At 45.9% G+C, this 57,671-nt stretch carries 48 protein-coding genes (1 of these 48 only partly in view); 27 read left to right on the forward strand and 21 right to left on the reverse strand.

The genetic code is table 11. From position 1 onward, the window contains the following. The 3 genes from M3636_RS19045 to M3636_RS19055 all read right to left on the reverse strand — a co-directional run. Positions 1-23 carry the beginning of a FecCD family ABC transporter permease gene (locus tag M3636_RS19045; protein ID WP_483311529.1) on the reverse strand. 1,003 nt of this gene lie to the left of the window's left edge, so only the first 23 of its 1,026 coding nucleotides appear in the window; it begins with the start codon at positions 21-23; its stop codon lies beyond the left edge, outside the window. A gap of 1 nt (position 24) precedes the next feature. Beyond that, a complete protein-coding gene (locus M3636_RS19050; protein ID WP_251383761.1) occupies positions 25-1,047 on the reverse strand; it encodes a FecCD family ABC transporter permease in 1,023 nt (340 codons plus the stop codon). 166 nt (positions 1,048-1,213) lie between these two features. Continuing rightward, complete coding sequence (locus tag M3636_RS19055) at positions 1,214-2,947, reverse strand: helix-turn-helix domain-containing protein (RefSeq protein ID WP_251383621.1); 1,734 nt, start codon at positions 2,945-2,947, stop codon at positions 1,214-1,216. A gap of 383 nt (positions 2,948-3,330) precedes the next feature. On the opposite strand from M3636_RS19055, the gene M3636_RS19060 reads away from it, so the two are divergent. Together M3636_RS19060 and M3636_RS19065 are read left to right on the forward strand one after the other, a co-directional pair. Further along, positions 3,331-4,332 (forward strand): Gfo/Idh/MocA family protein, encoded by a 1,002-nt coding sequence (locus M3636_RS19060; RefSeq protein ID WP_128100563.1) that lies wholly within the window; start codon positions 3,331-3,333, stop codon positions 4,330-4,332. Between the two features lie 73 nt (positions 4,333-4,405). Continuing rightward, positions 4,406-5,035: a pyroglutamyl-peptidase I gene (locus tag M3636_RS19065; protein WP_128100564.1), complete on the forward strand. Its 630-nt coding sequence runs from the start codon at positions 4,406-4,408 to the stop codon at positions 5,033-5,035. A gap of 204 nt (positions 5,036-5,239) precedes the next feature. Here the strand turns inward: M3636_RS19065 and M3636_RS19070 are convergent, their stop codons facing one another. Beyond that, positions 5,240-6,082 carry a 1,4-dihydroxy-6-naphtoate synthase gene (locus M3636_RS19070; protein WP_128100565.1) on the reverse strand — a complete coding sequence of 281 codons (843 nt, stop codon included), beginning with the start codon at positions 6,080-6,082 and terminating at the stop codon, positions 5,240-5,242. Then, positions 6,079-6,951, reverse strand: coding sequence for a futalosine hydrolase (locus tag M3636_RS19075; RefSeq protein ID WP_251383762.1), 873 nt, complete (start codon positions 6,949-6,951; stop codon positions 6,079-6,081). Before M3636_RS19075 ends, M3636_RS19070 begins: the two co-directional genes overlap by 4 nt. Positions 6,952-7,266: 315 nt before the next feature. On the opposite strand from M3636_RS19075, the gene M3636_RS19080 reads away from it, so the two are divergent. The 4 genes from M3636_RS19080 (at position 7,267) to M3636_RS19095 (ending at position 12,199) form a co-directional block, all read left to right on the forward strand. Continuing rightward, positions 7,267-7,656, forward strand: coding sequence for a GntR family transcriptional regulator (locus tag M3636_RS19080; protein ID WP_056694484.1), 390 nt, complete (start codon positions 7,267-7,269; stop codon positions 7,654-7,656). Then, positions 7,649-8,551: an ABC transporter ATP-binding protein gene (locus M3636_RS19085; protein WP_251383622.1), complete on the forward strand. Its 903-nt coding sequence runs from the start codon at positions 7,649-7,651 to the stop codon at positions 8,549-8,551. Before M3636_RS19080 ends, M3636_RS19085 begins: the two co-directional genes overlap by 8 nt. Beyond that, a complete protein-coding gene (locus tag M3636_RS19090; RefSeq protein WP_251383623.1) occupies positions 8,526-10,553 on the forward strand; it encodes a hypothetical protein in 2,028 nt (675 codons plus the stop codon). Before M3636_RS19085 ends, M3636_RS19090 begins: the two co-directional genes overlap by 26 nt. A 491-nt stretch (positions 10,554-11,044) precedes the next feature. Then, entirely contained in the window at positions 11,045-12,199 is a 1,155-nt protein-coding gene (locus M3636_RS19095) for a hypothetical protein (RefSeq protein WP_251383624.1), read from the forward strand. Positions 12,200-12,346: 147 nt separating this feature from the next. Here the strand turns inward: M3636_RS19095 and M3636_RS19100 are convergent, their stop codons facing one another. After that, the gene (locus M3636_RS19100; protein WP_251383625.1) at positions 12,347-13,540 is read right to left on the reverse strand and encodes a MalY/PatB family protein; all 1,194 of its coding nucleotides are present in this window, start codon (positions 13,538-13,540) and stop codon (positions 12,347-12,349) included. A gap of 411 nt (positions 13,541-13,951) precedes the next feature. Here M3636_RS19100 and M3636_RS19105 point away from each other — a divergent pair, with 411 nt between their 5' ends. After that, a complete protein-coding gene (locus M3636_RS19105) occupies positions 13,952-14,638 on the forward strand; it encodes a stalk domain-containing protein (protein WP_251383626.1) in 687 nt (228 codons plus the stop codon). A gap of 258 nt (positions 14,639-14,896) precedes the next feature. Here M3636_RS19105 and M3636_RS19110 read toward each other — a convergent pair whose 3' ends face one another. Further along, complete coding sequence (locus tag M3636_RS19110) at positions 14,897-16,900, reverse strand: S9 family peptidase (protein WP_251383627.1); 2,004 nt, start codon at positions 16,898-16,900, stop codon at positions 14,897-14,899. 314 nt (positions 16,901-17,214) lie between these two features. Between M3636_RS19110 and M3636_RS19115 the strand changes: the two genes are divergently transcribed. From M3636_RS19115 to M3636_RS19140, 6 genes are all read left to right on the forward strand, one after another. After that, positions 17,215-17,778 (forward strand): STM3941 family protein, encoded by a 564-nt coding sequence (locus tag M3636_RS19115; protein WP_251383628.1) that lies wholly within the window; start codon positions 17,215-17,217, stop codon positions 17,776-17,778. Between the two features lie 38 nt (positions 17,779-17,816). Next, entirely contained in the window at positions 17,817-18,683 is an 867-nt protein-coding gene (locus M3636_RS19120; protein WP_251383629.1) for an aldo/keto reductase, read from the forward strand. A 236-nt stretch (positions 18,684-18,919) separates the two neighbouring features. Next, the gene (locus tag M3636_RS19125) at positions 18,920-19,333 is read left to right on the forward strand and encodes a GntR family transcriptional regulator (RefSeq protein WP_251383630.1); all 414 of its coding nucleotides are present in this window, start codon (positions 18,920-18,922) and stop codon (positions 19,331-19,333) included. Next, positions 19,326-20,024 (forward strand): ABC transporter ATP-binding protein, encoded by a 699-nt coding sequence (locus tag M3636_RS19130; RefSeq protein ID WP_251383631.1) that lies wholly within the window; start codon positions 19,326-19,328, stop codon positions 20,022-20,024. Before M3636_RS19125 ends, M3636_RS19130 begins: the two co-directional genes overlap by 8 nt. After that, complete coding sequence (locus M3636_RS19135; protein WP_251383632.1) at positions 20,021-20,761, forward strand: hypothetical protein; 741 nt, start codon at positions 20,021-20,023, stop codon at positions 20,759-20,761. Before M3636_RS19130 ends, M3636_RS19135 begins: the two co-directional genes overlap by 4 nt. Before the next feature lie 210 nt (positions 20,762-20,971). Then, on the forward strand, positions 20,972-21,466 hold the full coding sequence (locus M3636_RS19140) for an LURP-one-related/scramblase family protein (RefSeq protein ID WP_251383633.1): 495 nt from the start codon (positions 20,972-20,974) through the stop codon (positions 21,464-21,466). A gap of 269 nt (positions 21,467-21,735) precedes the next feature. Here the strand turns inward: M3636_RS19140 and M3636_RS19145 are convergent, their stop codons facing one another. After that, on the reverse strand, positions 21,736-22,602 hold the full coding sequence (locus M3636_RS19145; RefSeq protein WP_251383634.1) for a WYL domain-containing protein: 867 nt from the start codon (positions 22,600-22,602) through the stop codon (positions 21,736-21,738). Beyond that, positions 22,550-23,905, reverse strand: a complete 1,356-nt coding sequence (locus M3636_RS19150) for a helix-turn-helix transcriptional regulator (RefSeq protein ID WP_251383635.1) — start codon at positions 23,903-23,905, stop codon at positions 22,550-22,552. Before M3636_RS19150 ends, M3636_RS19145 begins: the two co-directional genes overlap by 53 nt. Positions 23,906-24,143: 238 nt before the next feature. Here M3636_RS19150 and M3636_RS19155 point away from each other — a divergent pair, with 238 nt between their 5' ends. The 6 genes from M3636_RS19155 (at position 24,144) to M3636_RS19180 (ending at position 32,122) form a co-directional block, all read left to right on the forward strand. Next, a complete protein-coding gene (locus M3636_RS19155) occupies positions 24,144-24,935 on the forward strand; it encodes a nucleotidyltransferase domain-containing protein (RefSeq protein ID WP_251383636.1) in 792 nt (263 codons plus the stop codon). Between the two features lie 89 nt (positions 24,936-25,024). Then, positions 25,025-26,512 (forward strand): methyltransferase domain-containing protein, encoded by a 1,488-nt coding sequence (locus M3636_RS19160; RefSeq protein ID WP_251383637.1) that lies wholly within the window; start codon positions 25,025-25,027, stop codon positions 26,510-26,512. After that, entirely contained in the window at positions 26,509-29,190 is a 2,682-nt protein-coding gene (locus tag M3636_RS19165; protein ID WP_251383638.1) for a polynucleotide kinase-phosphatase, read from the forward strand. Before M3636_RS19160 ends, M3636_RS19165 begins: the two co-directional genes overlap by 4 nt. A gap of 316 nt (positions 29,191-29,506) precedes the next feature. Further along, positions 29,507-30,085: a GNAT family N-acetyltransferase gene (locus tag M3636_RS19170; protein ID WP_128100585.1), complete on the forward strand. Its 579-nt coding sequence runs from the start codon at positions 29,507-29,509 to the stop codon at positions 30,083-30,085. Between the two features lie 69 nt (positions 30,086-30,154). Next, positions 30,155-31,639: a methyl-accepting chemotaxis protein gene (locus tag M3636_RS19175; RefSeq protein WP_251383639.1), complete on the forward strand. Its 1,485-nt coding sequence runs from the start codon at positions 30,155-30,157 to the stop codon at positions 31,637-31,639. A 231-nt stretch (positions 31,640-31,870) separates the two neighbouring features. Further along, the gene (locus M3636_RS19180; protein ID WP_128100587.1) at positions 31,871-32,122 is read left to right on the forward strand and encodes an RNA-binding protein; all 252 of its coding nucleotides are present in this window, start codon (positions 31,871-31,873) and stop codon (positions 32,120-32,122) included. A gap of 140 nt (positions 32,123-32,262) precedes the next feature. On the opposite strand, the gene M3636_RS19185 is transcribed toward M3636_RS19180, so the two are convergent. The 5 genes from M3636_RS19185 to M3636_RS19205 form a co-directional block, all read right to left on the reverse strand. After that, positions 32,263-33,105, reverse strand: coding sequence for a hypothetical protein (locus M3636_RS19185; RefSeq protein WP_145407284.1), 843 nt, complete (start codon positions 33,103-33,105; stop codon positions 32,263-32,265). Positions 33,106-33,922: 817 nt separating this feature from the next. Next, the gene (locus tag M3636_RS19190) at positions 33,923-34,405 is read right to left on the reverse strand and encodes a hypothetical protein (RefSeq protein WP_251383640.1); all 483 of its coding nucleotides are present in this window, start codon (positions 34,403-34,405) and stop codon (positions 33,923-33,925) included. Positions 34,406-34,674: 269 nt separating this feature from the next. Next, positions 34,675-35,139: a hypothetical protein gene (locus M3636_RS19195; RefSeq protein ID WP_251383641.1), complete on the reverse strand. Its 465-nt coding sequence runs from the start codon at positions 35,137-35,139 to the stop codon at positions 34,675-34,677. A gap of 21 nt (positions 35,140-35,160) precedes the next feature. Further along, on the reverse strand, positions 35,161-36,228 hold the full coding sequence (locus M3636_RS19200; RefSeq protein ID WP_251383642.1) for a WXG100 family type VII secretion target: 1,068 nt from the start codon (positions 36,226-36,228) through the stop codon (positions 35,161-35,163). Between the two features lie 322 nt (positions 36,229-36,550). Beyond that, positions 36,551-37,471 carry an AEC family transporter gene (locus M3636_RS19205; RefSeq protein ID WP_128104331.1) on the reverse strand — a complete coding sequence of 307 codons (921 nt, stop codon included), beginning with the start codon at positions 37,469-37,471 and terminating at the stop codon, positions 36,551-36,553. Positions 37,472-37,557: 86 nt separating this feature from the next. Between M3636_RS19205 and M3636_RS19210 the strand changes: the two genes are divergently transcribed. The 3 genes from M3636_RS19210 (at position 37,558) to M3636_RS19220 (ending at position 40,350) form a co-directional block, all read left to right on the forward strand. Continuing rightward, positions 37,558-38,064 (forward strand): mismatch-specific DNA-glycosylase, encoded by a 507-nt coding sequence (locus M3636_RS19210; protein ID WP_251383643.1) that lies wholly within the window; start codon positions 37,558-37,560, stop codon positions 38,062-38,064. A 143-nt stretch (positions 38,065-38,207) separates the two neighbouring features. Beyond that, positions 38,208-38,780 (forward strand): RNA polymerase sigma factor, encoded by a 573-nt coding sequence (locus M3636_RS19215; protein ID WP_251383644.1) that lies wholly within the window; start codon positions 38,208-38,210, stop codon positions 38,778-38,780. After that, the gene (locus M3636_RS19220; RefSeq protein ID WP_251383645.1) at positions 38,761-40,350 is read left to right on the forward strand and encodes a DUF4179 domain-containing protein; all 1,590 of its coding nucleotides are present in this window, start codon (positions 38,761-38,763) and stop codon (positions 40,348-40,350) included. The genes M3636_RS19215 and M3636_RS19220 overlap by 20 nt, the downstream gene beginning before the upstream one ends. A 561-nt stretch (positions 40,351-40,911) precedes the next feature. Here the strand turns inward: M3636_RS19220 and M3636_RS19225 are convergent. Both M3636_RS19225 and M3636_RS19230 read right to left on the reverse strand, forming a co-directional pair. Next, the gene (locus M3636_RS19225) at positions 40,912-41,967 is read right to left on the reverse strand and encodes a Gfo/Idh/MocA family protein (RefSeq protein WP_251383646.1); all 1,056 of its coding nucleotides are present in this window, start codon (positions 41,965-41,967) and stop codon (positions 40,912-40,914) included. Positions 41,968-42,062: 95 nt separating this feature from the next. Next, entirely contained in the window at positions 42,063-42,950 is an 888-nt protein-coding gene (locus M3636_RS19230) for a sugar phosphate isomerase/epimerase family protein (RefSeq protein ID WP_145407289.1), read from the reverse strand. Between the two features lie 132 nt (positions 42,951-43,082). Here M3636_RS19230 and M3636_RS19235 point away from each other — a divergent pair, with 132 nt between their 5' ends. Then, on the forward strand, positions 43,083-43,979 hold the full coding sequence (locus M3636_RS19235) for a helix-turn-helix transcriptional regulator (RefSeq protein ID WP_251383647.1): 897 nt from the start codon (positions 43,083-43,085) through the stop codon (positions 43,977-43,979). 150 nt (positions 43,980-44,129) lie between these two features. On the opposite strand, the gene M3636_RS19240 is transcribed toward M3636_RS19235, so the two are convergent. Further along, a complete protein-coding gene (locus M3636_RS19240; RefSeq protein ID WP_251383648.1) occupies positions 44,130-44,813 on the reverse strand; it encodes a protein kinase family protein in 684 nt (227 codons plus the stop codon). A 794-nt stretch (positions 44,814-45,607) separates the two neighbouring features. Here M3636_RS19240 and M3636_RS19245 point away from each other — a divergent pair. Continuing rightward, on the forward strand, positions 45,608-46,525 hold the full coding sequence (locus M3636_RS19245) for a PD-(D/E)XK nuclease family protein (protein ID WP_251383649.1): 918 nt from the start codon (positions 45,608-45,610) through the stop codon (positions 46,523-46,525). Positions 46,526-46,712: 187 nt separating this feature from the next. Here the strand turns inward: M3636_RS19245 and ald are convergent, their stop codons facing one another. After that, positions 46,713-47,846, reverse strand: a complete 1,134-nt coding sequence (gene ald, locus M3636_RS19250) for an alanine dehydrogenase (protein WP_251383650.1) — start codon at positions 47,844-47,846, stop codon at positions 46,713-46,715. Positions 47,847-48,035: 189 nt separating this feature from the next. On the opposite strand from ald, the gene M3636_RS19255 reads away from it, so the two are divergent. Then, positions 48,036-49,706, forward strand: coding sequence for a PucR family transcriptional regulator (locus M3636_RS19255; RefSeq protein ID WP_128100599.1), 1,671 nt, complete (start codon positions 48,036-48,038; stop codon positions 49,704-49,706). Positions 49,707-49,759: 53 nt separating this feature from the next. On the opposite strand, the gene M3636_RS19260 is transcribed toward M3636_RS19255, so the two are convergent. Then, positions 49,760-50,041, reverse strand: coding sequence for a hypothetical protein (locus tag M3636_RS19260; RefSeq protein WP_128100600.1), 282 nt, complete (start codon positions 50,039-50,041; stop codon positions 49,760-49,762). A 256-nt stretch (positions 50,042-50,297) separates the two neighbouring features. Between M3636_RS19260 and M3636_RS19265 the strand changes: the two genes are divergently transcribed. Then, on the forward strand, positions 50,298-52,367 hold the full coding sequence (locus tag M3636_RS19265) for an nSTAND1 domain-containing NTPase (RefSeq protein WP_251383651.1): 2,070 nt from the start codon (positions 50,298-50,300) through the stop codon (positions 52,365-52,367). 235 nt (positions 52,368-52,602) lie between these two features. Here the strand turns inward: M3636_RS19265 and M3636_RS19270 are convergent, their stop codons facing one another. Both M3636_RS19270 and M3636_RS19275 read right to left on the reverse strand, forming a co-directional pair. After that, positions 52,603-54,444, reverse strand: a complete 1,842-nt coding sequence (locus tag M3636_RS19270; RefSeq protein ID WP_251383652.1) for a sigma-54 interaction domain-containing protein — start codon at positions 54,442-54,444, stop codon at positions 52,603-52,605. Between the two features lie 471 nt (positions 54,445-54,915). Next, positions 54,916-55,839: a proline dehydrogenase family protein gene (locus tag M3636_RS19275; protein WP_251383653.1), complete on the reverse strand. Its 924-nt coding sequence runs from the start codon at positions 55,837-55,839 to the stop codon at positions 54,916-54,918. A 234-nt stretch (positions 55,840-56,073) separates the two neighbouring features. On the opposite strand from M3636_RS19275, the gene pruA reads away from it, so the two are divergent. Continuing rightward, positions 56,074-57,621: an L-glutamate gamma-semialdehyde dehydrogenase gene (gene pruA, locus M3636_RS19280; protein WP_251383654.1), complete on the forward strand. Its 1,548-nt coding sequence runs from the start codon at positions 56,074-56,076 to the stop codon at positions 57,619-57,621. Positions 57,622-57,671 lie beyond the last annotated feature (50 nt).

A 57,671-nucleotide genomic window follows, 5' to 3' on the forward strand; every position in this document is an offset into this window, starting at 1 on the left:
GCTTGTGCATTCATCTTATTCATCCTATAGGGCTCTCCTTTCTTTACGAGCCAGATAGAGGAAGAACGGTACCCCGACAAAGGCAACCATGATTCCTACCGCTAGTTCCTCGGGTGGATTTACAATCCGAGACCCAAGATCCGCTAGAACGAGCAGAATCGCGCCGAGCAACGAAGACATCGGGATAATTAGCCGATAGTCTACCCCGACAAGCTTGCGGGATATATGAGGGATGACCAGTCCGACGAATCCAATAGAGCCAACAGCAGATACCGAAACACCGGCTAACACAACGACTACAGTTAAAGCCAGTAATCTGGTCCAGCGAATGTTAATGCCGAGTCCTTGTGCAACTTCCTCGCCTAGTGACATTAGCGAGATCCGCCGAGCAAGAGGCATCGTGAGAATGAGCGTAATGAGCAATACAGGAGCGATCATCTTCAAATGCCGCCACTCCATTCCCCCAAACCCACCCGCATACCAAAACGCCAGATCTTGGCTTAAGTCAAAATAAATCGCGATACCTGAACTAAGAGAACTAAGCATCGCGGCGACAACGGCGCCTGCAACGGTCAGACGAATGGAAGACAATCCCCCAGGTGCCGCTGAACCTAGCACAAAAATAAAACATGTGCTAAGCACCGCACCCACAAAAGATAGTCCCATCAGAGAGGCGTAGGGTAAACCTGGCCATAGCGCGAAGCTGAGTGCCACCATAAAAGTAGCTCCAGCATTGATTCCTAGCACACCTGTATCTGCTAACGGATTGCGAGTAATACCTTGCATTAATGCGCCAGCAACGGCAAAAGCTGCACCAACAACAGCAGCGGCAATCACCCGGGGAAGCCGAAGCTCATGAATAATCTGATGAGAGGTTAGGGTTGAGTTATACTGAAATACTGCAGTCCATACCGTCTCAAGTGATAGAAATTTGGCACCCAGCGAAATGGAGACACATAGACTTATGAGCAGAACCGAGATGGCTGACAGAAACAATAAGCTCACTGTCACGGTTGATTTTCGTTGATTGGTGGGACGATGTGGCAGCCCAGAGTGTTGAATTCAGTTCACTTCCTTTGTTGCGTCAGCATGGTGTTGCTGATGTTATTGATTATCATTATCAATTAGAGATCATTATAAAATCTTAATTTAGCCTCGTACATGGGATAAATTAAGATTTTGGAGATGGACATTTTTTAGGGCATGTCCTAGATTACCTAAATGAAGTTTGGCTCGTCAACAGATGAACCGCTTCTTCGAGCTGGATGTTGATGGAATAGGGAGCGTATACGACCCAAGATTGCCAATCGATGACATGCACACGTCCATTTTTGACTGCGGGATATTGGTTCCATAGAGGATCGCTGGCTAGTTGATGAAGCAAGGTGGATCGTTCCTTCATCGATGTTACAGCTACAATCAGTATGTCTGCTTCCAAACCATCCCATTCCCCTGGTGTAATCGGCAACCAATTTAATCCCACACCTGGAGATTTCCCAGCAAGCTCTGCTTGAATACGTTCAGGTGGAAGCAGCTGAAGACTGCGATAAAAGACATGCCCAAAATTACGGGTACTGTACATACGCGGTCCTTTTGCCGTCATGGTACATACAGCCACCGTAGCTTGTCCGATGGATTCACGAACCTTCTTACGGGCTCGTTCTACTTTGCGCTCATGACGTTCCAGCCAGTCCTTGGCAGCTTGTGGACGATCCACAAGTGTCGCAATTCGGTCCAGATGACCGAAGAGATCTGTCTCATTCCAAGGAATTGTGATAATGGGAGCTATATCACCTATGTGCTCCATGGCCTTGGCGTATGCATTATCCTTGGTCAGAATGAGATCTGGATTCACATCAAGGAAGGCTTCACGACCTTGTTCCCATGGTTCATAAGCATGGAACGGAAGTGTGAGAGACTTTGGCAGATGTGGTAAGTGACCTTGAATCTGAGCCGCACAAGGGGTTATCCCTAACGTCATAAGATGATCTGTATATGGATAGGAGAGGGACACGATGTTTCGGTGTACCTGCTTCGAATAGGCTGTTGGTGCATATCCAGAATGGTTTCTGAACCGACGGCTGAAGTAGAATTCATCACGATATCCAACCTGACGAGCGATATCACGAATTCTAAGGTCAGAGGTGATCAGCAATTCCTTTGCGCGATTCATCCGTAGATGAGTTATATATTCAATTGGATTTTTGTGCATCCGGGTTTTGAAAAGCTGGGAGTAATACGAGGGATGCATGCTAGCAAGTTCAGCAAGTTGCTCTAGCTTAATCTCGTGCATATAGTTGCCCTGCATGTACTTCATCGTGGCCTGCAACCATGACTTTGATTCATCATCTGCTTCTGTAAGAAGTGGCTTCTCTTGCGGCCATAACATATGTAATAGTTCAGTCATAAGCATTTGCTTTTTCAAGAGGGTAAGCCCGTATTCAACCGTGAGTTGTGATGCAATGCGTTGTATGCCGTAGTAAGGCCCTTGAATCCAGCCGGTAAACGGATACTCAAGCTCACGTTCGTAAATTCGTCGTTCGTTTGTTTTCTCGGTTGCCCGAAACAGATCATACGTAATGATATATAGTTCAGCTTCTTGATCTGAATCGCTGACTAGTTCCAGAGCCATACCTGGCTTGCCAAGAAAAGCTGACTTGCGCATAACCGGGGTAGAATGCCCGTCTGCTACAAGTGTTCCCGTAAATTTATGCATATATATAAAGGTATGGTGAGGGAGCGATGTGTTGTTCCACCTCCATGCTTGATGGGTTGCAATCCGCTCAGCATGCCCCAGCTCAAGGAGCGCATCAGCCAGAAATGGTTGCAATTCGCTTTGAATGGAGCGAACGGATTCAATGGCATGATCCTGCTGGGAGGATTGCTTGCCTTGAGTCTCAGTGGACTCGCTGTATGACAGATTCATTTCGCCTGGGTTCGTACTCAATATGTAACCTCCTTCCGTAACGTAGTGATCGTGTTGAGCATTTACAAAGAACGCAGTCGCTTATCGGTGGTGAACCATTGTCGATACGTGAACATGCTTAATATGATGCTGGTAATAGCCGCTAAACTTGTAAAGGCAAATACGATCAGGATGGTATGAGTCCGTCCATTTCATCCGTGATCTGCTGATAATCTTAGCAAAAATAAGGTGGAATTGAAATGTGAGCGAGCCCTTTCAGACAGATCTTATTAGATATCCTGACGTGAGAATGAAACCATGTTCTGACGTAACGGATTCTTTTTGGTAAAATAAAGGAGAGTTAACGTTTCCATTGCATGAAAAAGGTCAATGTATACCGAATAGAGTATTAGGGAGGCTTTCATATGACAGGAGTTGCTGGGACGGACAAAGTGAAGTGGGGCATTATGGGCACGGGCTGGATCGCATCGCAATTTGCGAAGGATCTGAATCATGCGGGCAATGCTGTGAAGGCGGCAGTGGGTTCCCGGACGCAGGAAAGCGCGGATTCGTTTGCGGCGGAATACGGATTCGAACGTAGCTATGGCACCTACCAAGAGATGCTGCAAGATCCGGAGCTGGATATCATTTATGTCGCTACACCGCATCCATTTCATAAGGAGAATGTGCTTGCTTGTCTGGAGGCCGGGAAAGCCGTGCTGTGCGAGAAGCCTTTTACCATGAATGGTCGTCAGCTAGAACAGCTGGTTGAGACAGCGCGTGAGAACAAGCTTTTTCTAATGGAGGGCATGTGGACACGTTTTCTCCCACCGATTGTGCAGGCTAGACAATGGATTGCGGAGGGACGAATTGGAGAAGTACGCTTGGTAAAAGCAGACTTTGGATTCCGCATTGGCTGGGAGCCAGAGGGCAGATTGCTTAATCCAGAACTTGGCGGTGGAGCACTGCTTGATGCAGGGGTGTACCCTATTTCATTCGCTTCCATGATCTTTGGCGAGCAGCCACAGCATGTGTGGAGTACCGCGAACATTGGAGAGACAGGTGTTGATGAACAATTCTCTGTATTGCTGTCTTATTCTGAGGGACGTTCAGCCTCACTGCATGGAGCTATTCGTTTGAACCTAAGCAATGAAGCAGTCATCTATGGTACAGAAGGATACATCCGGTTACCGTTCTTCCTCGCAGGGAAGGAAGCATATCTGCATGTAAATGGACAAGATGAGCCTGAGAAATTCACCGATGAACGTACAAGCATTGGCTATGCGTTTGAAGCAGAAGAAGCAGGACGTTGCATCTTGGAAGGTAAAACGGAAAGTTCAACCATTCCGCTGGATGAGTCCTTGGAAATTATGAAACTGATGGATACGATTCGTGCGCAGTGGGGACTGCGTTATAAGTTTGAGTAATGGTTGATGTTGAACGAACCGAAAACGTTTCGAACCAGATAGATAGCGTATAACGAGTAGGAGTGAAGGCATCATGCTGAAAATTTTAATTTCTGGATTTGAACCTTTTGGCGGCGATGCGGTGAATCCCACGTCTGAATTGATGGAAGCTCTTACACAGGAAAAGGTGGAGGGTGCAGTGCTGAAGACGGTGCTGCTGCCTGTACACTTCGACGAATGTGCTGATCTTCTGATCGCAGAGATGCAGGCGTATAAGCCGGATGTGGTGATTGCTTGTGGTCTGGCAAAAGGCAGAACAGCCATTACACCGGAACGCATTGCTGTAAACGTTAAGGATATTCCGCCAAGCTCTTACGCTGATAATCAGGGACAGCGTCCTGTGGATGAGCTGATTCGTGAAGGCAGCCCAGATGGGTTGTTTTCTACCCTGCCGATCCGTTCTATGGTGAATGACCTAACCGCAGCAGGCATCCCGGCAGCTGTATCCAACACGGCAGGAACTTATATTTGTAACAACACGATGTATCGTGTGCTGGATTGGATTCGTCTGGAACAGCTGCCGATTTGTGCTGGATTCGTTCATTTCCCTGCTTCAACGGAGATGGCTGTGCTGCAGCCTGCTGTTCCTTCTTTGCCGATAGGAATGATGTTGGACGGGTTAAGGGTGATGATCCGTACCGTGGTGCACACTGCAAAAGGATAATGAGTTCTGGTTTAAGATGACTCTGATTGAGGCAGCTAAAGGTATGATGGACATGGATTCGCATAAAGCATAAAAGAAAGGTTCCCAATTCCACGTTAGGACGTGAGAATTGGGAACCTTTTTTGCTAAGTGGGTACAGGATATTCTGTACACAGTCAAATAAATTTAATTCATGATGAACTTCAGCGAGCTTGGAGACATTCTCTAGATCCGCAGTAGACTTAGGTCGAATTCAGGTACAAGCCCTTCCTTCATCGCTCTTCCCAGCAATGCGGTTATTGCACCATATCCATCATCGCCAAGGTTGGCACTGAACTCATTCACATACAGATCAATATGCTGTGCAGCTACATCAGGGTCCATTTCCTGCGCATGTTCCATCACATAGGCTCTGGATTCATCCGGGTGTGCCCAAGCGTACTCCACCGAGGCGCGAGCCCATCCAGCCAGTGCTTGAGCGTCCAGATCACGACGAGCGATGATCGCTCCGAGTGGAATAGGCAGACCTGTATCCTCTTCCCACCAATTGCCGAGATCGGTCATTAGTTTAAGATCATAGTTTTGATAAGTGAAGCGCGCTTCATGAATGACCAATCCTGCATCAATGAGGCCGTCGCGTACAGCAGGCATAATCTGATCAAATGGCATCACAACGATCTCACCGACACCACCGGGAACGTTCTGTGCAGCCCAGAGTCGGAATAACATATATGCGGTTGAGCGTTCGCTAGGTACAGCAACTCGTCGTCCTGAGAGATATGCCGGATCTGTCGTACCACTTGCCGTTAACACAAGCGGGCCACAACCTCTGCCGAGTGCACCGCCTGCAGGCAGCAACGCATACTTATCCAGCACATATGGCAAAGCGGCATAAGAGATTTTCATAACATCCGGGATCTCGGGGCCAATAGGGCTCGCAGCGAGACCATTGGTAATGTCGATATCGGCGTAGCGAACATCCAGCTCAGGTGCTCCTGGAATTAGACCATGCACCCATGCGTGAAAGATAAACGTGTCATTGGGACACGGGGAAAATGCAATTTTCATGATGTAAGTACCTCCCGTAAAATGGAACTTGCCGCCTGGAGTGCAATTAGTGCATCCTTGATGCGCCAAGCGTCGCGGTCGCGTGGACCGACCGCGTTAGATATGCCACGCAGTTCGAGTGCAGGCACACCGAACTGCTGAGCAGCCGTTGCTACGCCGAAGCCTTCCATGCCTTCGGCGGCGGCATCCGGCACGCGGCGCAGTAGCTCCGCGGCCGTCTCGGCTGTTCCGGTCGCCGTGGACACGGTGACCGCAGTGCCTCCGCTGACAGCGTGCCCAGCCCGCTTCAGCGCATCGCGCAGGCGGACGGCAAACGCTGCGTCCGCCGCAACCCGGGACGAGCCGAATCCGAGCTCGTCCACAGAGAGGAAGCCGTCTGGCGCTCGCGAGCCCAGATCGGCAGCAACCATGGCGTCGGCTACCACGAGGGAGCCGACGTCCGCCACGCCGGGGAAGCCGCCGCCGATGCCGGCACTGACCACCAGCGTGTACGCTGAGGTCAGGCCGCTCCCGGCAAGTAGCCCCGGCGCTGTTGATGCGGCAGATGCCTGCGCCGCATCGGGTTGCTCTGGCGCGGTGGCACCTTGCGCCAGAGCAGGGTCTACGGCAGCCGCAGCCGGTGGCGGCGCCGTAGCAAGATCAGGCGCCGTGGCAACCGCCGGCGCCTTCAAACGGCTGGCAGACGCGGCCGCTAAGGCGAGCGCTGCAGCCGTTCCTGCCGCTGCGGAGGCTGGGCCGACACCCGCAGCGATCACGTCAAACATATCCGCGGCCTTATCACCCAGTCCGCGAAGGACAGCTTCTTTTTCCGCATCTACGGCAGTTACAATTAATACACGCGGAGTTCGAGATGCAGCAGGAACATTCATATGTTCTGTATCGTTTAATGCTGAATTAAGCTCATTCATTCAAGTCTTCTCCCTTGTGAAGTGTTGAATATGTCATATGTCTATCTTAACGGAAGGGTGAAGGGCAGGACAAGCTTAGAGGTTCTTCATACCTCGTAACGAAGCATCCTTGAAAACAAATTTATATGTCACTACATCCATATTATCGTATCGTGACTAGGATTATATGTCAAAATAAGTGTTGACAAGGTGTATTAACTGTATTAATAATGATAGTACAGTTGATACACCTTGTTATCGTTATATCACATTATTCTGTCAGAAAGGAGGTGCGGGATGTTCGAATTGGATGTGCGCAGCCGTAAGGCGATCTATGAACAACTAGTAGACAAAATCAAAGAAATGATCGTATACGGTGTTCTCCAACCAGATGAGCAGCTTCCTTCCGTTCGCACCCTGTCCGCGCAACTGACGGTGAATCCCAACACCATTCAGAAGGCATACCGGGAACTGGAACGGGAAGGTTACATCTACTCATTACAGGGAAAAGGGAGCTTCGTATCATCTTCCGTGGAACATCCGAATGCAGCCATGAGAGATGAGATTAGAGCAGCTCTGGTGAAGCTGATTGCAGAGGCTTCGTATTCAGGCTTAACCAAAGCCGACATGACGATTCTATTTCAGGAAGCGATGGCCCGTATAGAAAAGGGGGAGCCGAATGATTGAGCTGAAGCAGGTCGTCAAAACATTTCAACAGGAAAAAGCAGTAGATGGCGTCACGATGCAGGTACATAAAGGATCAATCTACGGGTTGCTCGGTTCCAACGGAGCAGGCAAAACGTCGTTGCTCAAAATGATTGCAGGCATTTATCGTCAGGACAGCGGTACGGTTCGCATTGACGGAGTTGAAATCGTGGAGAATTTAGACTTGAAGGGTCGTACCATTTTTATGGCAGATGCTCCTTATTTTTTCCCGCAGTCTTCCATTCATCAAATGGCGAATTTCTATCGGTCTGTATATCCGCGATGGAACGAGGAACGATTCGTGCAACTGGGCAACGTATTTAAGCTCGATATGAAACGCAAGCTCCATCGCATGTCCAAAGGCATGCGTCGTCAAGCGGCTGTATGGCTGGGCTTGAGCTGTATGCCTGAAGTGTTGCTGATGGATGAGCCGATTGATGGCCTCGATCCTGTCATGAGACAACAGATCAAAAACCTGCTGTTTCAAGAAGCGGCAGATCGTCAGGTAACGATTATCATCTCCTCCCATAATCTCAGGGAAATCGAGGATCTGTGTGACCACGTAGCTATTATGCATAAAGGCCGAATCATTGTAGAGAAGGATCTGGATGACCTGAAGGCAGATACACATAAAATTCAAGTTGCGTTTCGTCATCCTGATCATGCCCAAGCGATAGAGGAACATATCGATATTCTGCATGAAGAGAAGCGGGGCAGTGTGTCGCTATTCATCGTCAAAGGCAATCGTGAGACGGTGACACAGCGGTTTCAGTCACAAGATCCTTATCTGCTGGACGTACTACCACTGACGCTGGAAGAGATATTTATCTATGAAATGGAGGACGCAGGGTATGACATTCAGCCGATTATACTTTAACCGAGGCATCCTGTTCCAAAATTTCAGGCAGCATGGGTGGCTAGGCATTTTGTTTCTGATTGTACTGTTATTCTCCCTCCCACTGCCAATCGGTACGGAGTATCGGGAAGAACCTTACGAGATCACAAGTTTGTTCCAGACGAATGGGCAAATGCATCTCTTGCTCGCGCTCGCATTTCCGGTTGCAATAGGGCTCTTTCTATTCCGCTATATGCAATCTGGAGCATCTTCGGATGTATATCATAGTTTGCCGCTTAAGCGTAAACATCTATTAACCGCTCATCTGTTCACCGGATTTATGTTAATTCTCATTCCGATCTGGCTGACAACCGCAATTACTGGCTGGGTATGGGGTGTATTGGATGAACCGGCCTACATCTTCACAGGTGATGCGATCTGGATGTGGGGACTCAGCATGAGTATCTACTCGATGTTTATGTTCATGTTGACTGTTGCTGTGGGCATGTGCATAGGTCAATCGATCCTGCAAGGACTCACGGTATATGCGCTCATTTTGTTACCGATGGTGTTCTGGGGAGGATATGAACTTCACTTACAACAGCACCTATTAGGATTTCCTTATAATCAAGTGGGTAGTGTTCGTACCGATATATCATTGATTACTCGAATGGAATCCATCGGTTCAGGTACAATCCTATGGCCAGAGCTGGTAATATATGCGGCACTTACCGTAGTGTTTATCGCGTTAGCATATGTTATCTATGCGAGAAGAAAAGTCGAGTCGGCTACCGAAGCAGTAACGTTCAGAGTGGTCAAACCGATATTCCGATTTGGATTCATGTTTACCATTGTGTTGATTGGTGGAGCTTACTTTACGAGTCTTGCCCCACGAGAGTCTCCAAATTGGGGAATCATCGGTTATGTCGTGGGAGCGATCGTTGGTTATATTGGTGCCGAGATGTTGATTCGCAAGACTTGGTTAATCTGGAATGCCAAGCTTCTACCTCAGATGGCGCTGTATGGAATCGTGGCAGGGTTGGTTCTGTATGTCCCTGTTGCGGACTGGAACGGTTATGCCGCAAGAGTGCCTGCTAAGGAAGATGTTGTGCAAGTTAAGCTTGGTGGAGATGAGTTTGAATATTACAATGGAATTAGTGTGAAGAGGGATGATAGCAAGCTTTATTCGAATAATCCGGAATTCATTGATGCGATCCTTGCACTCCATCATAAGATCGTAGATTCTGATCTGGATCTATTAGGCAATTTAAACTATATGCAATGGGATGATAGTGAGTATATTTTCGTGAACTACGAGCTGGCTAACGGCAAAGTTATGAAACGAAGATATCAGATTCCTCAATCGGAGTTCGCTCAGGAATTATCGGTACTGAGGGAGATGAAGGATTACAAAGCTGTCCAATACAGAACGTACAAACTGGATGAGGACGTATTGAGTATTGGCATCCGGTCGTACTTAAGTGGAGCGCGTAAAACATACATTAGCAATCCGCAGCATATTCGTGATTTTCTAGACCTGTTGAAGCAGGATATTTTGGATCAGACGTATGAAGAACAGACGTCACCTTGGGAGTCATGGGCTAGTGCCGAGATTAATCAGGAATCAGATTTAGACCCTAGGTTTCCGCGAACATCATGGAATTATGAAATCAAGGCTAGTTACGATCGTGTGTTGACGTGGTTGAAGCAGCAAGAGTTGTATGATCAGCTGAATGTATCAGTAGATGATATTATGTCAGCACAGTTCGTGAAGCAGGAGTTCGACGGTGTGGGTAACGGAAGAAGCATTTATGCTGACTCAGAGTATATCGATGCGAATCTAGGTGGGCATAAACAGGTCGCTACCAAAAATAAAGAAATCATTAGCGATCTCCTCGCACGCCAACGAACCGGCTTTTATACCAAGGAAGCAGTCACCGTTTATCAGATCAAACTCAACACGGTGAGTGGCGAGAACATCTATATGATGCTAAAAGAGGAAGATTTGACTGAAGCGATGCAAGCCATACTCGTTGATTTGTAGGCAATGACGGGGATCTGAAGGGGAAGGGTTCTCCCCAAGGCTAGTGATTAGCATTCAATCTGACTTGACCAGACAGAAATGATGGAATATATTAGAAAAAGGGTTGGGTTCGAGAATGAATGGTATCATTCACCGAACCCAGAGAACGGCTGAAGTGGGAAGCACCCGCAGGAATAGGCAGATTGCCTATCTTGCGGGTGCTTTTTTGTCGTTTCAGCCGTTTCATACCAGGCATATATCGGTTGAACGTCATATTTTTTCATTCAACTTATACAGCCGAGATCACATAGAAGTGCGTGTTCAAAAAGGATGGTTTTCAGTACCGAGAAGATGGGATGAAGATAGAAATGGAGTAGCGGAGCGTAGGCAAAACTACGTGAGCAACGGACATTTCGGCTGAATTCCATCTTCGATGCTGAGATGCTGCTCGCGCATCCTTCGTAATCAAAAGCAGACTTTTTGAACAACCTCTAGAAAGGAGTTCATATGTGATGATGCATAGGTTCAAGTCGGAGAGAACGAAGGGGGAGAAGGCAGTGCACGAAGAAAGGCACGAACCGAGGTCAAGGCTGAAGAGGGAAGTTAGATACAAACCAGGACAAGAACTACAGCAAGAGCTACAGCAAGAACTACAGGGCGAGTCCAGGTACGAACCCAGGCCAATACTAAAGAGCAAAGCTAGGCACGGAGTAAATCATGAAGCAAGTTATGGAGTAAGTCATCGAGCGATGGACAAGGTGCCTGGTGAAACGATGGACAAGCTTCCACAGGGAGCAATCGCAGATATAAGCATTGCTGGTCGTCCGCAGACGAAGCGTATAACTTCCCTGCGTTTACTTGTCCCACTAGTAATTGTGTTTAGCTTGATCCTAAACCTCAGCTTGCCTGCAACAACCGAGGCGGCAGGGATTGAACTGGGAGTCACTGCGCAGAAGGCCTGGAACGATGTATTAAACAAAGCAGATCGCCAGACAAAAGCATCCTTGCAGCGAGCCTATGAGAATGTGGGGAGCTTGGAAGGACAGGGGAAGACGTGGGAGCATAAAACGAAAGCACTCCATACGTCCAATATGGCTGAGCTCAAACGGCTGCAGGCGAGCATCCGGCAGACCGATGAGAAGAAGATATCGTCATTAACGCAGTCTTTGGAACGTACCCAAGCTCGATACGAACCGTTATTTGCCCTTTACACCGCAGTCAATAAGCAGCTGGATGCAGCCCGAGCGACGAAGAACAAGGAATGGACAGCGGTTGTTCGTGCGCAAGCAGATACATTGAAGCCCGCTGTGCAACTGGCTAGGGAAGAGATCCGAATGAAGAAAAGCGAGCTTGCTGAAGCACGTAAACGGAAAAACACAGAAATCAAACGTTTGCGTAGTATGTTATCAGGTGCTGATTCCGTAAAAAGGCAAATTCAAACAGCCAAAAAACAAGTTTCGCTAACAAAAGAACGTTACTCAAATGCACTGAAACAATTCAAGCAGAGTCTTAAGCAAACCCAACCTTCACGTGTGCTAAGTTCATTGAATCAACTCGTCTCGGCGACAGAGAAGTGGACAAGTACGAAACAGCAAGTATACACGTTGGAGCAGAAAGTCAGCAATCACTACACTAAAGTTAATCAAGAATTGGCGAAGAGGAAGTAGGCATCATCAGATGGAGTTGAGATGAAAAACAAAATAGCCATCTTCTTCTCCGCAAGCAGAGAGAGGATGGCTATAATTAAAGTTCATTTAGATCCTCAGTTATCCTAAGATGATTCACTTCAATAAATACAAGTCCGAATTACAAACTTATACCGACACTTGGCTAAGTGAATTGATCCAAGCTGACAATCTGCGCATCGCTTCTTCAACCGTAGCGCGTGGACACGCAACGTTCATTCGCATAAATCCAGTGCCTTCCGTACCGAAGAAAATACCATCGTTAAGGGCAATCTTCGCTTCGTTCAGTAGAGCACTGCTCAGCTCTTCTTGCGTAATGTTCAGTTTGCTGAAATCAAGCCATAACAGATACGTTGCGTCTGGCAAATATACCCCAAGTTGAGGGATATGCTCTGCTGCATATTGCTGTACATATTCCATATTTCCGCGGACATACGCGAGGCATTCATCCAACCAGTCTGCGCCACCTCTGTATGCTGCTTCGGCAGCAGTTGCGCCTAACGTACTGATGTTGGACAGTCCCATAATTTTGACACCCTGCATAAATGATTCTCTCAGCTTGGCATTTGGAATAATAATATTGGATGTGCAGAGCCCCGGAATATTGAAGGTTTTGCTTGGTGCCGTGCAAATGATGCTTTGCTGAGCAATCGCGTCCGAAATCATAGACAATGGTGTGTGAGCACCTGGCTGATGTATCAGATCGGCATGGATCTCATCGGAAACGATCAGTACATCATATCTAACACATAGAGCAGCGAGCTTTTCCAACTCATGGCGACTCCATACCGTTCCTAATGGATTATGAGGGCTACATAAAATTAGCATTTTGACCCGACCTGTCTGGAAGCAAGATTCGAGATGTTCTAGATCCATCGTATAGTGACCATTCGTTCCTTTGAGTGGATTAGTCATGAGCTCTCGGCCTTGTCCACGTACGACTTCATAGAAAGGAGCATATACCGGCGTTTGAATAACGACTGCATCACCTGGTGCGGTGAATCGCTGTACCGCAATACTTAACGCTGGCACGATGCCGGGGGTGAACACAATCCATTCCTTCTGGATGCTCCAGTTATGTCTGTGCTCCATCCATCCGATCACGGCCTCATGATATGAATCCGTACGTACCGTATAACCGAAGACGCCGTGTTCCACACGGGATTGCAGCGCCTGAATTACCGATGGCGGGGCAGTAAAATCCATATCGGCTACCCACATCGGCAGTGCCTCCGTAACACCGAAAACCTCCTCTAGTGCGTCCCACTTTTCCGACCCTGTGTCCAGGCGATGAATTGATTCATCAAAGCTATATTTTTTCATTACATGTTCCCCCTTTAAGTTCCGTTCAGTTCGACCACATTCGACAGACTATTATCTAATAGAATTAGTATTTCTGCAACTTGAACCCATACTTCTGTTAGTGGGTAAACATAGTAGGACATTAGCGTTACTCCGCGCAAGAAAGACACACAGTGTAATTAGTATGACCATGGGTATAGTTGCTAATTCGGGACTTTTATCATGGTACATGTTTGTCTATTGAGGGGAGTATATATTGTTAGAAAAGACTATTTTAGTACTCCCGGAGACCTGTTTTAATGATAATTGGGTTCAAAAGCTGTCATCAGATGGTATTATGATTCCATTCTTTGGTTTAACAACGTATTGGCATCAACCAACGCTATGTAATTGGTAATGGCATCAATATAATCATTGAGGAGGTTTCACAGGATGAAAAGTAAAAAATGGATCGTTACAGCAGGGGTACTTGGTATGGTACTCACTGGTTCAGCGGGAGTGTATGCAGGTACTCAATTAGAAACGATCAAAGCATACCTGAACCATGGCTTGGCCATTGAGGTAAATGGGCAGAAGTTTACACCGACAGGAGAGCAGGGAAAGAAGCTGGCTCCAATTACTTATCAAGGCAGTACATACCTACCGGTACGCTCTATAGCAGAGGCATTGAACACAGAAGTTAAGTATGATTCACAGAACAACAAAGTAAGTATTGGTTCAACTAGTTCATCTGGTGCGCCAACAACAGGAAACAGTGGAACAACAGCTCCGTCAACAGGGACAAATACACAGGCTCAAGGTGTGAAATCCAAATATCTGCCGGCTGATTTCCCATTGCCTAAAGATGCGAAGACCATCTCCCTTGTGGAGAACGTGATGGATGGTAAGAAGAAGGTCAGTCTGACCTATAGCACAAAAGAGACACTAACTGTCCTTGGAGCATCATATCGGGACTACTATCAGAACCAAAATCTTACGCAGAACGTCCAAGACTTAGGTGCTGATGACTTCAGTATCGTGGGACGTGCGGATGGAAAATTTGCTGTATCGATCTCAGGATCACCCTCCAACATTAACGAGGGGGATAACGAGGTAACGGTAGTGTGGGGAGAAGAGTAGAGGAAGTAGAGAATCGTTCGAAGCAGTCTAGACAGATGAGGTGTGTCGGAGGAACATTAGAGTAGGCTTAGACTTTAGCTTGGATTAAGTTAAGGTGACGTTTGAAACGGAGCAACTAAAGTATATTCCATAAACGAGCCTTCCTCCCAACATCGAAAAACCACGTGGAGGTCATCACACAGATGACTTCACGTGGTTTTTTGGTGAGGGTATTTTTTACAGGTAGCATCACTCGTTGCTCGGTTCCGAACTTACGATTTAGAGGTGCTCGTTAAACCAACCCGCAATATGCTCAAGCCGGCGGACTCTCAGATGTGGATGTCCTCCTCTGGACAATTCATGATTAGCACCCGGGAAACGAACGAGACGTGTCGTCTGTCGACGTCGCTTCAAGGCAATATATAATTGTTCAGCTTGTTCTATCGGGCATCGTAAATCCTGCTCTCCATGCAGAATCAGCAGTGGAGTTGTTACATTGCCTACATAGGCTAGTGGAGAGTGCTTCCATAATTTCTCTGTATCATCCCAAGCATTTCCGCCAATCTGATCCTCTGTGAAGAAATATCCGATGTCGCTGACGCCGTAGAAAGAGAGCCAGTTGGATATGGAGCGTTGTGTGACGGCTGCCTTGAATCGGTCGGTATGCCCAACAATCCAGTTGGTCATGAAGCCACCATAACTGCCACCGGTAACACCTAGGCGAGTCTCGTCGATAAAGTCATATTGCCCAAGGGCATAATCGACAGCTTCCATCAGATCGCGGTAATCACCGCCACCATAATCTCCGCGGCAGGCATTCACGAACTGTTGCCCGTATCCCAGACCACCACGTGGGTTAAGATACAATACGGCATACCCTTGTGCGGCAAGGATCTGGAATTCATGCATAAAGGTAAAGCCGTACATCATATGTGGTCCACCATGGATTTCAAGAATCGTTGGGATTTTGACCCCATCGACCACTCCCTGTGGTTTAATAATCCATCCTTGTAGCCGAAGTCCATCCGAGGAGTCAAACCAGAATGTCTCTGGCGAACTGAGTTGGATCTGCTCGGTCAACTGTGGGTTGCTATGTGTCAGTTGAATAGGCTGGGCTTCAATGTCATCTGGTTCAGGATAGAGAAAGAGATCTCCCGGATTCAACACATCAGCCACGGCTGCAACAATCTGTCCATCTGCAAGTTCAGCAAATTGATAGAATTCTTTTTCGGCCGGTAAAATATAGCGTGACTCGCCGCCGTCTCTTGCAAATTTGGCAATGCGAACACTACCTTCGATTGTTACTAGGCAAAGGATTGACGAACCATCACGGCTAAATACAGGTCCCGTAGGAGTTAAATGGGAGCGCATATCTCCAACGAGACTATGGCTACACTGCACATCCCAATCTGAATTAAGACACTTTAGCTCACCGCCCACGTGGGGGAGTGAATATAATTTGATAAGCGTAGCATTGTGATAGGAACGGTCACTGGCGAGTAGAGCAATAGATTGTCCATCCGGTGCATACGTAAGGCGGTAGAATGAATATCCTTCCGGCGTAAGCTGCTCGATGGCTGTTCCGTCAGGCTTCGCACGATATACATGGTTGGTTAGACTGTAATCGTTATGATCTTCGCCTTCTTCTGGCATCTGGGTAATCCAAGCGATGTTTGTTCCATCTGGTGACCATGCATACTCTCCAACATCGTAGTGGCCTGAGGTTACTTGCGTAGCCTCTCCGCCTTCAAGCGGGATATAGAATAGATGACTGCGTCTGCCGTTCCATAATCCACCTTGATCTGACTTCATCCGAATACGATCCACAATATGCTCTTGCAGTAATTTGTTTTCTGAGGAATCCTCCTCAGTCTTATCATCCTTCGCTGGCTCATCTACAGCGGATTTAACGAGCAAGGCTTGTCCGTCTGGTGACCAGAGCATTGAGCTAACCCCATGCTTGAGATGACTTGCCATTCTAGCCTCTCCACCGTCGGATGCAATGAGCCAAACTTGGGTTTTTCCATCCTTTTCCCGTAAAAAGGCAAGCTGTGATCCATCCGGCGACCAAGCAGGAGAGTGATCCTTCTCCCCTGAAGTAAAGGGACGATCTTGGTGGCTCACGAGATCCAAAAGTCTCAGGTGGGATGCATAACCATCTCGGCTGTCATTCGTATTTCGACTCACATACACCAGTTGTCTGCCTTGAGGAGATGGTGTTGGATCGTTGACCCATGTGATCTGGAACAGGTCTTCCGAAGTAATGCCACGTAAACTATTCATTCTATGTCCTCCCACCCTAATTTGAATGTATTTTCCTAACCTTTCCATTTATATTAACGGAAACAGTAGAGCAGGACAATGTCCATAAGCCATTGAAGTTCACTTTTTTCCTATTATTCGACGGTATAAAGGAATTGTCTGAATTGTGACGAATTCTACTGTTGAATAGTCACGAAATTGACAAATAAAGTCCTGTTTTTCCGTTTAGACAGACATGAATACGTTTAATTAACAATGCTATTTATGCCACTTAATATAAATAATTTAATATGAGACCAACTATTTTTTTGTCGCAATGAAGGGGGAAGGCCACATTGTCCACATCCTATGAACAACAACACGTAGAATACCCTAGTCGTAAACGCCTAGCATGGCTTACAGCTGGGTCAGCAATATTCATTGCAGCGGGTTTATTCTTAATTCTTGATGATTCTAAGGATTCTGGTGCTTCTACGATTTCATGTGTGGTTGGTATCGTTTCTATTTTGTTTTTTGGCTGTTGTCTCTGCTACATTCTGATGAAAATGATTAAGAAAGAGCCTTCATTTGTGGTGGATGAGAAGGGCTTTGTTGATTCTTCCTCTTATACTTCAGGCGGATCCATTGCTTGGGTAGATGTAGAAAATATTTTTATGTATGAGCTTATGGGACAACCGATGATCGGTGTTAAGCTTCGGGATGAGAAGGCCTTTCTAGATCGCCAGATGGGTATCAAACGCAAACTAATGACCGTGAATACAAATATGGTGGATGCCACGATAAGCATAGCTCAGAGTAGTCTCACATTACCGTTAGATCAATTATATGTGATGATGGTGGGACGCTGGAAACGGGCCAATTCGTCCGTTGCTAACCAACGACCGCCTGAACAAGTATAAATAACATCCACAATGAAATCTGATGGGAGGTAATACGAATGACTCAGGATCAGATCGCTCGTACAGTTCAACTGCCAGATGGAACAACCTTGCCCGCAATTGGTCAAGGCACATGGTATATGGGTGAAAAGGATTCGAGCCGGACGAAGGAAGTTAGAGCCTTGCGAGATGGAATTGAACTTGGCATGACCCTTATTGATACCGCAGAGATGTATGCAGAAGGCGGGGCAGAAGAGGTGACGGGTGAAGCAATCGAAGGTTGTCGTGATGATGTATTCCTGGTGTCGAAAGTGTATCCACATCATGCAGACCGGCAGCAGATGATTACAGCTTGCGAGAACAGCCTCCAGCGTCTAGGTACAGATCGGATAGATCTTTATTTGCTGCATTGGAGAGGAAGGGTTCCACTTGAAGAGACCGTCGAAGCTATGGAGCAACTGAAGCAAGCTGGCAAGATTCTGCGCTGGGGTGTATCTAATCTGGATACAGACGATATGCAGGAATTATGGAACCTACCGGGCGGTAAGCATTGTGCCGTGAATCAAGTGCTGTACCATGCTGCATCACGAGGTATTGAATATGATCTATTGCCTTGGTTACGAGAACGGCATGTTCCTGTGATGGCGTATTGTCCTCTCGCACAAGGGGGCAGACTGCGTAAAGAATTACTTGAACATCCAGTCATCCAAGAGATTGCAGAAGCACGAAATGTGACAACTTCCCAGATTGCATTATCTTGGGTTATCCGTGAAGGGGATGTTATTGCGATACCCAAAGCAGTCCAGCTAGAGCATGTGGCGGATAATGCCGCTGCGATGCATCTTGTTTTGACCCCAGAGGAAGAGGCGCGGCTGAATGAGGTGTTCCCTGCACCGCAACGGAAGGTCCCTTTGGACATAGTATAAATTTAATTTTTGGTTTGTTAGCCCGAGTTTGAGATAGCTGTCATTATGCGCCGGGTATAGCTAGACATATGAAGAATTAGCTAAGAATAGCCTAGTTACAGGAAGAGCCGATCGTATAGATCTGCTCTTTTTTGTTTTTCCCCTAATCATTACGACTTAAAATATAGGCTTTACAACACTGGATCACTAGTGTACTATGTAACTAACACACCGATACAGAGAGGAGCGAGAGCTTTGTGAGCATGGAATTTGATAATAACTTACCAATCTATATACAGATCATGCAGTACATCAAGAAGCAGATTGTGACCGGTACACTCCAAGCTGGAGATAAGATTCCTTCGGTACGGGAACTAGCGGCTGAATTACAGATCAATCCCAATACGGTACAACGTACGTTCCAAGAGCTGGAACGAGAAGAAGTGGTGGAAACGAGACGTGGGCTTGGAAGATATGTGACAAGTGAGGAGTCGAAGATTATGACGATCAAAAAAGAAATGGCTGGAGAATTACTGGAGCGCTTCCTGACAGGTATGCAAGAACTCGGTATTGAGGAGCAGGACATTGTCTCAATTGTGGCAGATGCCGTTGCCGAAGGACAATCGCAACAGAATAATCCGGCTGGGAAGGGAGGAACGCAGCATGAATAACATATTAGAGTTGAACCAGGTCAGTAAGTTTTATGGCAAAAAGAAGGCTTTGCAAGATGTTACACTTGAGATTGCACCAGGTCGAATTGTTGGATTGCTCGGCAGCAACGGTAGTGGCAAGAGCACCTTGATGAAGTTGGTTGCAGGATTGTTGTATCCTAGCAATGGTTCCATTCAGGTCGCAGGAAAGCCAGTTGGACTGGAGACGAAGTCACTTGTATCTTTTATGCCAGATAAGCCATTAACGGAGAGCTGGATGAAGGTGCGTGATGCGATTGCTTATTACCGTGATTTCTACACTGATTTTGATCAAGAAAAGGCGCGGGAAATGCTTGATTTTATGAAGCTCGCAGAGGGGGAGCGTGTTAAACATCTCTCAAAAGGCATGAACGAAAGACTACAGCTAACACTGGCTCTGTCACGTAAGGCTCGTCTATATCTACTAGATGAACCGATTGGGGGAGTTGATCCTGTCGCTCGCGGCAAAATTTTGGATGCCATCGTGAAATTCTATGATGAAGACAGCAGCCTTATTATTTCAACGCACCTATTAAACGATATTGAACGGATCTTTGACGAAGTCATCTTTATTCGAGAAGGCCAAATGGTACTGCGGGAAGAAGTTGAAACGCTGCGTCTGCAAAATGGAAAAAGTGTGGATGAGATGTTCAAGGAGGTCTATGCCGAATGATGACATTACTGAAATATGACTTTAAAAGGAACTGGAATACCTTATTAGCTAGTCTAGTGACTCTGATTATTCTGCAGATTGCAGTAGCGCCATTTTTACCGTACGGTGGAGAAGTCATTCTCGCGATTGTCTCATATACAGCGGTAGGTATAGCAACCTTTGTCAAAATGATCAAAACGTATTGGGCTAACATTCGTGCCTATAATCGTCGTCTCGTTCCTGTTTCGGGGTTGTCCCATGTGTTATCCCCACTGCTCTTTGGGGCGATCTGTGGGTTGGTGTTGGCGTTGATTGGTACGATTCACCTTTTGATCTATGATTCGTTAAACTCAACAATTGATATCATGTACTTTATCAACATGAGTGGAATGGACTTTTCAAGTATTGTGGCCGTTATTCTACTCGGTCTTTGGGTGATCTTGTTTATGTCAGTCATCATTTTTCTCTGCATCTCGATTGCAGGCAGCTTCCGCTGGATATCGGGACCATGGATTGGGCTTGTTGCTTATTTCATCATTACCTCAGTCCTTAGCTGGGTTGAGAATGTTATTTTTCAAGGTGTAGTTAGCCCACTGCAAATATTTAACTTAACGGAGGAAAGCACTGGAATAACGTTCACCTCTAATGGACCTGTATGGGGTAATACGATGTGGGGAAGTACGATTTTTGAAGTGATTGTAGCTATTGGATGTGTGGCCTTAACGGTGTATCTGAATAATAAAAAAGTTGAAGTATAGTCATAAGTAACATGTGATATGTAATAGATAATGTTCTGTCGTTGCTCCTAGAGCAGACAGAACATTTTTAATTTGAAGCCGCCTCTGCCTCTTTTATAAATTGTCCTTCGTAATCAGAAGAGGACTTTTTGAACAACGCCTATAACGTAAATCGATTAATTACGTTATATTGGGAGATAAGGTATAGGCTTGCAAGAAGGAGGGATTTCTATGGAACTGTACTTCAGAGATAATTTTTTCAATGCTGGTTATACGGAGATTGTGAGTCATGACCAAGAACAGGTAGGGCATTTAGATCTAAAAAGTGCCTTTGGATCATCGATCGATGTATTTGCCCCGTCAGGCTTAATCTGCAGCGGCAAGTTCCGGATGTTAACGAACCGATGGGATGTAACTTCTGCGGATGGGAATCATTGGGGTGTACTCAGGGCAAGACTTAGCTTCTTCAGTAAAAAGTATGAATATGATGCTGGGCCTCGTGGTGTATATGAAGTGTCCGCACCGGCTTTTTCACAGGAGTATGATATCACCGGTATGGGTGGCAGAACAGTGGCCAACTTCAGACGAACAAGCGGGTGGTTCAGCTCAGGCGCCTTTGTGCTTCACAATGAGTCAGAACAGCTCGATTCGTATGAGCTGATCGCTGTGGTGATGGGTGTACATGCGATTAATAAGCGACGGAATTCGGCTGCGAGTAGTACGTAGGAAAATAAAGCTGGTATCGCATGATGTCTATTGAATAATGCGTAACACCAACTATCCAAAACTAAACATCGCATATCATGTTTCACCTATAAGCGCATGGGCGATGTATCGTACAACAAGCCTGGACGAAGTGTCCAGGCTTGTTGTTGCAGGGACGTATATATCAAGCGTTCAATCACAAAATTAGAGCATTTTCCTTATGGATTATAGCTTACGTAGGCTTCTAAAGTGAGCTTTTTGTGCTGAGAATGTCATATCATTACCTCGACTTAAGAAATGCCTGTAGTATTCCCTTCATCATACTGGGTGCGCTGAGAATCTGATTCACCCTCGGCATCAGATTCCGCATAACGCGCTAGCACCTTAGAGGCCGTCTCCGCCATACGCTTGCGGAGCGATGCATTGTCGGTGATCCGAACTCTTTTCCCCAGAAAGCGCATCTTGGATAGAACATAATCCATTTCTCCCCGTGGAATCGTGAGTATAATCCGATAGGTTTGTTCGCCTTCATCATAGTCGACCTGCTTCTCGAAGCAGGAGAATGCGTACAAGATCCGCGACAGCTCCTGATTATATTCAGGCAACACTTCAATGGTCACAGTTGTCTTTCGGTGTTCAGTTAATGTGGTAATCTTTTGTGCGTACTTGGAAGCGAGAGCTGCTTCAATGGGTTCGGCTTCTACGGCAATGATACTGTGAAGCTTGGTTGCCATGAGCTTATGAAAGCGCGGGGCATACCAGAGTACATACCATTCTTTTTTGACCATAGAGTATTCCAGCTTATACGGAAACCCAAATTGGTCATTGCTGATTCGTCCATTGCGGACACGTCCAGTTAAGCGAAACCCCTGATGATGTAATATCATCTGCCTTAAGGTTTGGAGAAGTGGATGGGAGACGCTATTCTCTACACTTTTGGCTTTTTCCGTCAGGTCGTCCTGAAGGTTCAGCTCCTGCTCTGGTTCCAACATCTCCTGCAGTTTCTTGAGGGTCGATGGACGTAACGCCTCGAACGCTGCCGGATGCTTCAACATCAACCGCAGCCAAGCGCGCTCTTGCGATGTCCAGGTGAATAGCCCCGTTTCATTCAGTCTCGTCATGATCTGGTAGTTGAACATCTTCTCGAACAGGTTCATAGTACTGAGCAATCTCCTTCCATTCCTTAATCATCTCTTGGCGTAGCCTGCGGGGAGCAAGCACTTCACAGCTAGAGCCAAAACTCCGCAGCCATGGTTTGATCTCAGTTGTACCGTTCACACGAATCTCATAGAGGAAAGTATCATTACTTTCAGGCGTGATCGTACCCCATTGCCCTTGTAGCTTCACACGATCCAATATGAAGTTGCGCTGACCATCGGCGGGGTGGAAGAATCGTGCTTGCACAGTAACAGTATTTCCGGTATCCACCAGCCAGCTGTAACGGCTAAGATTCGCCCATTGTTTTTTCAATTGATCCATGTATGATTCATTCGCCGCGTCTTGCTCTTCGATCTGGGTAATGCCCTCCATTCGAAATTTCACAAAACCACGACGTCCTTGATATCCGACAACATACCAACGTCCATATTGATGGTCATAGACGACCTCCAGGGGAAGGATGCGGTTCAGACGTCCCTCAGCTTCCCGTTCAAATAATGGATTCGTATTCTGCGAGCTGTAGCTGGATGGCTTCTTAGGGGAGTAATAGATAAACTGAACCCATTTCCGCTGCCGAATTGCACCAAGCAATGGGTATAAATGCGCTTCGTCCAAGATACGTGAGTAGTAATGGTATTTATAGATGAAAGGCTCGGTAGCTTCTTCTTGCGGATAACTTAGGGCAATCGCCTTTTTGAGACTATCCCGCAGTAAATATCCTTGAACAGAAGGAACTTGAGTGTTCGCCATAATATCTACAAAATCATATAGTTCCAGTTGTTCCTCAGCCGTGAGCTCAGTCAGGACATCCTGTTGCAGAAGATATCGGTAGGGCCTGCCGCCAGGTTCCTTACGGATAACGCCAACCTCCTCCAGATATTTGAGATCCGAACGAATCGTTTTCTCATCAGGCAATGCCATATCCTCAGGCAGGTCTTCACAGCAGGCATCCAGCAGTTCCATAGCGGTAAGGGGTGTTTGCTGAAGCGCATGTAAAAGAAGGACAAGCCGCTTAACCTCCGTCTCTTTCATCGACTTGGCGCGAAATAGGAAGAGCAGCATAGGCTCTGCCGACTCACCATATTGGAAGCGAGCCAGGTCATTCATTTCTTTGCCGGGCTCTGAAACTGTGCGTTGTTCTGAGACAGTCTGCATAATCTCTCTTAATCGCCGTGTCGTCTTATCGAAGGTATGTATGGAAATGCCAAGCCGCTCGGCATATTGTTTACGATTATATGCACCACTTGTTAGGGATAACATACGAAGAAACTGAATTTCTTTGTCAAAGCTCTCTTTTGCCATGATACTCACTCCTTGTTGGCCTACTTCTTATTGTAACAGGAACATAGGCAGCTTTCATTTTAGATGTGTCTGTCGCCATACTTTCACCATGTTCCTGACGTCCAGAAAGAGGCATAATCAAACCATAGGTTTGACCAGACAATGACACGATAGCAGATAGGATAACAAACCCGTGGTGAATCGGGAGCTATACATCGTATCAGCTATACAGCGTATTCGCCAAAGGAGGGAAAAGGCAATGAACGTAATTAGTGAAGAAATGCGATCTATGATTCATCAGCAATTGGGGCAGATTGAGCGGGAAGAGCAGGTTCAGATCCTTTATGCTTGCGAGTCAGGCAGTCGTGCCTGGGGTTTCCCCTCACAGGATAGTGATTATGATGTGCGCTTTATCTATGTAAGACCGCTGGAATGGTATCTCTCCATTGAAGAGGGACGAGATGTGATTGAACGTCCAATCAATGATCAGCTTGATATTAACGGCTGGGATTTGCGTAAGGCGCTGAAGTTATTCCGTAAATCGAATCCCCCGCTCCTGGAGTGGCTGCAATCACCGATCCAGTACTTGGAGAAGTCGAGTATAGCAGGACAGATTCGTGCACAGTCGCCACTAACGTTCTCGCCTAAATCTTGTATGTATCACTATCTGAACATGGCAAAAGGAAATTTCCGGGATTACTTGCAGGGGCATCAGGTGAAGATTAAGAAGTATTTCTATGTCCTGCGTCCGCTGCTTGCCTGTGGCTGGATTGAACGATGTGGGACAATGCCGCCAATGGAATTTGAACGATTAGTTGAAGAGCTAATTCCTGCGTCAGATCCTTTATCTATAGAGATCCATGAACTGCTGCGCCGTAAAAAGGCAGGAGATGAGCTTGATATGGAGCCTCAGTTGCCTGCAATTCAAGCATTTTTGACAGAACAGATCGAGCACTACGAACAGACAGCCTCGCAGATGGCAAGAGAGGATGCCGTCCAGATTCAGGAACTAGATCGTATCTTCCGTTTGGCACTGCAAGAAGTATGGTGAATAGATTAGAGAGCCAGAAAACCGACTTTATGTAGAACCTCTTTATGAACACACACTTATAGAACGGATTAGTGAAGGAGGAAGCAACCATGCACCTTATTATACAAGCAAGTGGGGCAGACGCTGCGGTGGTGTCTCATTTGCTCGCGAAGAACCCGGGCAATATATACGATCGGACAGACAAAGGCGTACGCGTCAGAATGGTCTATACCCGCGCAACGTCGAGTGAGACAGAAGTGTTAATTCATGCAGAGCCAGATCCTGTAGATCTGGTGAGAGGTACCCCTGACGGTTATGATATCACGCAATATATCAATGATCGGGAATTCGTGACAAGCAGTTTATTCTGCTCCTACATACGTTCAGCACTTGGCACAGCCTTGAATGGTAAACCGAAGGAAGAGTATGCGAAATGGGTGGATCATCCTTTTGACCTGCAATTATCTTTTGGGCCGGTCGCTTCGGACTTACCTGATCGCGTGGTGGAAGAGTTATTTTCCCACTTAGGGTACGCTGTTACTTTGGAGCGAGAAGAGCTATCCTACTCCTTCGATCTGAAGAAGAAAAGCAGTGTAAGACGCATCATTCTTCGTGGTCAGGAGACCGTGCAAAATGCACTGCGCCAGTTATTTCTATTGATTCCGGTATTGGATAACTATAAGCACTATTTCATCAGCGAGGATGAGATTGATAAAATTAAACGTTACGGTGCCGGGTGGCTGGAGATCCATCCGCACAAGGAGCTTATCGTTAGACGTACCTTACGATTCGCCGAACTTATCAGGAAATATGAGTCGAAGGAAGGCACATTGTCTATACCAGACAACAAGCTGCTCAGCGCAGAAGAAGTGGAAGAGGGTAGAGATTCATTAGCTGAGGCATCCATAGATCGATCAACTGAAGTGCCAAAAGTTGTACAAACCAGTGTACAAACAGATGTGATAACAGATGACCCACCCGTAAGACTAAATGAGTTACGATACCGTGCGATTACAGAGGTGGTTGCTCGTTTGCCGCACAGAAAGAGAATCGTCGACATGGGCGCTGGAGAAGGGAAACTATCGGCAAGGCTGGCTACCATTGCAGGCGTAGAGTCAATTTTGGCAGTAGAGCCCTCTGGTCAATCACGTCTACGTGCGATGGAACGATTTGCGAAGCTGGAGGGTCGTCATGGTGTCGTTGCGATGCCGGAGCCGATCATCGGATCACTCTTTTATTTTGATGAACAGCTGCAGCATCAGGATGTCATGATTCTGTGCGAAGTCATTGAGCATATTGAGGCGTACCGCCTAGATGGAATTATGAGTACACTGCTTCAGGAATATCAGCCAGAAGTTTTGATCGTGACCACACCGAACAAGGAATACAATGAGGTCTATGCGATGGAGCAGGAGAGCTTCCGTCACCACGATCATCGTTTCGAGTGGACACGCACTGAACTGGCTGAACGATGTGCGGAATGGTCGGCAGATACGAATTACACCTATACGATCCAAGGCATTGGTGAACATGTAGAGGGTTACGGACAGCCGACACAGATGATTATTTTTGAGCGCAGAGAGGAGGGTCAACAATGAAAGCGGATAAGAAGCAGGTAACATCAAGAGCGGGGGAAGAATCTAATCAGCAGCTTCACGAAACATCTCGCACAGATCGAAAAAAGAGGGAGATCAAGCTGCCGCATGCGGGAATTGTGGTACTCGTCGGGCCGTCCAACAGTGGCAAAACGACATTGCTGGATCGTTTAGCGAGTGAAGGCGTCATAAGGCGGACAGAAGCGGTCTCGTCAGATCAGTTCCGAATGCTAGTGGGCGATGAAGAATATATGGAGTGGAAGAACCGTCCACGTAGCGAGGCGGATGTGTTATATGCCGAATATCAACAGGTATCCGCGAAGGCGTTTGAGGCGATGGAAGCTATCGTAAGTACGCGTTGCCGTCTGAACAAGCTGACGTGGATTGATGCGACGCATCTATATCCGGAAGACCGAGAGCGCCTTGTTCATCTGGCAAGAAAAGCACATGTGCCTGTGATCGCCATCGTACTTGATATTCCGGAGAAGGATCTGTTGGAACGGGACAGCCAGCGGGAGTATCCGCGTGGACGGCAACGGGTGAAGCAGCAGGTACAGCAATTTAAGCGCTCATTACGCTCTATTCGTGAAGAAGGATTCGATGCAAATTATATCCTGAAACAGCCGGATGAGATCACGTTTGTTCGGGCAACGAACCCACTTCTGCTGGATATGGGATCAGGAGTGGACATCATCGGAGATATTCACGGCTGCTATGAAGAGATGATGGAATTAATCATCAAGTTGGGATATGTGAAAGGTGAGACCGGGCTGTACCAGCACCCAGACGGACGTAAGCTGGTTTCGGTTGGGGATGTATCGAGTCGCGGGCCTGAATCTCTCAAGTGTTTGTTATTCTGGCAACAGCATTGCGCGGCAGGGCTTGCTTATATGATTGATAGCAATCATGGTTGGAAAATTGCACGTTATCTGGATGGCCGCGATGTCACGCTTAGTCATGGAGATGAGCTTGTTGAGGCAGAGCTGATTCAACTGGAACAGGCTCAAGGTACAGATCTGGCACAGCGAGTGCGAGCAGAATTGCGAGACTTTTTGCTTGAAGCTCCGTCACATCTGGTGTTTACCCAGAACGGAGTGCGGCAGGTGGTCGTTGCCCATGCAGGGATAAGGGATCATTTTATAGGGAAACAATCCAAGCGCATTCAGGATTATTGCCGATATGGTGATGTAGAAGGGACAGATGTGGAAGGTCGTCCTATCCGCAAAGATTGGTATGTAGACCATACTTCTGGTGAGTGCATCGTCTGGGGGCATGACCCTCGCCCATATCCTACGATTGTGAACGACACCGTCAACATTGACCAAGGTGTGGTATTTGGAGGTATGCTAACAGCTTGGCGAATGCCTGAGCGGGAAGCGGTTAGTGTGTCTGCCCGGAAGGATTATGCCGAGGATCGCAACAGCCCATTAGTACGTTGGGAAAGAAAACGTTTGTCGCCGCCGAATTTGCGTAAATTCAAGGAAGGGTTCACCGTACAAACGAATTCGCGGATGGATGTAACGATACATGGCGAGGTTGCCCAAACGGCGATTGATACCTTCTCTCATTTTACCGTACCTCTTGAAGAGCTAGTATACATTCCGCCAACGATGAGTCCACCGCCGGTAGCTTCTTCAGTAGAAGGTTATCTGGAGCATCCGCAGGATGCGTTCCAGTATTATCGCTCACAAGGCGTTACCCGTATGGTTGCTGAGAAAAAACATATGGGAAGCCGCGCCATATTGCTGATTTTCCGTGATGAGCAGGTAGCGCGGCAGCGAGTAGGTCGACCGATGCTTGGGAACATCGTGACTCGTACAGGCAGATCCTTTTTTGATCCAGCAACAGAGCAATTGGTATTGTCCAGACTACATGCGGACTTGAGCGCAGATGGTTATTTTGAGCGGCATCAAACCGAATTTGTATTACTTGACGCCGAGATTGTGCCATGGAATCTAAAGGCAAGGGAGCTAATCGCTTCACAGTATGCGCATGTGTCTGAATCGTCTCTTATGGATCGTAATATTTTGCTGGATAAACTTCGTGAAGCGGAGCAAGCGGGTCGTGATGTAACCGAATGGTTACAGGAGACTGAGCTCAAGCTTGCAAATGCCCAGACATTTCGCGATGTATTCCAGTACTATTGCTGGGATGTAAATGATATTGGTGACATTCGGATTGCCCCGTTCCATACGTTGGCACACAGCACGGGTACATTCTGGGAGCAGACGCATGAATGGCATATGGAGCAGAATCGTGAGTTTGCCCGAATCTCCCCATTGATGATGGAAACAGAATACCGTATCATCGCTGACGAGAAAGATGAGGCAGACATTATTCGCTGGTGGGATGAAATGACCGCAGAGGGTCACGAAGGGATCGTTATCAAACCGGAGACGTTCCGTACCTGGAACGGAAACAAAATGATTCAGCCTGCCATCAAAGTTAGAGGACGCGCATATTTGCACATCATCTATGGTATGGATTACCTTGCGCCTGAGAATTTATCACGTCTTCGGAAACGCAAAACGTCCAAAAAAGAAAGACATGCCCTCATGGAGAGTGCTTTGGGAATGGAGGGGATCGAGCGCTTCGTACGTGGCGAATCGGTGGAGCGGATTCATGAATGTGTGCTCGCCACATTATCCCTCGAATCGGATCGAATTGATCCACGATTATAGAACTAGATTATTGAGTACGTGATTATAGAGTGCAGTTGTAGAGAGTAGATGAATCGGATAGCCTCATACACTAGGTTGAGTATCTGGGATTATTCGTAATTTAAATCCAAATAAAGTAATGTGATTTGAATGTTTTCATTCAAGTTACATTGCTTTTTTTCTTTTTTTTCAGAGGCACAAACCGTTGGTACTGAACCCTTTTGGCTTGTTTGAGGCAGTAGTAAGTTAGAGGGCCGCCTAATTATTTCCTCTGAGAATTCCGATAATATGGAGGAATGTATTTTATTGTGAATGACTCAGAAAGGAAGCGGAGACCTTGTTCAAAAGGGTAGAGAGTGAAGTGGAACTAGCCATGTTCAACGGAATATGGACAACTGTCTGGACAGAAAAAGGATTCGAGCTTGAATTTTCAGAGGAAATTCTGGAAAGATACGTGGTGATTACGGAGGAAGGATACTATGTGGGTACAACGGAGATCAAGCCGTATTCGGAGGATAGCCCCATTAATGAAATTGGACCATTCCACACGCATCCCATGATTCAAGAGAACCTGAAAAAGGTTGCAGAGATTGATAAAATGGCGGTTTTGTCGAGCTTCCGGGGGCAATATATTGCCGAATTGTTATCAGCCATTGTTCATTACGCGGAGAAGAACGGTTTGACCTATTTTGTCATGTTGCTTGAACCTACGTTGATGCGAGCTTTGCGAATCTCATATCATCTACCGATTAATAAGGTTGCGGGAAGGGTGTTTTATAAGGGCGAAGACGTTATTCCCTCAATTGTGGATGTGAGAGATGTGTATATGCATAAGGAACGGTATTCGTGGATTATTCATTCGGAATCGGATTCAGCCTTGGTCTCCAAGGGACTACAATTGTCCAGGCATACTTAATTTATAAGATCTTACATAGGTTATTCATTGTATTTTGATGGGAATACTTTACAGGGGGGAAGAAACATTATGGCTAAGGGAGCTCTGACAGAGCTAGACAAACGTAACCGTCTATTCATCAAAATTTTGTGGATCATGCTTGCGTTTAGTATCGTTACCGATATTATGATTGGACTCGGCATGAACATTATTTTGATGCTTGTGGGTATAGGAGGTACGTCATGTGCAGTGGCTACATTCATGACATACAAGCGAATCTGGGTAACATCGATTAAATATTTTATCGCTTGTATTGTGACATTGATTGTTGTCATGCTAATCGTATTCGATCCGAATCCGGTAATAAGCACATATTTCTTAGTTTATGTGAACTTGGCCATTATGGCACTGTATGCAGATTATAAAACGATCATATTTACAGGAGTGCTCGGTGCGGGAGTGAGCACGTATATCTTTATGATACCGGAGTATGGAGATCAACTGTTTGCAGGGGATTCGCTCCTGTACTTGTATCTATATCTTGGGTTTGCGACGGCTGCATTAGCCTTTGGTGCGAACTTTAGTCAGCGATTACAGAAGCAGGTTAACGAGAGACAGAAGGAGACACTGGAAGCGAAGAAGGTTGCGGATCATTTACTTGATCAATTGAAAGCCTCCGTTCTAACGCTGGATCAGTTCAGTAACAATCAGCAAGAAGGCGTACGTACAACAGGAGAGATCAGTAAGGAAGTTACGCTGAGCTTCACGGAGATGACATCGTCCATTGAGGCACAGACGGGTAGTGTCATGAGAGTAAACGAGACAACGCAGACGATCAATCAGACTGTGAGTACATTGCTAGATGGCACACGCGAGCTTCAGAATTATGCAGCAGAGAACACCAGACTTACAGAGCAGAGCAGCACTCAGATGGGCGTGTTATCTGCTGACGTGGAGAACGTACATCAGATGATGGGCAGTACAGTAGAGATGATGCAAAAGCTTAATAGTGATAATGAACGAATTAGTTCCATCGTAAGTGTCATTCAGGAGCTTGCGGAACAAACAAACCTACTCGCATTGAATGCAGCGATTGAAGCCGCGCGAGCAGGTGAGCATGGCAGAGGGTTCGCCGTTGTATCCGATGAGGTACGCAAGCTAGCAGATAGCTCAAGAAAAGCGGCGGCTGAGATCGATGGCATTCTATCCAATATTCGCTCGCAAATTAGTGGACTACATGGACAGGTTGTTCATGGGCAAACTGCTGTAGCCACCAGCAGGACGGTCTCACAGGAAGTGAGCGACCTTATTGAGCAGATCCATGAGAATATGGAGCGGATGAAGGAGCACACCGATCGTGTAGGCGAATCGTCGAACCATCTGCATGTGCAGCAGAATGATATGGTAGACAGTATGTCTCACATTGCGGGGATTACGCAGGAGAATATGGCTTCTGTTGAAGACATGCATCAAAATATGCGAACGCAGGATTCCAAAATGACAGACATGATTAGCGACTATGCTAAATTAGATCAGTTGATTACAAGTATGAAGAAACTGGTTGCTGCTTCATAATCAAGAGAGAGGCCTAAAGGGCCTCTCTTTTGTTGTTGGAAAAATGGGAGTTTTGGATCAATATAACTAACCTAAGCCCTATATCCATTCCTTCCAATCTGGGTAATAATTATATATGTAGTTCAAAATAAAGCTTTTTGATTCCGAGGGATGTCTACGGCATCTTTTTGAACATGCATGATGAATTTGTAGCATTGGAATCTCACTACGTAACGATAGGGGGTAACCTGTATGGCGTCAATGATTCTACTGGTGAAACAGACGGAGGACGATGAAAAGGTTATTTATCGATTCGGACCGAATGAGCGGAAGATGGGACTCATTGAGATGAATAAGGTTAAGGAAAGTGTGAAGGAACTGGAGCCTGTTCAGGTGGACGGCATCAGTTCAAGTTTTTACTTCAATCGAGCCGCCCAGCGATTGGTGCGATGTTTGTTCAGAGAAGGCGGTAAGTTTCCAGAGCGAACATCGTTTGAATCATAGTCCGTCTTGGATCTTCTAGTAAGAAGGCTGAGCAGACCATTGGCATAGCATGAAGCACCAACTGAGTAGGTGCAAAATAGAAGAAGTCCAAGCGCAACAGAGAATAGTTGCACTTGGACTTCTTTGTGTTGGATAGTGGTTTAAGGGTGGGACACAGGAGCTGCGAAGCGATCGATCCATGCCCGTAATTGTTTACGGAAGGACGCTCTGGAATGTTGGGTAATCTCGATGCTGGCATCACTTTCGCTATTAACGTTATCATTGGAAATGCTCCAGAAGCCTTGTTCAGTATGAAGCATAAGCAGAGCTTGATCTGGCAAAGGGATCTCAGTTTGGTCGCTGGTATAACGAATAATACTAAGGTTATCTACTTGACGACCAGACGCTTCAAAGGACTCATACCAACGCGTTAGTAGTTCATGCGATTCCGTGGGAATTTCCCAATCATTCATGAGGGTATCTAACGCAGTGTGGTTATCCTCGTTCGTAAGTACATTCCATTGTTCCTCTGTTAGCTTGAATGGAGTGGGCTGTTCAATGAATGGCTCCTGTTGTCCTGTGTAGAACCGGAATAGCTCTTCCTCCCATTCCTGCGGTTCTGTCCAAGTGAACAGGTGAACACGTTGATCCACGGCTAAGTGATATAAGTATGTATCGTTGTTATCTGTACCTTGGTGAATGGTTAATACCTTTTCTTGCTCAATGCTATCGGAATAGGCGCGAATCATGCCGCGACTTTGGGCAAAATGCATCAGCATCTTCAGAAACTCTGGCTCGATCTCAATCTCCGTTTCTTCCATACGTACGATAAGCCCTTTGGATAGTAGGCTGTGAGAGGCTGCTCTCAGAACAAGTTCCCAGTGTTGTTCAGATAGTTCACCATACATTGGTTTGAGAAGCCCGGCGGCAATGTCTTCTGCGCCAAGCGTGGCGAGCGCAAATCCGAATTCTTCGATAGATAGGGTAACTAGAGGTTTAGCCATGAGTTTAATCGCCTTCTTTCGATTAGATGAGTGTGTAGAGAATGTGTGATGAGAAAAACATGTGTGCGTGACTACTTTCGGTTTTTGTTTTTTGGAGAGATGCCAGTTAGTTCTCTATCTTAAAAGAGAGGACGCAACCAGCTAAATGGTATTTTTTCAAGATCCAAATCATGATGATTAGAGTGCTGATAACTCTTACTAGGACTACTAATCGACTGAATTTAATCGACTCCATAGATTGCTGATCACTCACTCCCCTTTATTTATAATGAATAGTAAGTTTTACATGTTGTCTTTATAAAGATGCCAACGTTGTCGTAGCAGACCCAAGTAAGTGGTGAGTTCTTTACCAGTGAGCATGTGAAATGTACTTATATCTTTATACTTATTATGGTGTAAATGAAGCCGGTAAAAGGCTGGTGAATGTTGCGCCCATTTACGAAGAAAAGGCTGTTTGAGTTCAATTCGTGTTATGACCTTCCAAGGAATAGATGCACCATTATTTAATAGGATTCGTGATTTGTCCCAACGAACGAGTATAGGTTCGTTAGCTACTGCAATCCATGTTAAAGAAAACCAAGCTGGACCAAAGAACCAGAAACATAAAAGGCAAGCTGAACCGTAGCATGCATATTGGAAGAAGTTAAGATCAGCAGTCAAAACTTCATATAGAAGAATGAAAGCAACTAAAATGAACACAAAACAAACAAACAAAAGACTTGTAGAAAGCTGTCTTTCTAGAATAAGTTATGGATTCCATCGCGTACTCCTCATGAATTCACCATATTCCATTTACAACTTGCGTCCAATTCCTACATTATTTCATTTGCTTTTTGGACGGTGATTTACGTTCATTCCAGGTTTTGCGAAGCATTTTAAGAATGTCGTGCTCCTGATGTTTCAGTAGACTGTATGTATAAATTTTATGGCTTTGTCCGTTATGCATTTTCAAGTCATAGTAGGATGAGGTAGGTTGCATCCATTTGTTGATTCCCGGTGCAACCAATTGAATCGTTTGAATCTCCTTCCAGTGCAGGTGCTCGCCAGATTCGGCCCTAATACCAGATTCGTCAAAGCCAAACAATACATTGGAGCCAAATATTCTAATGATGTTCCACGCGAATAGCCGCCCAACAAACCAAAAGCTTAAGAAGGCAGCACTGCTATAATAAATGGTTTCTAGTGGATTGTTCTGACCAAAGATCACGTCAATTATCAAGACAAAACCAGCAATAATTAATAGAACAGAAATTAATGCGTGACGTATAGCAAACTTGCGTTGGTATGTAACGTACTGCATGGAGAACCCCCAAAATTAGAAGTGAAGTACAATACTTGTCTTTGTGTAAACGCCAACGATGATGTACATTCTCAAATAAGTGATTACTTCTTTACCCGTGATCATGAGAGATGTACTTTTATCTTCAAGATTATTATCGTGTAAACGAAGTCGGTAAAAGGGAGGCAAATTGTTCTACCCGTCTATGCAGCAAGGGCCTTTTGAATTAGGTTCCTATAATGGTATTGCAAGTAATAGAGACGGGTCTACCGTCCCATATGGAGAAGAGATTATTTATTAGCTTTCCAGGATGATTTCAAGATTTTGAAGTAATGAGTAAATTCACGATTTGTAAGGGCATGATAAGTATTAATTATCACTTGTTTACCCCCTGATAAAGTTAGAGAATACGATGGGGGAACAGATTGAACCCATTTACTCATTCGTGTTCGATGAATGTCTATTTTTCTTATTTCTGTCCAGGGAATAAGTTCACCGCTTCTTAATTTTACATTTGTTTTATCCCAAGATACTAAAACTCTCTTAGTGAATAATAATAAAACCATATTCATAAGTAGAGGTCCGAAAAACCAGAATCCTAGTATTGCAGATGAACTGTAATAAATAGTTCTGCTTAGACCTGTATTTTCATGGGATGAAGCGACGATTAATATCAAACTAATCAAAATAAGAATAATACCACATGCAGCTTTTAATAAAACTGTTTTTCTTTGATAGGTTATGGATTGTTCCATAGTACCTCCAACTCTCTCAAATTATTTAAATAGGCTACTAAAACCTCGAATTAGTTTCTCAGTAGACTTTGCTATAACATCACCTGCAAGTGCTCCAGCTGAGCCTCCAAGATACGCTCCTATTGCTGTGCCAGGCGGTCCAAATACACTTCCAATAGTACCTACTACGATTGCTCCTGCAGCTGAAGATGCTGATTTTATTACAACGTTAGATGCTGATACTACAAGATCAGTCTTTGTAAGAGTGCCGTCTTTTAATTTAGACACTGTTTTGACACCCTCATCGAAAACATTTAGACCAATATTTATAGGGTAGAGTTTTTTTGCAATCATTTTGGGAATGAAGGATTTTTTCATACCATTGCTACCTTTATGAACCCCTGAAACAACATTACGAGTCCATTCTCGAAAGGATTTAGCTTTGTCAAAACCTAGTCCAAGCCCATCCATTTTCAACTTAGAAGTAAGCTTGTCGAAACCTTTTAGTCCTTTCATAACGATACCGGGTCTGCGGAATTGTTGATCCATTTTCCGTGCTAACCTACTAAGGTAACTATTACCTTTTCCTTTTACCCATTTGGCATTATGGACAGCGGCGCCTTTTGATTTTGATGCACTATCTTTGAAACGTACAATTCCTGTCAATACAAAAGAACTGGCTAAACCACTGTATAGAAGGGTTCCAGTTGTTGCAAGATTAGTACGATAACTATTTAGTACATCCCAAGACTTACTCCCTTGATCATACAGGTCCGATAACGTTGTTTTAACATCTTTGCCAGAAGGAGACTGACCTCCATTTGCCTGCACACCTTGTCCCTGAGACTGATCCGCTTGGGCGAAACGAGTGGCAATCGTATTCAGCTCTGTGCCGATGGAAGATACCGAAGTGGAGAAGTTCGCCATTTGCCGATGTGCCACTTGAAAATTCTGAAAAAAACGCTCCTGTGTGATTCCGGACCATTGACTCTGTAATGAACTAATATGTCTGCTCAGGTTGCTAATCATATTTCTACTTTGTTCCGAAGCTTGCGCAAATTGGTTGGAGATATCCTGAAGCTTCTCAGGAGGGACAACAATTCTTGTCACGACGTTCACCTCGCGAAAAAATGATAATGAAGACATTCTACATTATGTATATATGAAAATAACTCAACTCTAAGGGATAATTACCCAATAATTTTAATGGTCGAAACGCGCTTTCGCAACGGATAAGAAGCATTTGACGCGCAAAACAGTTCTATGGTCAGGCTAAATGAGGAGTCTCACTAAGACTTTATTCCTGTAACCGGGACGAATGAAAGTGAAGAATGAAAAAAGTCCCCAACCATCTTAAAGAGGTTGGGGACTTAGAAGTTTAATATGACTACTACTTAATATTCGTTAGTTCAATTTTATATAGCTTCTCGCTTCAAAATGTTTTGGCATATGAGATGAGAGCAGTAATGGTAATAATGTTGAGCAAGGTTGAGATGAGTACCGTTTGAGCAGCAAAGTCTGGCTCATTGTCGTACTCTTCGGCTAGAATGGATGCATTCACCCCAGTCGGCATACCAGAAGCAATGATAAGTGCCTGCGCGGCAATACCTTGCATACCTAATAGCAATACGATGGAGATCCCAATGGCTGGGCCAATCAGCAACCGTAGAAATGTGCTAATATACACATCAAGGCGATATAACCGAATCGGATATTTTACAATTTGAGCACCCAGTGTCAACAAAGCTACAGCGACCATACTTTGCTGCGCATAGGTTAGCGGCATAGATAAGAAGGTTGGTAGTGGCACATTCCACATATGAAGCAAGATACCGAGCAAAAGCGCGTAAGGCACAGGCATTTTTAGAAATCCAATAATCACTGCGCGGTAATTTCCCTTAAGCTTGGCGCCTTGAATGGAGAGTACCCCATAAGTAAAGGTCAGCAAAGCCTGCAACGACATAACGAGCGCTTGAATGGATGAGGCAAGTGGATCGCCACGGAACACAAGCGCATTAATCGGTAACCCGTAATTGCCCGCATTGTCGAGCATGATACTGTTATTAAAAGCAGCCTTCATACCTTTGCTCATCCGAAGCGTACGTGCCGTAACAGAACCGATAATATAGAGGATAACGACATAGATCGCATAGAATAGCGTGACCGTACCGAGTAATTCACCCGACATATCCGAATGATACATGCTCATAAAGACAGCGGCCGGGGTAATACAATAGAAATTAATTTTGGCGAGGGTGTACAAGTCTAGCTTGAACACCTTTTGCATCCAAGACCCGACGGCAATTAAGAGAAAGACGGGCAGGACGACTTCAAGTATGATGTCTGCAATCATCTGTTCAACTTCCTTTTTCATGAAAATTTCAGCCTATTTCGAAAAACCTTCAATCATTATAGCACTAAAAGGAGCGTGTACGTCCTATGATTCCAGATCATTTAGAACCAGGTTTATCCATCCTGTTTATCGGATTTAATCCAAGCATCACGTCCGGCGAGACAGGCCATCATTATGCATACAAAGGCAATCGCTTCTGGCGTATCCTCGAACGTTCCGGTTTGACACCGCGTTTATATCAAACTGAAGAGGATGGGGAGCTACTGAAGTTAGGATATGGATTTACGAATATTGTAGCGCGACCAACAAGAGGTGTAGAAGATATTACACGTGAAGAGTATGCCGAGGGACGGGAGATTCTAAAGCAAAAATTAGAAAAATACCGCCCAGACATCGCTTGTTTTGTCGGCAAAGGGGTGTATACCCAATATAGCAAACGCACCAAAGTAGGGTGGGGATTCCAAGACGATCCAGTCGTTCCGGAGATTCATGAATTTGTAGCTCCTTCGTCCAGTGGTCTGGTACGGATGTCGATGGATGAGATTGTGGCGATCTATACGCAGCTCAGTGATTTTATATCCGAGAAGAAGTAAATACACCTTATGCAGGATTCGCTTATCCGGCTTCTACCGGGACGAGCGAATTCTTTTTTTTGGATGAAGTGAGAAGTTTCGGGAAGTCATACCGTCTATATAGTACAGAACCATGCATGGAAGCTGTAGAGAAGGGGGATTACATGGCACAGCAGCTACAGGAGGAGGAACTCATTGAACGCATTATTGGGGGAGAGAAACAACTGTTTGCCGTCCTTGTGGATCGATATAAAAATAAAGTCTTCGGCATTATGCGCGGAATGGGCGCAAGTCATCAGGATGCACAGGATCTAGCTCAGGATACGTTTATTCGTATCTATCGATATTTGCCAACGAGACGAGCGGGGAGCAGTTTCTCTTCGTGGGTGTACACCATCGCAGTGAATCGAATGCGGGATTTTCTACGGGAAAAGAAACCGGTGATGACGGCTGTAGACAACGGTCTAGAGCGCAGTCATGACAATACACCAGAACAACAAGTGCTGCACAAGGAGATGCAGCGTGAGATATATCGCCAAATGGACGAGCTACCTGAGGCATATCGGCTTGTCCTATTGTTGAAATATACAAATGAGCTGAGCTATGAAGAAATCGCAGAGATTACTGGCATGAGCCCAGGGCAAGTGCGTAATGCCCTCCACCGAGGCAAAAAATCACTTAAGAAAAAGCTGGAAAGTAGAGGAGGGTTAGCAACATATGAAGCCTATTCTAAATGAGGAAGAACGGTTGCTGGAGCAGCATTTGTTCCGGGAAGAACCAGACGCTGATTTTACGCTGGAAGTGATGCAGAAGCTGGAAGATGTATCCATGGTGAGCGGAGAAGATGAGCTACAGCCGAAGAAAGCCAGCAAAAAGAAATGGTTCCGTCGAACCGGGATGGCTGCCGCTGTAATTCTTCTGCTTGGGGGAGCATGGTTCGCTTGGGAACAGAACGTAATGCCTACAAAGCCAGGCGTGAGCGCAGTGAATCCGCCACTTCCGAATATCCCTGTTCCAGAAAGCTTGAGGTATTTCAATCTAACTGATGATTACAAGCGTCTACAGCCACTAGGTCTATACGTTAATCCGCAGATTGAGATTGAGAATGAGGGCTACACGCTCAAGATCCATCATATGCTGGTGGATCGTTCGCAGATTGTGATGACGATAGAACAAATAGCCCCGGACGGGACAAATGCATACCTTGTTACCCCATACTCAGGCAATATTCATATTACAGATGAAAATGGACATCAAGTCGCCACAATTGTAAAAGAAACCAACCTTTACCGAGCCGGTTTTCAGAGATGGGTATTTCAACTGAATGATGACATCCCCGATCAAGTGGTTGTACGAGGGGAACTGGGGCATTTAACTGCAGAAGAATACACTATTGGGGTGAATAAGCCATCTGAAAAGAAAACGATCGACTGGAGCTTTCAATTTAATTTGGATATGACCAAGGCCAAAGCGTTATCTATCCAAACACCACTGAAGGACACGTATACAACGCCAGAAGGTTTACAGATCGGATTAACTCAAATGATCCGAACGCCAAATGGAATTCGTCTGGATCTCGATGTGAGCCTGAGTGATGAGTTGCAAGCTAAAGTCGAGGCAGGATGGGACGAGGAGCTGGAAATTTTGTATCATCTGGAGATTCCTGATACGAAGGAATATCGTATTTTTAACGGCAGTAGGTCAGGTGCGCGGCAAGCTAAATTCCAAGTGAAAGACCTCAGCCAGCTAAGTGGTACAGAGGGGCATATCCAATTATCCGAGGTGTGGGATCCTGCATATGTAACGCTGGATGCGAAGCATATTCGTTTTGTGCTGGATGGCTACACGTTACCTGTAAAAGAAGAAAAGCAAGTCGAATTTGATCTGAATCAGCTCTACAGAAAGCCTGTAAAAATTAAGCAAGAAGGTACTGAGTACACTATTCATGGTTATAGCTTTGATCCTGTCCAAGGGGCATACGATCTGGAGAAGGATAGGAAGGACACGGAGGAAAATGAACTTGTGCTTAAAGCAAGCTCTATTCAAACGGGCAAACATGCTCGAGAAAATTGGTTGATCGTGGATGATGTAGGGAATGAGCATATAATTGAAGGTGTAGGAACTGAGATTAGAGTAAATGAAAAGGGACAGAGCATAACGGACAATTGGAAGTTTATGGTTCGGGATTATGATCGAAGCAAGGGTTCAAAATTCACACTAAAACGAACAATTTACAAACAAGACTTTGACGATGTTGATTGGGCAGTGGATTTACCGTCTTACAGAAGTTTGCCTTGGCAGCAATGAGGAGGAATCTGTAGAAATCAATGTTCTCATGAACATCTCAAATTTATGAGAAATTTGAATGAAAATCTCTTGTTGATTTTCAAGAGGAGAAGCGAAGCGATCGGGAAGTTATTCTGTCATCGAAGTGCCAAGTGTAAACTATTCTTTAGTTCAATTTATATGGATTAGAGCTATCTCTATAAATACACACAGGGGATGTCCCATAGTCAACAATATGACGAGGGACATCCCCTTTAGCATTACTATAATGTAATGAACCTGACACAAGCTATTCGCGTCCATTTTGCCGGATCTGATATCTAACGAATCATAGAGGCGTTAATTCCTCGATTCAGTCGATTTTTTAGGTTTTGCCACTGTTGTATGACAGAATAGCGTTACTGAGGTTCGTTAAATCTTGCATACGTACATAATCTGTCTATTAAGATGTGGTAGGTTCGTTAGCGCTTGGAGCGAAGAGAAATTCCTTTTGAGACAATCCTTCTCCGTGTCTATCTTAGTCTATCCATCCACATCTAGCGTGAGATTCCATGGGTTTAGGGTTTAGCCTACGAACAATCACTACACTAACTTCAGATGATCCCCAATCAGCACTTTCTGACCTGTACGGGCACTTTCGAGAGATGCAAGCACCATTGCCATACTGTACTGATTATCGCTACAGTGTGTTTCGGGAAGGCGGCCAGCCTCTAGCGCAGAGAACATATCCTCAAGACAGCCATGATGCCCGGTTTTCTCCATCACAGGCAACGTTCCTTCGATTCGTTCATGGGGCTGCAAGAACGATAGTTTGCCATCAGCCTCCTGCTGTTCCGCCGCAACGACCTCCGCATAGATCGCGTCATGACCATCCCAGATGGCAGTGCCTTTCTCCCCAGTAACACGCCACGACGCTTCCCATGAAGTAGGTGAACCTTCAGCGCACCAAGAACCGCGATAGTTGAATATCGAACCATCCGACATTTCGAATATACAGATTGCCATCGCATTGCCTGTATACCAGGAGCCAGGAGGATTGAATTCATGACAATAAACAGATACGGGGTTCGCCCCCATAATTAATCTAGCTTGATCGAAGGTATGTATGGACATATCCAGTAACAGCGGACTATCCATTACGTCACGAAATCCACCGAAGTGAGGACCGAGGAAGAAATCAGCTCCTGCATACCCAACTTTACCAATATGCCCATCTTCTATCAGTTGCCGATAGGCACGAATACGTGGATCGAAGCGGCGATTCTGCATGACCGCTTGAATACGACCCGTGCTTCTTGAAGTTTGCACGATGTCTTCACATTCAGCGAATGATTCAGCCAGTGGTTTCTCGCCAAACACATGGCAGCCCGCTTGTAACGCAGCCATAGATATACCGTAGTGGCTAGCTGGAATCGTTACATCGAATACAATGGTTGCATCGGTAGCCCGGATGGCTTCACGGATATCGGTGAACGTTGGACAGGTGAGACCATGTCTAGCTGCAAGTGCTGCTGCCACAGGTTCGTATAGATCCACAAGCCCTACAATCTCTGTGTTCGGTCTAGCCAGTGCGTAATCTACCCAAGTGTTGGACATGGCACCACAGCCGGCGATAACGACTCGATGTTGTTGAGTCACCTTATCATCTCCTCTTGCTTCTCATGTGCTTCATTGATGTTTGATGTGTTCATCGGTTAACTTCTCAGACACGTCAGACACGATACTCCTGCTGCCTAGACTGGATTCGGTACAAAATCCCCGCCACGACACTGCTTCAGATAACGAAGGGCATGCACCTGTCCTGTCATCTCTAGTTCGTCCTTGTAGACCGGATCATGCCAGCCTTCAATATCAATCGTGCCTTGGTATCCATGCTGCCGCAGAATGGTGATAATATCCGACCAATTGCTATCCCCGAAGCCCGGTGTGCGATGCCATACAAATTCATGCGGTCCATGCACGCCATGCTCCTTCACAATATCCCAAGCAATGGTGGCGTCTTTACCATGCACATGGAACACTTTAGGTGCCCATTTACGCAGTTGAGGAATTGGATCAATCAGGCTGACCATCTGGTGGCATGGCTCCCATTCTAGTCCGATATTGTCCTCTGGTACAGCGTTGAACATCATTTCCCATGCGGTTGGATTGTGGGCAATATTCCAATCGCCAGTCTGCCAGTTTCCACCCATATCACAGTTCTCAAATGCGATGCGTACACCGCGTTCTGCCGCTCGGCGTGTTAACTCTCCAAACACCTCTTTGAATTTAGGAATCGATTGATCGATAGGTTGATCAGTCAGTCGTCCTGTGAATCCCGAGACGATATCTGCGCCGAACAGATGGGCATGATCAATAGCTCGCTCCCAGCTAGCCAGTGTATCTGCGTTATTGCCAGCCCCGGTAAGTGGATTACCGAATACGCTAAGCGCGGAAATGACAACATTATTTTCGTCTACAATCTCGCGAACACGTTTGGCTGTTTCCGTTAAATCCAAGTCTCCTGTCGTCTGCCAGAAGGTCAGATTGAATGATTCGAAGCCGTGCTGCATAATCTGTGGGATGACGCGAACAGCGTCTCCTCCACCTACCAGGGTACCTATACGCAATGGATTATTCATCGTTGTAATTCACTCCAATATTGGCTTATAGTAACTTCAATGACACACTCATTATATCCGGGCATCTGCCAGATAGCTCTATACAATCTTGTGCAATATTAGTCCGATCTTGTGGGGAAGGAGCCACTCTCGATGTTAGATCTGAAAGCGCTTCACGAAAATACAAGAATTGACCATAAGTCACATCCATTTCAACTGTTTGAAAATCGTTTCAGGCAAATGAAAGCTGGCGAATGTATTTTATATTTGCATTGGCATGAGCACTTCGAACTTATTATGATGCGAAAGGGCAGTGTCCTTTTTCATATCGATAGTAAACCTTACGCCGCGGAAGCAGGCGAGCTGATTGTCATTCCAGGTGGGGCGCTGCATGTTGGATATGCCGCTCAAGAGGGGGATGTGGAGTACGATTCAGTCGTGGTGAACCCGGCTCTATTTCATGATTTTATACATGATCCGGTTCATATACAGTACGTTGCTCCCTATCTAGAGGGGAGAGTGAGGTTCCCGGTAAAACCTGCTGACCAAGACAATGTCTGTCTCACGTATTATGCATTGATGCATGAAGCGATCGAAGAGATGTCCATACGGCCGCCGGCTTATCAGCTTGTGGTGAAATCTAAGTTGCATGCTCTATTCACGATGCTTGCCCGTACATTTCTACCACAGCAACGATTAGAGCGGAGCACGAGGTCCTATTTTCCCAATCGAGAACGATTCAAGCAATTGATTGAACAGGTTGAGGCGACACCGACATCCAAAATCTCAGTGACTGAAGCGGCGAACCAAGTTGGACTAAATGCATATCATTTCTGCAAAATGTTCAAAAAACTAACCGGCCGTACATTCGTGGAATATGTAAATGGATGCAAAATGACAGAAGCGGAGCGGCTGCTGCGTGAGAGCAGTCTAACGATTACGGAGATTGCCGCTAGAGTGGGCTGCGAGAATGCCAATTATTTTACTAAATTATATAAAAAACATAAGGGAATGACCCCGTCACAAGGGCGGTTAGAGAAAGAACGTTAGGTGCTCTAGAGTTGATTAAAGGATGAATTGAGGTATTGAGGTGTAACTGAGGAATAGTGATGGGTATTCATTACTCTAGCCTGTGAAAAGAAAGAAAAAAACGGACGCTCGCACCAATCTGCGAATGCCCGTTGGAATCGTGTAATAAGACTACTTCATAAATCGGGAGAACAGCCGGTTGGCTTTTCTGGAGAGGTCGTCCAGCTTGATGTTGGCTTGATCCAATTGGTTGTATCCCCATTTGATCGTTTGCAGCATGCGTGGAGACAGTGGCGTTCCCTTAATCCTTGGATAGATATTGTGATATGCCCAGACAAGGTGTTCCCAGCGATGATCGTTACCGTCCTGAATGTATTCAGATACGTCCAGAACTTTGCCACGTCCATTCTGGAGCAACACATTTTTCAAATGAATGTCCCGCGGATTTAGCCCACGACTGCGGACAGCCTCGCGAGCTGCATCCACATCGAGCATCACTTGCTCGGGAACGGGGATTCCCTTCTCCAGACATTCCAGCAGTGTGTCCCCAGGCTCGTAACTAATAACGAGAATATTCCTGCCGCTGCCGTAATATGTGGGGAAATAGGGTAAACCTTTGAGCTGCTCATATACTTCTTTTTCGTTTTGTAACTTGTCCAGGGCATGATCCGAGTACATTTTGAAGGCGTATTGTGGCAATCCCTCATACGTAAATACGGCGGCATCTGTACCTGTGCCGATGCAGTGCAAGCCGTGCACTTGGCCAATGATGTCTACAAGCTCATTCCGGTCGCTTCCGATGACTTGGATCTGTTGTAAAGCTTCTTCTGCCTGGAACCAATCCGGTCGATTCATGGGTGGTGCCTCCTTTAAGGATATGCCTCTAATCCTTATTCAAATGAATACATCTCATCTTGTGCTCAGCATGATGATATTATATAAACGATACGGATATCATCGGAAACGGTTGCGGGTATAAGAAAAAAACGGAAAGACGCGCTAAAACGAAAATGATGTAACTAGTGCGGCAGCAGATTAAATGTTGTAGGGTTAAAATGCTAGCGAGTTTAACGTTTAGGTTTCGTTATGCTCACCATTTTAGCTCTGCTGCGGCACGAGTAGCATGAAATGAGCTCGAACCTATATCTTACGAACTTGAGACACGCTATTTCGAAAATATAGCACCTATCCAGTATTTAGCGAACTCAGGACACCTTATTGTAATCAAAGGGAGTAACTCAGGACACTTTATCCAGCTTTTTCGTGAAATAAGGATGCTGAGCTTCGTTGCAATTTCAATATGGCTCAAATACAGGTGATAAGCTCGCCTGAGTTCGTTAGGACATGTCTGAAAACTCGCTGAAGAGTAAGTCTTATAACTGCGTTCGGCCCCTGCTACGTCACTTTCCCTTGACTCTGGCACGCCTGCGGGAAACTTCATGGCTTAGAACAAAAATCGGCAAAATAGGGGTTCTTCGGATTTTCAGACACGGGTATGATGAAATGAAATCATTTATCGTATCTATTCCCAAGTTTGCTCATAATCAAAAGTGGACTTTTTGAACAATCACATAAAGGGGTCTTGTACAGATCGTAAACAACCTACACAATGTACACAGATCCTGTTATACAGAAAGGCAGAATAACTTATGGCACAATACCCTCAGTGGTCTTACTCGCAGTCGCGGGCAAGCATGTTCGATGAGTGCCTGCGCAAATATTATTATCACTATTACGGAGCACATAACGGTTGGAAGACGGAAACAGCGGACGAGATGCAGGTGCGGTTATATCGTTTGAAGCAGTTAAGCAATCTATATTTGGTATTTGGTGATCTAGCCCACCGGATGTGTGAGTCTGCTGTACGCAGTAGAGAGGAAGGCAAGGATAAGCCACGTAAACATTTTCTGGAACAGATGATGCGCAAATTGCTCAATCAGGCCTATGTGGAATCCATGGATCAAGATCAGTGGCGACAAGATCCGAAGAATCGTGTGATGTTATCCGAAATGTATTACGGTGACGATACGTTGGACGACCGAATTGCTACAATTAAGGAACGTGTCTCTGCTTGTGTTAGCAACCTCTATCAGACGCTGACGTGGGAGGACTTATCACGCGCTAGCACAACGATTCTGGAAATAGAGAAATGGGATACCATGTTGCTGCACGACACCCGCGTATATGTGAAGATGGACTTGCTGTACCGCCGTCGTAATGGCAACATTATCATTGTAGATTGGAAGACAGGCAAAGAGGATGATTTCTCCGATCAGCTGATGTTGTACGCATCCTATGTCAAGGAGCATTACCAAGTTCCGTTAGAGCAAATTGAGCTAAGAGTGGAATACCTTTTGACCGGGACACACAAGCAGTACACGGCAACAGAAGAGGATATAGCGAAGGTGGAAGAGAACGTTCGTCGTTATATTGAAGAGATGCGATCGTGTGTCGCAGATGAATACTATAATCGTCCGAAGGACGTCTCGTATTTTACACCGATGCCTTCGCATCGTGCTTGCAGGGATTGCAATTTCCGAGAGGTGTGCAGTGAGCGTGCTGTTTAAGCGGAGGAACGAACCTAAGACATGTATGCGTGGTATATTGCAAAATAAAACTAGAAGCGCCAGACTGGACAATTCTGCCCAGACTGGCGCTTCTATTGCGTTCCACAGGCTTAAGGAGAGAGCCTGTGGAACGATAATGTTCAAGATCATCTAACCGCCACGGATTCCCTCCGTGAGCTGTCATGTCTTACTGGACAGTGGCGGCATTCTCCAGCGCCTGTCCTGCAGGGACATAGGCATGCCCGAGATCCCGGGCAACAGCCTCATACGTGATATGTCCATTCAGCGCATTAACCGCGCTGCGAATGGACGAGCTCCCGCGAATCGCAGCGGCTGCACCATGGCTTGCGAGTTGCAGTGCATAAGGCATGGTGGCGTTAGTGAGCGCCACCGTCGATGTACGCGGCACTGCACCAGGCATGTTAGCCACCGCGTAATGCACGACTCCATGCTTTACATAGGTTGGATTATCATGGGTTGTAATATGATCAATGGTCTCGACAATTCCGCCCTGATCAATCGCGACATCTACAATGACCGAGCCCGGTGACATCGTCGTAACCATCTGCTTGCTGACCAAGGTAGGTGCTTTGGCACCAGGGATCAGCACCGCACAGATGAGCAGATCAGCTGATGCTACCGCTGTTGCGATGTTGGATGGACTCGATACCAGCGTATGGATCTGATTGCCGAAGATATCATCCAGCTGGCGTAGCCGATTCAAGTTCAAGTCTAGGATAGTCACGTCAGCTCCAAGTCCGATGGCAATTTTGGCGGCATTGGTTCCAACCGTTCCTCCGCCTATAATGACCACTTTACCGCGACTAACGCCAGGTACACCGGATAACAGAATGCCTTTGCCGCCCTCAGTTTTTTCTAGAAGCTGGGCTCCGATCTGGGCCGACATACGCCCGGCTACTTCACTCATCGGTGTAAGCAGGGGGAGTGATCCGTTTACTTCCAGCGTTTCATATGCAATAGCGGTCACCTGACGTTCAATTAGGGCTTTGGCCAGAGCAGGCTCTGCCGCAAGATGAAGGTAGGTGAAGAGGATGAGCCCAGGTCTGAAGTAGTCGTACTCGCTTGGAAGAGGCTCCTTCACCTTCATAATCATATCGGATTCTGCCCAGATCGATGCGGCTTGCTCTCGTATTTCTCCACCAGCCACAACATATTCTTGGTCTGTGAAGCCACTTCCAAGTCCAGCACCCTGTTCAATCATCACCTGGTGACCGGCTCTGACGAAATCAGCGGTTCCAGCAGGGGTTATTGCAACACGGTTTTCATTGTTTTTGATTTCTTTGGGAATTCCGATTCTCATCACCATGCACCTCGTCCATTTATTGGTTGTTAGCTTATACTACAAGTTTATGACTTGGGTCGTCGTTTTGCACCTTGCTTAATGTCTATGTTTTTCAAGAAAACATCAACATAATGTCGAGAAAGTCTATTCAGGACATTTGTCTTTCGATTATAATGTAAGAAAAAATGACATATAGGAGAGCCGATATTGAGAAATGATCGTGTGTTTACGATAAAGGAAATGTTGGATCGTCCTGTTTTTGACAGAGCAAGGCTTGCGGCAGGTCAAGAGGGATTGTCTCGGCAAGTTGGATGGGTTCATGTGCTGGAGATTACCAATGTTTCTCCATTTGTAAGCCCTCATGATCTTATTTTATCCACTGGACTATGGCTTCAATCGGCAGAAGGTCGTGAGGAATACCTGTTGCAGTTGATTCGGAGTGAGGCGGCAGGGCTATGCGTGGAGTTTGGTACATCTATCTACAGCATTCCTGAACAATTAATTGAACTAGCTGACCGACATCAGTTTCCGTTGATTGTATTTGAACAGCCGGTTCGTTTCGTCGAGATTACTCAAGACATCCATTCACTACTCATTAACCACCAACACCAGTTACTCAAAAGTTTGGAATCGTACTCTCGGAAGCTTCAGCAGCTAACACTGCAAAGTACGGATATGTCCACAGTCATGAGCCTATTGCATAACTATGCGACTAAACCGGTTGTATACATTTCCTCAATGGAGCCTGGGAGCTTCGTTCCGGATCTGCCACCTGAGTCTGAACAGGCCATCTATACGTGGTATGAGCAGGAGGTGGAGCATCTGGATCTGAATGATTCTGAACCCGAATTATGGTTCCATCTGGATGAGGACAATGTGCTGCTCTGCCATCCGGTTGTCTGTTTCGGTCAAGTGTTCTCTGCAGTAGGTATGCTTGTCCATCCAACGGCACCCGTGGAGTATCTCAAGCTGTTGCTGGATTACACAGCCAAAGCTGCAGCAACGCTCACCTTGCGTTCCCAGTTCTTGGAGGAGAAGATGGTGCGGAACCAAAATGAGCTGATCCAGGATTTGATGAATGGAAACATTCATCAAGAGGAACAGGCTCAGACTCGGATGGGGTTACGTTTGCTGGTGAAGGGACAGTATTGGTTCGCGGGAGGAGTAATGGAGATTGAGCATCAAAGGAAGGGAACAGGTCGGGAACGAATGGAAGCAAACCATCAGGATATCCTCGTACTTCTTCGCTCTCTGCTCAAAAAGAATAATTTAACGAGTTTAATTATGCTTAAGAATAATCAGGTATACTTGTGCTGTGCCAAGGAAGAGAATAACGTGTCCACGCGTGACCAGCTGTTTCGAGCGCTTGAAGGCATTGTTGAGGATGTTAAACAATTTGCGAGTCGTAATCTGAAGCAAGTCGCAATCCATGTCGGTTTTGGCAAGTTAAGAAGCCGCTTGACCGAAATGCATGGTAGTCTCCAAGAAGCCTATCAGGTCATTGAAATATCGCGAACGGTGGATCAGATGGAACATGTTCATTTCTACGAACGTATGGGTATATATCAAATGTTAAAAGCTTTGCCTCAATCCTTCCTGCAACCATTCGTCAATGATCACCTAGGCGTGCTGATCGAGCATGATCGGGCATATCATCTCCGGCTTGTCGTAACGCTTGATGCGTACCTACGCAGTTTTGGTTCTAAGCGGGATGCTGCTGCCCGATTATTTATTCATCGACAGACATTGTACAACAGGCTGGAGAAGTTAGAGGAGCTACTCGGTTCGGATTTTATGGATCAAGGGAGAAGAATCTGTCTGGAGATGGCGCTTCTCGCCCATGCAATGATAGAGGATGAACAGCTTCACCATCGCTAGAACCTAAGATATAAGCTTAGGGAGTGTTAATTCGTTTGATTCCAAGCGATGGTTTAGCATTTTTTGCTGATGCGATATGTGTGTTGCATTTCTGTAGTCAGAAAGGGCTTGTTAAGTATCATACGACGTCCGCGCTTTAATTTCGGTTGATTGGTGATAGAAGCAAGGGATAGGAAGGGGGGCGCCACTAAACGATAGGGGGATGAAGCGCGTTTGGCTTCCAAAGCCTCTGTCTTGGAGGAAAAAGTCCTCATTTGGCGAATCCATTCATTTAATCGCTCTGGATTGATTCCGATTTGCTCGCTCAGATTATAGATATCGAGATTTTTTCTCACACAAATCCGCCTTTCCATGAATTTCGAGAAGTATAGATGATGAAAGGGAAGCATGAAATTCGAAATCAGTTGATCAGTGGAATGCATTCATCAATACGTTGTTAAACGTTTACATGTCTGTTACGAAGTCTCTTCTATAATTTGGCTTTTATCGAGATTTTATCATTTTATACTTGATTATGCGTCTCAATATAGTCTCAATTTGATTGAAAAATAAAGTATATTGAAAGTACTAGTACTAGTACGGAGGATATAGATGGGAAACAGTGGTGAATCACGATACGATAGTTATTTCGGTCAGGGCAAACGATTTGTTGGACGAATTCGAGAATTGAATATGTTGAATCATTGGTTTGCAGATTCGGTAGCGCCCCTTACTATCTTTTCGATAACAGGAATGGGGGGCATTGGCAAATCCTCCTTGCTCTCGGAGATGATGGCTGTATCTCGTAATCAGGGGGCAACCGCGATCTGGATGGATGGTCGATTCTGTGGCTCGACCCCTTCGGTTTTCCTGGATTATCTATCTTCTGCTGTAGGACTGGAGATGATGGAGAGTGGAGAGAATCATCCGCCATTAACTCATTTGCGCGCTGCCTCTGCTCGGAATCGATACGTTATTGCGGTGGATAATTATGAGGAGCTGGTTTTGCTGGAAAGCTGGTTCCTTGAGGTGTTTGTTAACAAAATACCGGCTAACGGTGTACTTATTATTTTGGCATCAAGACCAGAGCCTGCTTCAGCTTGGCGGATACATCCTCGTTTACAGCAATATCTGGTTCAGATGCCGCTGCAGCATTTCACAGATGAAGAGGTTACGAATTACATTGCAGGTGTGGGCACGTTGAACCGCCATATGGCAGGCAAGATCGCTCGTATGACGGATGGTCATCCACTTGGTCTTGCACTGGCGGTGGAAGCAGCGGATCAACATTGCAATATACAACTGACGGAATGGGCTGAACTATCACATATGGTCAGTGCCCGTCTGCTACATGAATTGACATTGCCTAGTTTGCAACCAATGGTAGAGGTATTAACCTTGCTGGAGACTGCGAATCAAGAATTGTTATCCTCTGTATTGCAAACAGAAGTGACGCTACAGGAATACCAGGTTCTGAAACGCATGTCGTTTATTAGTTCTGATCGGAATGGTGTGGTCTTACATGATTTAGCTCGACTGCATCTGTTACGGGATTTTCGCCAACGAGAACCACAACGACTGCAAGCTATGCGTGTCCGCATTGCAGGTATTCTGAAACCGTTGCATGAAAAAGCAGAGCCGCATGAGCGCTATCAAATCACGAGAAAAATGCTGTTATTATGCCAAGAGTCTATGCTGCAGCACCGAAAATACGCAGATGTTTCTGCTGACTCCCTGTTCTCGCCAATGGAGGCGATGAGGATGGAGGATATGCCGGCACTCCAGCAGTTGTTGTGGCAATGGTGCCAATATAGCGTAGAACCGTGGCAAGCACCGCTATATCGTGATTTTCTGGACGAATTGGCACGCCGATACCCAGAAGGCATTGTGGTCATGCGGGATAAGAGCGGTGAGCCCACTGCGATGTTCATTACTGTTTTTGTACACCGGGAGAGCAGTGAGATTCTACTTAAATATTTCCCCAATGAAATGCAAGAGTGTTTTACGCCAGAGGAACTGAAGTGTGACCCGGATCAGGCAGATACGCATTATGCGGTTTTGGTTGCGGCCAGAGATGATGTACCCGGTTATAAGCGTGAGGAGCTCGTCGGTTATATGGCGTTGGATCGTTTATCGTTACTAGGGGATGGTTCTAGAGTGATGCTTGTGGCCACCAATCCGAATTTGAAGCTTTTTCTGCAAAGTATTGGTTTTCAGATGAGGAAAACACGTACACGTGTGTGTGACTTGTATGATGAGCAAGCTGATGTACTGGAATTGGATCTGCGCAAAGAAAAATTCGGGGATTGGGTCATGTCCTTGCTGAATACAGAGACTTTGGCTAACGGTACCTCCCATACAACGGCGGTAAAGGAACGAACGTCGTGGACGGAAACAGATGTCCGGAAAATGCTGTCGTTATTGCATTCTCCTGGAGAATTACAACTGTATGCGGAGCGAATGAACGGTATGGAGAATGGCATCCAGTTTCAGATGTATGTGCTGGATTTGCTTGAGGGAAGGACACATGGGATCTGTCAGCAGGATCAGATGTTGCTGTATGCTGCCTACTGGACACATGCTGGCAATCCAACTGCCGCTGCACAGGTATGTTCCATGAGTCGAGCGACCTTTTATCGCCATCTACGAGCCGCCCTGAAGCGGTTAGCGCGGGTGTTATAAGTCGGAACCTGTGTTAAGGATGAATCAATGAGTAGTTGAAAAGATGAATAGATAGTTGAAGCAATGAATGCATGAAACTAATAAACGAATAAATGCAAAAAAACACGCAGTGGAGGATGGTAAACCGTTACTGCGTGTTTGGTGTGGGCACTCATTTCGTTCTATCGAACTCAATGGTTCAGGATTGAACTAGCGAAGTGTTGTCTAGTAATGCCATTCGCACCGCGCCGAGGGTCTATAGGCCAAGTCGCTTCATTCGATTATACAGCGTCGCTCTTGAGATGCCGAGCTGACGAGCGAGTGTGCGTTTGTTTCCTCCGGCATCTTGTAGATATTGGAGTAACAGCTGTGACTCAAATGCATCAAGCCGATCCTGATAGGAAGAGGTAGAAGGATCGTCCAACAATCCCATCGTCTCCGAATGAGTTTCATCAGTAGCATGAAGCCCGCTAACTTGTGTCTCTGAGTGAACCACACCTGAACTTGCATATGAATTAAGAGACAACTGCTGCTGAGTGTTGATCTGTTCTTGATTCATGGATACAAGTAGCGATTCGGGTAGATAATCTGCCTTTACTTCGCCATCCGTAGTGAGAATGGTCATTCGCTCGATGACATTCCTTAATTCCCTTACGTTACCCGGCCAGTCATATTCGAATAACAGCTTGAACACAGCGGGAGGTACGAGTTCGATATGCCGGCTATATAACAAAGAAAACTCCTGCAGAAAGGTCTGTGTTAATTCGTAGATGTCTTCCTTCCGTAGACGTAGTGGGGGAATGATGAGATTAATGACATTCAGCCGGTAGTAGAGATCCTCTCTAAACTGACCGCGTGCGATCATATCCATTAAATTCTGATTGGTTGCTGCAACGATCCGGCAATTTGCCTGCTTGATGCGTGTTCCACCTACGGCGAAATAGCTCTTCTCCTGCAATACACGGAGTAGCTTAACTTGTAGCTCCAAGGGCATCTCGCCGATCTCGTCAAGAAATAACGTTCCGCCTTCCGCAAGCTCGATTTTTCCCTTTTTGCCCTTCGGATCAGCCCCGGAGAAGGCTCCCTTCTCATAGCCGAACAATTCACTTTCGAACAAAGAGGCAGGAATAGCACCACAGTTTATGGCGACAAAAGGTGCAGTTTGTGGTTCGCGTAGATCATGAATGGCTTTGGCGAATAGCTCTTTACCTGTGCCGCTCTCCCCGAGAATGAGCACAGTAGCTGAAGTGGTGCTAATTTTACGGATGGTCTCCAGACATTGTTTGATGACTGGGCTGCTGCCTTTGATTTTGGCAAAGGGATCTACATCCGGACGCAGCCTGGCGACAGCCTTTTCCAGATGTTGAACCTTAGAAGTCATATGCAGCAATTCCTGATGAAGTCGGATTTCAGTTGTTATATCCACTTCGGCTGCGACCGCTCCAACAATTTGGCCATCCAGATACACAGGACGTGCATTGATTAAAGCGAATAGATCAGGTCTCGGTTGATGCTGTTTACGATATACGGTTTCACCGGTGTAGAGTGTTTTGAGTGATTGAAGTCGGTCGAGTGGAAAAAAGTCTGCAGCAGGCTGGCCGATGATCTCCTCTCGATGGATGGAAAAAACATGCTCCGCATCGGATGTCCAGTAAGCTACTTTGGCCTCTTCATTAATTAAAGTTAGTGCTGTACCTGCCGTTTCCAGTGTAGTTTCGAAGTAGGCTTCCAGAAGGCGATGGGCGTGATACATCTCTTGCAGTAGGTCGGCTGCGGCGATATAACCGAGAATATGCTCTGCTTCGTCTTGAATTAATACATATGGACTGGCATAGAAGAGAGTCAGACAGGTTGCAAGCTCGGTTGATGATAAAATGATTGGTACAGGTATTCGTTTATGGGACGGAGCCTTATCGGATTCGGACGTTTGGGGTATCCATGAATATCCTAACGTATCGCGAAAAAAGACAGGCTCCTGAGAAGTTTCACGGTGAGCTGGTTGTGAAGCTAGTCGATGAGTGTACTCCATCATGGTCTCGCCCTGAATGATAAGTTCAGTGCGTAATAAGGACATCAGATTGGGAAGTAAATGTTTCAATGCGATCACCTCAATTAGAACATTGCGTTATTTAAAAGGAAATAGGTGTAGTCCTTCTATAACAAATGGATAGAACACCCATAATGTTAAACATATTATAGCTTTCCAAATGCTGTATGTATATATTTTTTGACATCAAATGTATAGGTATGGAAGAATTCGAGCGTGAAGTATATAAAACACATAAAGTATGCGTTTACAAAATGGTGAGAATTGTGGAATTACTGATATGACGTAGTTCACGCAATTCAAAAGTTATATACAAGTTATAATATGTGACATCATATCGCTTTAGATTTAGATCATTCATGAATGTGTTTAGATTGGATTTACATGAGGTTGTCGGGAGGTGTCTAATTATTCGTACACTTCAATTTGGGGATGTTAAATTTTTAGACATTGTTGGTGGGTCACAAGAAACAAGCCAACCTTGAGAGATACAGGCTGGCTTGAGATGAAAGTGAACATATATTATCTGAACATATTTTTGACAACCATCCAGAGGTTAGCCGGTTTCTCCGCCAATCGACGAGTATAGTAAGGGTACCACATTGTTCCATAGGGAACGTAACAACGAATCCGATATCCCTCTTGTGCTAATCGCTCTTGCTCACTCATACGTAAGCCATACAGCATCTGAAATTCATAGGCATCTGGCGAGATTCCTCGATCTTTAGCGTATTGCTTCGTCCATGAGATGATGTGATCATCATGTGATGCAACTGCGGTATAGACACCTTGGTCGAGATGATGCCGAATCATCAATTTGAACTGTTCAATGACTTCCGAAGCATTTTGATAGGCCACCGTAGCGGGTTCTTTATAAGCTCCTTTGACAAGGCGAAGTCGAATTCCTTCCCGAATCATATCCCGCGTGTCTTCTACGGTTCTATGCAAATACGCCTGCAGCACGGTACCTGTGTTCACCAGTCCTTCACCATGTAGCCGGCGAACGATATCCAGCGTCGCTTGGGTAAACGGACTATCTTCCATATCAATTCGCACAAAAAGGTCATGTAATTTCGCCTGCGCGGCCACTGCTCGAATATTTTCATACCCTTCTTCGGGGTCAAGGGCAAGCCCCATCTGTGTGGGTTTAAGCGATACATTTGAATCTGCTTGCTCGCGAGCAATACCATCGACCAGTCGTAGATATTCATCCCGATACAATGCCGCTTCGCTCAAACGAGTAATCCCTTCTCCGAGATGATCCAGGGTTGCCATGATGCCTTTATTGTTGAGTATGCGAATCTCTTCAAGGGCTTCCTCCAGTGTATTGCCAGCAATAAATTTCCCAGCTAGCTTTTTTCCATATTTTACAGATAGATTCTCCACAGTTTTGTTCCCTGCAACAGTTAGCAGCGTTTTGCGGTACATTTCCGTTCCAATACTCATCTTGCTTCCTCCTTATGAATCATGCTTCTGATACCAACATATCCAGCAAGAATCATGCCAATCTGTAGCGTTGGACGTATGCATCACCAATGAAATCTGTAAACTATCTAAATTTCACAAAAAACTACAAAAATATTCCTACCTTAACCGGTGTTGGCACGGATCTTGCTACATATATTTGGGTGAGACCCAACCAGCGAATCTATATCACATCCTGAAGGAGGAATTATTTTTATGAATATCCCTTTTGTGAACGAACCCTTTACGTCCTTTGCTAACCCGGCCAACCAAGAAGCTTTTGAGAAAGCACTTCGTCAGGTGGAATCGGAGTTAGGACAACAATATTCTATGATCATAGGCGGGCAAAAGGTAACGAGCTCCCGCACATTAACCTCTGTGAATCCCGCCAATAAAGAACAGGTCATTGGCACGATCTATCAAGCCGATCAGGAGCTGGCAGAGCAAGCGATCCAGACTGCGGCAGAGACATTCCGGTCATGGAAGCATACCGACCCGAATGAACGGGCACGATTGCTGTACAAAGCAGCAGCGATTATGCGTCGCCGGAAGCATGAATTCTCTGCTTGGCTTGTATATGAGTCAGGGAAGACATGGCCAGAAGCGGATGCAGATACAGCGGAAGCGATTGATTTTATGGAATTTTACGCTCGTGATATGCAGCGGCTGAGTCAGCCTCAGCCACTTACACGAATTGCTGGTGAGGATAATGAGTTAACCTATATTCCGCTCGGCGTAGGGATTGTCATCCCGCCATGGAATTTCCCACTCGCCATTATGGCTGGCATGACATCGGCAGCGCTTGTTGCGGGCAACACCGTTGTATTGAAGCCAGCTAGCACAACGCCAGTGATTGCGGCTAAATTCATGGAACTGCTGGCTGAGGCAGGTTTGCCGGACGGAGTCGTCAATTATTTGCCAGGGCCAGGCAGTGAAGTCGGTGATTATCTGGTGGATCATGCATTGACCCGGTTCATTAGCTTCACAGGCTCCAGGGATGTCGGACTGCGGATTAATGAGCGTGCAGCCCGCACGGCACCAGGTCAGAAGTGGATTAAACGGGTAATTGCCGAGATGGGCGGCAAAGACTCCATTGTGGTGGATAATGACAGTGATCTGGAGCTTGCAGCAGAATCTATTACCGCATCGGCATTTGGTTTCTCGGGACAAAAGTGTTCTGCGTGCTCGCGTGCCATTATTCATAAGGATGTATATGATGAAGTATTGCAAAAAGTGATTGAGCGCACAAAGCAGTTGTCGATGGGAAGTCCGCTCGAAGTAGGTAGCCAGGTTGGACCTGTTATTGATGACAAGGCGTATGCCAAAATTAACGAATACATTGAAATAGGCAAGAGCGAAGGAAGATTGGTACTGGGTGGTGGAACAGGCAACGCAGAAGGTTACTTTATCGAACCAACCATTATTGCGGATGTTGATCCACAGGCTCGTATTGCGCAGGAAGAGATTTTTGGCCCTGTGCTTGCCTTTATTAAGGCGGAAGACTTCAAGGATGCTTTGGAGATTGCCAACAATACAGATTATGGTCTGACCGGTGCGGTAATTTCACGGAATCGTGAGCATTTGCAGCAAGCTAGACAGGAGTTTTTTGCAGGTAATTTGTATTTTAACCGGAAATGTACTGGCGCGTTGGTAGGTACGCATCCTTTTGGCGGATTCAATATGTCGGGTACGGATTCCAAAGCAGGCGGAAGAGACTACCTATTGCTGTTTACCCAAGCGAAGCTGGTGTCGGAGAAATATTAAACACGCGCTAAGTTTTAGCTTCATACGCTAACTAAGATTAGGGATGTCCT

Origin of the sequence: Paenibacillus sp. MER 99-2 (genome assembly GCF_023714095.1) — a bacterium.
Classification (GTDB): domain Bacteria; phylum Bacillota; class Bacilli; order Paenibacillales; family Paenibacillaceae; genus Paenibacillus.

Bases quoted from the DNA above. Each gene is read 5' to 3' on its own strand.
- M3636_RS19140 (WP_251383633.1), top strand. From the start codon at position 20,972: ATGGAACTGTACTTCAGAGATAATTTTTTCAATGCTGGTTATACGGAG.
- M3636_RS19085 (WP_251383622.1), top strand. From the start codon at position 7,649: ATGATTGAGCTGAAGCAGGTCGTCAAAACATTTCAACAGGAAAAAGCA.
- M3636_RS19160 (WP_251383637.1), top strand. From the start codon at position 25,025: ATGCACCTTATTATACAAGCAAGTGGGGCAGACGCTGCGGTGGTGTCT.
- M3636_RS19090 (WP_251383623.1), top strand. From the start codon at position 8,526: ATGACATTCAGCCGATTATACTTTAACCGAGGCATCCTGTTCCAAAAT.
- M3636_RS19190 (WP_251383640.1), bottom strand. From the start codon at position 34,405: ATGCAGTACGTTACATACCAACGCAAGTTTGCTATACGTCACGCATTA.
- M3636_RS19275 (WP_251383653.1), bottom strand. From the start codon at position 55,839: ATGAGTATTGGAACGGAAATGTACCGCAAAACGCTGCTAACTGTTGCA.
- M3636_RS19210 (WP_251383643.1), top strand. From the start codon at position 37,558: ATGATTCCAGATCATTTAGAACCAGGTTTATCCATCCTGTTTATCGGA.
- ald (WP_251383650.1), bottom strand. From the start codon at position 47,846: ATGAGAATCGGAATTCCCAAAGAAATCAAAAACAATGAAAACCGTGTT.
- M3636_RS19205 (WP_128104331.1), bottom strand. From the start codon at position 37,471: ATGATTGCAGACATCATACTTGAAGTCGTCCTGCCCGTCTTTCTCTTA.
- M3636_RS19155 (WP_251383636.1), top strand. From the start codon at position 24,144: ATGAACGTAATTAGTGAAGAAATGCGATCTATGATTCATCAGCAATTG.
- M3636_RS19220 (WP_251383645.1), top strand. From the start codon at position 38,761: ATGAAGCCTATTCTAAATGAGGAAGAACGGTTGCTGGAGCAGCATTTG.
- M3636_RS19065 (WP_128100564.1), top strand. From the start codon at position 4,406: ATGCTGAAAATTTTAATTTCTGGATTTGAACCTTTTGGCGGCGATGCG.
- M3636_RS19130 (WP_251383631.1), top strand. From the start codon at position 19,326: ATGAATAACATATTAGAGTTGAACCAGGTCAGTAAGTTTTATGGCAAA.
- pruA (WP_251383654.1), top strand. From the start codon at position 56,074: ATGAATATCCCTTTTGTGAACGAACCCTTTACGTCCTTTGCTAACCCG.
- M3636_RS19060 (WP_128100563.1), top strand. From the start codon at position 3,331: ATGACAGGAGTTGCTGGGACGGACAAAGTGAAGTGGGGCATTATGGGC.
- M3636_RS19135 (WP_251383632.1), top strand. From the start codon at position 20,021: ATGATGACATTACTGAAATATGACTTTAAAAGGAACTGGAATACCTTA.
- M3636_RS19245 (WP_251383649.1), top strand. From the start codon at position 45,608: ATGGCACAATACCCTCAGTGGTCTTACTCGCAGTCGCGGGCAAGCATG.
- M3636_RS19180 (WP_128100587.1), top strand. From the start codon at position 31,871: ATGGCGTCAATGATTCTACTGGTGAAACAGACGGAGGACGATGAAAAG.
- M3636_RS19165 (WP_251383638.1), top strand. From the start codon at position 26,509: ATGAAAGCGGATAAGAAGCAGGTAACATCAAGAGCGGGGGAAGAATCT.
- M3636_RS19235 (WP_251383647.1), top strand. From the start codon at position 43,083: ATGTTAGATCTGAAAGCGCTTCACGAAAATACAAGAATTGACCATAAG.
- M3636_RS19175 (WP_251383639.1), top strand. From the start codon at position 30,155: ATGGCTAAGGGAGCTCTGACAGAGCTAGACAAACGTAACCGTCTATTC.
- M3636_RS19185 (WP_145407284.1), bottom strand. From the start codon at position 33,105: ATGGCTAAACCTCTAGTTACCCTATCTATCGAAGAATTCGGATTTGCG.
- M3636_RS19095 (WP_251383624.1), top strand. From the start codon at position 11,045: ATGATGCATAGGTTCAAGTCGGAGAGAACGAAGGGGGAGAAGGCAGTG.
- M3636_RS19240 (WP_251383648.1), bottom strand. From the start codon at position 44,813: ATGAATCGACCGGATTGGTTCCAGGCAGAAGAAGCTTTACAACAGATC.
- M3636_RS19080 (WP_056694484.1), top strand. From the start codon at position 7,267: ATGTTCGAATTGGATGTGCGCAGCCGTAAGGCGATCTATGAACAACTA.
- M3636_RS19145 (WP_251383634.1), bottom strand. From the start codon at position 22,602: ATGAACCTGTTCGAGAAGATGTTCAACTACCAGATCATGACGAGACTG.
- M3636_RS19230 (WP_145407289.1), bottom strand. From the start codon at position 42,950: ATGAATAATCCATTGCGTATAGGTACCCTGGTAGGTGGAGGAGACGCT.
- M3636_RS19215 (WP_251383644.1), top strand. From the start codon at position 38,208: ATGGCACAGCAGCTACAGGAGGAGGAACTCATTGAACGCATTATTGGG.
- M3636_RS19075 (WP_251383762.1), bottom strand. From the start codon at position 6,951: ATGAATGTTCCTGCTGCATCTCGAACTCCGCGTGTATTAATTGTAACT.
- M3636_RS19100 (WP_251383625.1), bottom strand. From the start codon at position 13,540: ATGAAAAAATATAGCTTTGATGAATCAATTCATCGCCTGGACACAGGG.
- M3636_RS19265 (WP_251383651.1), top strand. From the start codon at position 50,298: ATGGGAAACAGTGGTGAATCACGATACGATAGTTATTTCGGTCAGGGC.
- M3636_RS19195 (WP_251383641.1), bottom strand. From the start codon at position 35,139: ATGGAACAATCCATAACCTATCAAAGAAAAACAGTTTTATTAAAAGCT.
- M3636_RS19120 (WP_251383629.1), top strand. From the start codon at position 17,817: ATGACTCAGGATCAGATCGCTCGTACAGTTCAACTGCCAGATGGAACA.
- M3636_RS19070 (WP_128100565.1), bottom strand. From the start codon at position 6,082: ATGAAAATTGCATTTTCCCCGTGTCCCAATGACACGTTTATCTTTCAC.
- M3636_RS19105 (WP_251383626.1), top strand. From the start codon at position 13,952: ATGAAAAGTAAAAAATGGATCGTTACAGCAGGGGTACTTGGTATGGTA.
- M3636_RS19110 (WP_251383627.1), bottom strand. From the start codon at position 16,900: ATGAATAGTTTACGTGGCATTACTTCGGAAGACCTGTTCCAGATCACA.
- M3636_RS19150 (WP_251383635.1), bottom strand. From the start codon at position 23,905: ATGGCAAAAGAGAGCTTTGACAAAGAAATTCAGTTTCTTCGTATGTTA.